This window comes from Enterobacter sp. BIDMC92 (genome assembly GCF_001030225.1).
Lineage (GTDB): Bacteria > Pseudomonadota > Gammaproteobacteria > Enterobacterales > Enterobacteriaceae > Enterobacter > Enterobacter sichuanensis.
Genome location: NZ_KQ087598.1, coordinates 2,396,994 through 2,454,047, shown reverse-complemented (window position 1 = coordinate 2,454,047; position 57,054 = coordinate 2,396,994). Strand labels below are relative to the sequence as shown.

The 57,054-nt window shown below is 57.8% G+C and carries 54 protein-coding genes (2 of these 54 running past the window's edge); 23 read left to right on the top strand and 31 right to left on the bottom strand.

The window, feature by feature from the left end:
* Positions 1–689, bottom strand: the 5' portion of a protein-coding gene (locus SP99_RS11500) for a branched-chain amino acid ABC transporter permease (RefSeq protein ID WP_025758880.1). The gene continues 262 nt to the left of window position 1, outside the view; the window shows 689 of its 951 coding nt (coding positions 1–689); it begins with the start codon at positions 687–689; the stop codon falls past the left edge of the window.
* Between the two features lie 170 nt (positions 690–859).
* On the opposite strand from SP99_RS11500, the gene SP99_RS11495 reads away from it, so the two are divergent.
* Positions 860–1,804, top strand: a complete 945-nt coding sequence (locus SP99_RS11495) for a LysR substrate-binding domain-containing protein (protein ID WP_025758879.1) — start codon at positions 860–862, stop codon at positions 1,802–1,804.
* Here the strand turns inward: SP99_RS11495 and SP99_RS11490 are convergent.
* The 3 genes from SP99_RS11490 to yddG form a co-directional block, all read right to left on the bottom strand.
* A complete protein-coding gene (locus tag SP99_RS11490) occupies positions 1,794–2,234 on the bottom strand; it encodes a GFA family protein (RefSeq protein ID WP_025758878.1) in 441 nt (146 codons plus the stop codon). The genes SP99_RS11495 and SP99_RS11490 overlap by 11 nt on opposite strands.
* 77 nt (positions 2,235–2,311) lie before the next feature.
* Positions 2,312–3,394, bottom strand: coding sequence for a porin OmpC (ompC, locus tag SP99_RS11485; protein WP_025758877.1), 1,083 nt, complete (start codon positions 3,392–3,394; stop codon positions 2,312–2,314).
* Between the two features lie 617 nt (positions 3,395–4,011).
* Complete coding sequence (gene yddG, locus SP99_RS11480) at positions 4,012–4,890, bottom strand: aromatic amino acid DMT transporter YddG (RefSeq protein ID WP_047959810.1); 879 nt, start codon at positions 4,888–4,890, stop codon at positions 4,012–4,014.
* Between the two features lie 219 nt (positions 4,891–5,109).
* Here yddG and fdnG point away from each other — a divergent pair, with 219 nt between their 5' ends.
* Genes fdnG through fdnI form a run of 3 tightly spaced genes read left to right on the top strand, consistent with a single transcriptional unit; the run spans position 5,110 to position 9,699 of the window.
* Entirely contained in the window at positions 5,110–8,157 is a 3,048-nt protein-coding gene (gene fdnG, locus SP99_RS11470) for a formate dehydrogenase-N subunit alpha (protein ID WP_156167798.1), read from the top strand.
* An 11-nt stretch (positions 8,158–8,168) separates the two neighbouring features.
* Positions 8,169–9,050 (top strand): formate dehydrogenase subunit beta, encoded by an 882-nt coding sequence (fdxH, locus tag SP99_RS11465; protein ID WP_025758872.1) that lies wholly within the window; start codon positions 8,169–8,171, stop codon positions 9,048–9,050.
* On the top strand, positions 9,043–9,699 hold the full coding sequence (gene fdnI / locus SP99_RS11460; RefSeq protein WP_047958667.1) for a formate dehydrogenase-N subunit gamma: 657 nt from the start codon (positions 9,043–9,045) through the stop codon (positions 9,697–9,699). Before fdxH ends, fdnI begins: the two co-directional genes overlap by 8 nt.
* Before the next feature lie 54 nt (positions 9,700–9,753).
* Here the strand turns inward: fdnI and SP99_RS11455 are convergent, their stop codons facing one another.
* The 3 genes from SP99_RS11455 to ppk2 all read right to left on the bottom strand — a co-directional run bounded on the left by SP99_RS11455 (position 9,754) and on the right by ppk2 (position 11,186).
* On the bottom strand, positions 9,754–10,077 hold the full coding sequence (locus SP99_RS11455) for a CcdB family protein (protein ID WP_047958666.1): 324 nt from the start codon (positions 10,075–10,077) through the stop codon (positions 9,754–9,756).
* Positions 10,077–10,265, bottom strand: a complete 189-nt coding sequence (locus tag SP99_RS11450) for a type II toxin-antitoxin system CcdA family antitoxin (RefSeq protein WP_047958665.1) — start codon at positions 10,263–10,265, stop codon at positions 10,077–10,079. The genes SP99_RS11455 and SP99_RS11450 overlap by 1 nt, the downstream gene beginning before the upstream one ends.
* 102 nt (positions 10,266–10,367) lie before the next feature.
* Complete coding sequence (gene ppk2 / locus SP99_RS11445) at positions 10,368–11,186, bottom strand: polyphosphate kinase 2 (protein WP_047958664.1); 819 nt, start codon at positions 11,184–11,186, stop codon at positions 10,368–10,370.
* 165 nt (positions 11,187–11,351) lie between these two features.
* Between ppk2 and araJ the strand changes: the two genes are divergently transcribed.
* A complete protein-coding gene (gene araJ / locus SP99_RS11440) occupies positions 11,352–12,527 on the top strand; it encodes an MFS transporter AraJ (RefSeq protein WP_047958663.1) in 1,176 nt (391 codons plus the stop codon).
* Between the two features lie 6 nt (positions 12,528–12,533).
* Here araJ and SP99_RS11435 read toward each other — a convergent pair whose 3' ends face one another.
* From SP99_RS11435 to SP99_RS11380, 12 genes are all read right to left on the bottom strand, one after another.
* Positions 12,534–13,625, bottom strand: coding sequence for an alkylhydroperoxidase domain protein (locus tag SP99_RS11435; RefSeq protein WP_047958662.1), 1,092 nt, complete (start codon positions 13,623–13,625; stop codon positions 12,534–12,536).
* A gap of 10 nt (positions 13,626–13,635) precedes the next feature.
* Positions 13,636–14,625 (bottom strand): putative FMN-dependent luciferase-like monooxygenase, encoded by a 990-nt coding sequence (locus SP99_RS11430; RefSeq protein ID WP_047958661.1) that lies wholly within the window; start codon positions 14,623–14,625, stop codon positions 13,636–13,638.
* Entirely contained in the window at positions 14,622–16,229 is a 1,608-nt protein-coding gene (locus tag SP99_RS11425) for a dipeptide ABC transporter ATP-binding protein (RefSeq protein WP_047958660.1), read from the bottom strand. Before SP99_RS11425 ends, SP99_RS11430 begins: the two co-directional genes overlap by 4 nt.
* The gene (locus SP99_RS11420; RefSeq protein WP_047958659.1) at positions 16,226–17,077 is read right to left on the bottom strand and encodes an ABC transporter permease; all 852 of its coding nucleotides are present in this window, start codon (positions 17,075–17,077) and stop codon (positions 16,226–16,228) included. The genes SP99_RS11425 and SP99_RS11420 overlap by 4 nt, the downstream gene beginning before the upstream one ends.
* Positions 17,074–18,018 carry an ABC transporter permease gene (locus SP99_RS11415; RefSeq protein ID WP_047958658.1) on the bottom strand — a complete coding sequence of 315 codons (945 nt, stop codon included), beginning with the start codon at positions 18,016–18,018 and terminating at the stop codon, positions 17,074–17,076. The genes SP99_RS11420 and SP99_RS11415 overlap by 4 nt, the downstream gene beginning before the upstream one ends.
* 10 nt (positions 18,019–18,028) lie before the next feature.
* On the bottom strand, positions 18,029–19,648 hold the full coding sequence (locus tag SP99_RS11410) for a TIGR04028 family ABC transporter substrate-binding protein (RefSeq protein WP_045286731.1): 1,620 nt from the start codon (positions 19,646–19,648) through the stop codon (positions 18,029–18,031).
* Positions 19,649–19,798: 150 nt separating this feature from the next.
* Positions 19,799–20,809 carry an alcohol dehydrogenase AdhP gene (adhP, locus tag SP99_RS11405; RefSeq protein WP_032647362.1) on the bottom strand — a complete coding sequence of 337 codons (1,011 nt, stop codon included), beginning with the start codon at positions 20,807–20,809 and terminating at the stop codon, positions 19,799–19,801.
* A 196-nt stretch (positions 20,810–21,005) separates the two neighbouring features.
* Entirely contained in the window at positions 21,006–22,715 is a 1,710-nt protein-coding gene (locus SP99_RS11400) for an ABC-F family ATP-binding cassette domain-containing protein (RefSeq protein WP_047958657.1), read from the bottom strand.
* A gap of 353 nt (positions 22,716–23,068) precedes the next feature.
* Positions 23,069–24,766, bottom strand: coding sequence for an NAD-dependent malic enzyme (locus SP99_RS11395; protein ID WP_013096532.1), 1,698 nt, complete (start codon positions 24,764–24,766; stop codon positions 23,069–23,071).
* A gap of 176 nt (positions 24,767–24,942) precedes the next feature.
* Positions 24,943–25,080, bottom strand: coding sequence for a stationary-phase-induced ribosome-associated protein (sra, locus tag SP99_RS11390; RefSeq protein ID WP_008501714.1), 138 nt, complete (start codon positions 25,078–25,080; stop codon positions 24,943–24,945).
* Positions 25,081–25,175: 95 nt separating this feature from the next.
* A complete protein-coding gene (gene bdm / locus SP99_RS11385) occupies positions 25,176–25,391 on the bottom strand; it encodes a biofilm-dependent modulation protein (RefSeq protein WP_013096534.1) in 216 nt (71 codons plus the stop codon).
* 232 nt (positions 25,392–25,623) lie between these two features.
* The gene (locus tag SP99_RS11380) at positions 25,624–26,475 is read right to left on the bottom strand and encodes a Vmh family MBL fold metallo-hydrolase (RefSeq protein WP_047958656.1); all 852 of its coding nucleotides are present in this window, start codon (positions 26,473–26,475) and stop codon (positions 25,624–25,626) included.
* Between the two features lie 110 nt (positions 26,476–26,585).
* On the opposite strand from SP99_RS11380, the gene SP99_RS11375 reads away from it, so the two are divergent.
* Positions 26,586–27,461 carry a LysR family transcriptional regulator gene (locus SP99_RS11375; protein ID WP_047958655.1) on the top strand — a complete coding sequence of 292 codons (876 nt, stop codon included), beginning with the start codon at positions 26,586–26,588 and terminating at the stop codon, positions 27,459–27,461.
* On the opposite strand, the gene SP99_RS11370 is transcribed toward SP99_RS11375, so the two are convergent.
* Entirely contained in the window at positions 27,449–28,411 is a 963-nt protein-coding gene (locus SP99_RS11370; protein WP_047958654.1) for a hypothetical protein, read from the bottom strand. The genes SP99_RS11375 and SP99_RS11370 overlap by 13 nt on opposite strands.
* Before the next feature lie 133 nt (positions 28,412–28,544).
* On the opposite strand from SP99_RS11370, the gene SP99_RS11365 reads away from it, so the two are divergent.
* Positions 28,545–28,973 (top strand): OsmC family protein, encoded by a 429-nt coding sequence (locus SP99_RS11365; protein WP_047958653.1) that lies wholly within the window; start codon positions 28,545–28,547, stop codon positions 28,971–28,973.
* An 88-nt stretch (positions 28,974–29,061) separates the two neighbouring features.
* Here SP99_RS11365 and SP99_RS11360 read toward each other — a convergent pair whose 3' ends face one another.
* From SP99_RS11360 to SP99_RS11330, 7 genes are read right to left on the bottom strand one after another with little or no spacing between them, the layout of a single operon-like run.
* A complete protein-coding gene (locus SP99_RS11360; protein ID WP_047958652.1) occupies positions 29,062–29,991 on the bottom strand; it encodes an oligopeptide/dipeptide ABC transporter ATP-binding protein in 930 nt (309 codons plus the stop codon).
* Positions 29,984–30,970, bottom strand: coding sequence for an ABC transporter ATP-binding protein (locus SP99_RS11355; RefSeq protein ID WP_047958651.1), 987 nt, complete (start codon positions 30,968–30,970; stop codon positions 29,984–29,986). The genes SP99_RS11360 and SP99_RS11355 overlap by 8 nt, the downstream gene beginning before the upstream one ends.
* Entirely contained in the window at positions 30,970–31,863 is an 894-nt protein-coding gene (gene ddpC, locus SP99_RS11350; RefSeq protein WP_047958650.1) for a D,D-dipeptide ABC transporter permease, read from the bottom strand. Before ddpC ends, SP99_RS11355 begins: the two co-directional genes overlap by 1 nt.
* On the bottom strand, positions 31,860–32,882 hold the full coding sequence (locus SP99_RS11345; RefSeq protein ID WP_047958649.1) for an ABC transporter permease: 1,023 nt from the start codon (positions 32,880–32,882) through the stop codon (positions 31,860–31,862). Before SP99_RS11345 ends, ddpC begins: the two co-directional genes overlap by 4 nt.
* Before the next feature lie 22 nt (positions 32,883–32,904).
* On the bottom strand, positions 32,905–34,437 hold the full coding sequence (locus SP99_RS11340) for an ABC transporter substrate-binding protein (protein WP_047958648.1): 1,533 nt from the start codon (positions 34,435–34,437) through the stop codon (positions 32,905–32,907).
* Between the two features lie 15 nt (positions 34,438–34,452).
* Positions 34,453–35,028 carry a D-alanyl-D-alanine dipeptidase gene (gene ddpX, locus SP99_RS11335; RefSeq protein ID WP_047958647.1) on the bottom strand — a complete coding sequence of 192 codons (576 nt, stop codon included), beginning with the start codon at positions 35,026–35,028 and terminating at the stop codon, positions 34,453–34,455.
* 12 nt (positions 35,029–35,040) lie between these two features.
* Positions 35,041–35,895, bottom strand: coding sequence for a MurR/RpiR family transcriptional regulator (locus SP99_RS11330; protein ID WP_047958646.1), 855 nt, complete (start codon positions 35,893–35,895; stop codon positions 35,041–35,043).
* 266 nt (positions 35,896–36,161) lie between these two features.
* Between SP99_RS11330 and SP99_RS11325 the strand changes: the two genes are divergently transcribed.
* The 16 genes from SP99_RS11325 (at position 36,162) to dsbG (ending at position 52,962) form a co-directional block, all read left to right on the top strand.
* Positions 36,162–37,643: an alpha/beta hydrolase gene (locus SP99_RS11325; protein WP_047958645.1), complete on the top strand. Its 1,482-nt coding sequence runs from the start codon at positions 36,162–36,164 to the stop codon at positions 37,641–37,643.
* 90 nt (positions 37,644–37,733) lie between these two features.
* On the top strand, positions 37,734–38,945 hold the full coding sequence (locus SP99_RS11320) for a diguanylate phosphodiesterase (RefSeq protein ID WP_047958644.1): 1,212 nt from the start codon (positions 37,734–37,736) through the stop codon (positions 38,943–38,945).
* 88 nt (positions 38,946–39,033) lie between these two features.
* Positions 39,034–39,924: an aminoimidazole riboside kinase gene (locus SP99_RS11315; protein WP_047958643.1), complete on the top strand. Its 891-nt coding sequence runs from the start codon at positions 39,034–39,036 to the stop codon at positions 39,922–39,924.
* Between the two features lie 173 nt (positions 39,925–40,097).
* A complete protein-coding gene (locus SP99_RS11310; protein WP_047958642.1) occupies positions 40,098–41,615 on the top strand; it encodes a carbohydrate porin in 1,518 nt (505 codons plus the stop codon).
* Between the two features lie 67 nt (positions 41,616–41,682).
* Entirely contained in the window at positions 41,683–43,053 is a 1,371-nt protein-coding gene (locus SP99_RS11305; RefSeq protein WP_047958641.1) for a sucrose-specific PTS transporter subunit IIBC, read from the top strand.
* Positions 43,053–44,459, top strand: coding sequence for a sucrose-6-phosphate hydrolase (locus tag SP99_RS11300; RefSeq protein WP_047958640.1), 1,407 nt, complete (start codon positions 43,053–43,055; stop codon positions 44,457–44,459). The genes SP99_RS11305 and SP99_RS11300 overlap by 1 nt, the downstream gene beginning before the upstream one ends.
* Positions 44,460–44,487: 28 nt before the next feature.
* A complete protein-coding gene (locus tag SP99_RS11295; RefSeq protein WP_047958639.1) occupies positions 44,488–45,504 on the top strand; it encodes a LacI family DNA-binding transcriptional regulator in 1,017 nt (338 codons plus the stop codon).
* A gap of 89 nt (positions 45,505–45,593) precedes the next feature.
* A complete protein-coding gene (locus SP99_RS11290) occupies positions 45,594–47,144 on the top strand; it encodes a methyl-accepting chemotaxis protein (RefSeq protein WP_045285759.1) in 1,551 nt (516 codons plus the stop codon).
* Between the two features lie 179 nt (positions 47,145–47,323).
* A complete protein-coding gene (locus SP99_RS11285) occupies positions 47,324–47,752 on the top strand; it encodes a hypothetical protein (protein WP_082137899.1) in 429 nt (142 codons plus the stop codon).
* Positions 47,740–47,877, top strand: coding sequence for a hypothetical protein (locus SP99_RS24620; protein WP_156167796.1), 138 nt, complete (start codon positions 47,740–47,742; stop codon positions 47,875–47,877). The genes SP99_RS11285 and SP99_RS24620 overlap by 13 nt, the downstream gene beginning before the upstream one ends.
* 148 nt (positions 47,878–48,025) lie before the next feature.
* Positions 48,026–48,445, top strand: coding sequence for a hypothetical protein (locus SP99_RS11280; protein ID WP_025756496.1), 420 nt, complete (start codon positions 48,026–48,028; stop codon positions 48,443–48,445).
* 5 nt (positions 48,446–48,450) lie between these two features.
* A complete protein-coding gene (locus SP99_RS11275) occupies positions 48,451–49,011 on the top strand; it encodes an RNA polymerase sigma factor (RefSeq protein WP_082137933.1) in 561 nt (186 codons plus the stop codon).
* An 87-nt stretch (positions 49,012–49,098) separates the two neighbouring features.
* Positions 49,099–49,470 (top strand): hypothetical protein, encoded by a 372-nt coding sequence (locus tag SP99_RS11270; protein ID WP_047958637.1) that lies wholly within the window; start codon positions 49,099–49,101, stop codon positions 49,468–49,470.
* A 48-nt stretch (positions 49,471–49,518) separates the two neighbouring features.
* On the top strand, positions 49,519–51,543 hold the full coding sequence (locus tag SP99_RS11265) for a protein-disulfide reductase DsbD family protein (RefSeq protein ID WP_047958636.1): 2,025 nt from the start codon (positions 49,519–49,521) through the stop codon (positions 51,541–51,543).
* A 7-nt stretch (positions 51,544–51,550) separates the two neighbouring features.
* Positions 51,551–52,162: a DsbA family protein gene (locus SP99_RS11260; RefSeq protein ID WP_047958635.1), complete on the top strand. Its 612-nt coding sequence runs from the start codon at positions 51,551–51,553 to the stop codon at positions 52,160–52,162.
* Positions 52,163–52,203: 41 nt separating this feature from the next.
* A complete protein-coding gene (gene dsbG / locus SP99_RS11255; RefSeq protein ID WP_047958634.1) occupies positions 52,204–52,962 on the top strand; it encodes a thiol:disulfide interchange protein DsbG in 759 nt (252 codons plus the stop codon).
* 40 nt (positions 52,963–53,002) lie between these two features.
* On the opposite strand, the gene SP99_RS11250 is transcribed toward dsbG, so the two are convergent.
* From SP99_RS11250 to SP99_RS11235, 4 genes are all read right to left on the bottom strand, one after another.
* Positions 53,003–54,295 carry a glycoside hydrolase family 10-like protein gene (locus SP99_RS11250; RefSeq protein WP_047958633.1) on the bottom strand — a complete coding sequence of 431 codons (1,293 nt, stop codon included), beginning with the start codon at positions 54,293–54,295 and terminating at the stop codon, positions 53,003–53,005.
* A gap of 7 nt (positions 54,296–54,302) precedes the next feature.
* A complete protein-coding gene (locus SP99_RS11245; protein ID WP_025756489.1) occupies positions 54,303–54,590 on the bottom strand; it encodes a VF530 family protein in 288 nt (95 codons plus the stop codon).
* Positions 54,591–54,684: 94 nt separating this feature from the next.
* Entirely contained in the window at positions 54,685–56,859 is a 2,175-nt protein-coding gene (locus SP99_RS11240; protein WP_047958632.1) for a glycoside hydrolase family 2 protein, read from the bottom strand.
* Positions 56,856–57,054, bottom strand: the end of a protein-coding gene (locus tag SP99_RS11235) for a hybrid sensor histidine kinase/response regulator (protein WP_047958631.1). The gene runs 2,468 nt beyond the window's last position; 199 of the gene's 2,667 nt are visible here — the last part of the coding sequence; the start codon falls outside the window, past its right edge; the stop codon is at positions 56,856–56,858. The genes SP99_RS11240 and SP99_RS11235 overlap by 4 nt, the downstream gene beginning before the upstream one ends.

Here is a 57,054-nt window from a genome sequence, read left to right as displayed (position 1 = left end):
GCGTTACCGTAGTTGCTGGCCATCATCACGCCGGCCAGCGCGGCAAACGCGCCACCAATGGCGAACGTCAGGGTGATAATGGCATTTGGGTTAACCCCCATCAGCGTGGCCACGCGCGGGTTTTCCGCCACGGCGCGCATGCCACGACCCAGGCGAGTGTATTCCACCAGCAGCCACAGCCCGGTCATCACTGCAAGCGCCAGCGCCACGGTGACAATGCCGGTGACGGTCACAATCGCAGGCGGATGCAGTTCGCTTCCCGAGGTAACGGCAATGGGGTCCATGGGCAGGATCTGCGGGAACATTAATGGGTTGCGCGTCCAGATAATCATTGCCACGGTTTGCAGCAGGACCGAGACGCCGATACCGGAGATCAGCGGCGCCAGGCGCGGGGCATTGCGCAGTCGGCGATAGGCAAAACGTTCCACGGCCATGGCCAGAAGGGCGCAGACGACCATGGCAATCGCCAGAGCCAGGCCAAGCTGCAGCAGCAGCGGCATATGAGGGAAGGTGGCATTCAGGGCGTTAATGGCGGAGAGCGTGGTGAGCGCACCGACCATCAGAATATCGCCGTGAGCAAAGTTAATAATGCGCAAAATGCCATACACCATGGTATAGCCCAGCGCGATCAGCGCGTAAATGCTTCCCAGCATCACACCGTTGATCAATTGTTGTATGAGTGTGTCCAACGTCTGTACCCGCAAAGTGCTCTTTCTGCGGCTACCTTCCGATAAATGAATTAAATTGTAAAATACACATATATTATTTCTTATGATAAACCGGTATTGCGTTATCTGTATGATTTATATAAATATAGTAAATCCCTGCTTTCGGCAGAAAAGCGTAAAGAAATCAACATATGAATAAAACAGAACAGTTGGCCGTTCTCCCGGCGTATGCAGAAAGTCGTCTGGCGAACGACCCGCCGCTTCGGGCTGTGCGCGCGTTTGAAGCCATCGCCCGGCTGGGCAGCGTCACGCTGGCCGCGCAGGAGCTGGCGATCTCACCGTCAGCCGTGAGCCATCAGCTCAGGGTGCTCGAAGGGTATCTGCAAATGCCGCTGACGGAGCGTCAGGGGCGCAGGCTGGTGTTAAGTCAGCACGGACGTGAATATTACCGTTCAATCCGGGCGGCCTTTAACGTGTTGCGTCAGGCGACGGAGCACCTGGCAGAGCAGGCGCAAACGCGACAGGTCACTATCAGCCTGATCCCGCTTTTTGGTATGGGGTGGTTTATTCCGCGGTTGCCCGCTTTTATGCGCGCCAATCCGCAAACCGAAATTAACGTGGTGTATGCCAACCATCGCAACTATCTGAGCGATGCGTCGGATATGTCGATTCGTTTTGGCAACGGTCAGTGGGCGGGTTATCAGAGTGAAAAGCTGATTTCCGGACAGATGGTACCGGTGTGCAGCCGCGCATTTTTGCGCATCCACGGCCATATCGACACGCCTGAACAGCTGCTGCAAATGCCACTGCTGCACGATGAGGAGCGAACCAGCTGGCCGCAGTGGTTTCAGTTGCAGGGGGTAAAACGTCCTCTCCGGCGCAGCGGCCCTCTGTTCGAGGACGGGCTGTTGACGCTGGCGGGCGTGCAGGCCGGGCTGGGTTGCGCGTTAATGCGTGAACCCCTGATTGCACCGTATCTTGAGAGCGGTGAACTGGTGAAGATCCTTGACTTACCCATTGATGACGGGCGCGACTATTACCTCTGCGTGCGTTCAGATTCAGAGATGACCGAGGACGGTAAGCTGCTGCAAAACTGGCTTCGTCGGGAAGCCGGTGTTCATCCTGTTACAGCGTAAGCAGGCAGTGTTTATCCAGCGCTTCAATTTCTGCGCCGGTGTAGCGCGCGTATTGCCCGGTCAGACCAAAAAACGCCGGTTGGGTTTCGGTATAGATTTCTGCTGCCAGCACCAGCCGACGTCGCTCATCTTCGCTCATCTCAAGCAGTGTCCAGGGAATGAAATAGCGCGAAGCTGAAGTCAGTTTGAACCACAGTGGGCAGCCGCAGCCGGGGCAAAACCCGCGCTCCCCACGATCCGATGAACTGAAATGAGAAGGGGCGATGGAGTCCTGCTCGACAAGCGGCTGGCCCGACGCCTCCACATACATGGCGATCCCCCCGGACCACTTCTGGCATTGCGTACAGTGGCAGGCGACCACGTCGAAATTGTTGAGGCTCACGCTGAATTGACTCATTCCGCACAAGCAGCGTCCTTTGAAAATATGCATGGCGTACTCCTTTTTGACGCCAGAAATCCGTATAAAAAAAGCCAGCCACATGGGCTGGCTTTCTGGCGTGGCATATCTTAGAACTGGTAGGTCAGACCTACAGCGACGATGTTATCGGTCGCTACGCCAGTTGCTTTGGTGAAGCTGTTGTCGTCAACCAGGTTGATTTTGTAATCAACATAGGTAGACATGTTTTTGTTGAAGTAGTAGCTCGCGCCAACGTCAACGTATTCAACCAGATCCTGGTCGCCGTATGAACCCAGGTCTTTACCTTTGGATTTCAGGTAAGCGATGGATGGACGCAGGCCGAAGTCGAACTGGTACTGAGCAACAACTTCAAAGTTCTGTGCTTTGTTCGCGATATAACCATCACCGAAGTTGGTCATGTTGCGGGTTTCAGAGTAGGTGGTTGCCAGGTAGATGTTGTTCGCATCGTATTTCAGGCCAGCAGCCCATACTTCTGCGTTTTCACCGCCAGCGTTAACGGTGTTTGCAACGCGACCTGCAGCAACCTGACGGTCAGTACGGTCAGATTTCGCGTAGGTTGCACCCACACCGAAGCCGTCCATTTCATAGGTAGAAGACAGACCCCAGCCGTCACCGTTCGCTTCGGTGATGTCATTACGGTCGTTTTTACCCTGGTACTGAGCGGCAACGTTCAGACCGTCAACCAGACCGAAGAAGTCGGTGTTACGGTAGGTTGCAACGCCAGTCGTACGGCCAGTCATAAAGCCATCAGTCTGAGTCCAGGTATCGCCACCGAACTCTGGCAGAACGTCAGTCCATGCGCCGATGTCGTAAGCAACACCGTAGTTACGACCGTAGTCGAAAGAACCGAATTCGTTGAATTTCAGACCTGCGAAGGCCAGACGGGTTTTGTTGCCGTCAGAGCCCTGAGATTCAGAACGGTTGCCTTTGAACTCATATTCCCACTGGCCGTAACCGGTCAGCTGATCGTTGATCTGAGTTTCGCCTTTGAAGCCCAGACGAACGTAAGTTTTGTCGCCGTCGTTATCGCTATCGTCAGAGAAATAGTGCAGACCTGTCACTTTACCGTACAGATCCAGCTTGTTACCGTCTTTGTTATAAACTTCAGCCGCGTTTACAACGCCTGCTGCCAACATGGAAGTCACTGCCACTGCAACTAATTTAAGTTTCATCTTAAATATTCCTTATAATTTTCTTCAGTATTTCCTGAGCCACTTTGAACGATTTCTAAACGAGGCTGATCGTCAATGGCATGTTATTTTTAAAAATCTTGTAGTCGCCTTTCAATAATAAGTTTCAAATTATTAGCAATAATTTCAGTTAGTGTGATCGAGATCGGATTAATGACCGTGATATTGAATGAATCGGTGGGTATTTGCGCAATTTTCAGGGAGTTTTATTGCGGTCAGTATAGTTTCGTCGCGGTTTTATAAAATACGGTAATTATCGATATTTTCGTTCTTTATCTTGCAAAAACAGCACATGGAGACGCTGTTAGCCTTGTCTTATGGCTCTAAATCTACGGCATTTCCGAGGTGTTAGCGGAAATACACAGAAACATACTATTGCACTTCGTGCTATTAAAAAGGTGAGTATTTGCAAGGAACTAATCACGCAGCGGTGTCAATTTGTGTCAATTACAGACAACGTGTATTTACGAAAGGGCGATAATATAAACAGAATATAAATACCTGTCCGGGTGTCCTGAAGAGAATTCTGGCGTGTTGATATTAAGATTATGTTAATAATTTGTTGTCGGGCTGAATATAACCCGACAGCAAAATCGACATTATTTTTTTGTCGCGTACCAGCAGAGTAATGACCCGGCGCAGACCATCAGCGCGCCTTGCCAGAAGGAGAATGAGAGGGGCGAACTCAGCACGGCGGCGGCAAGCGCGGCTGAAAGGACCGGGGTAAAATAGGAAATGGCGGCCAGTATCGTGACATTCCCGTGAAGAATGCCAATATTCCAGGCGGCATAACCCAGACCAAGGGCAACCCCGCACATCACAAGTTTCACCACCACCGGAAGGGTGAATACCATATCGGGCTGTTCACTCAGGGCATATTTCACCCACAGACTCAGTGCGGTCAGCAACACAAACAGCGTGATACCGTTTTGCCCCTGCGCAAATTTACGCGTAACGGTACAGTAGGCCGCCCAGATAAATGCCCCGGCAAATGCCAGCGCATAGCTCAGCGGGCTGGAGATGATATTGCGGGTTATTTCATCAAGGTGTAATCCCTGTTCACCGCCTAATACCCAGCAGACTCCCAGCAATGAGATGGCTAACCCCGGGATCACCCACAGGGTGGATTTTTGTCCGTTGAACAAAATAGCGAAAACAATGGTCAGGCTTGGCCAGAGGTAATTGACCATGCCGACCTCAATGGCCTGCGATCGCGTGGCGGCATAGCCCAGCGACAGCGCCAGACATATTTCGTAGCTGACAAACAGAACGCTGCCCGCAATAAGGTACCGGGACGAAAATCGTCTGATATCAGGAAATCCTACCGTCACCAGACACAGTAATCCGCTGAGGGTGTATATCATCGCCGCACCGCCTACCGGCCCCAGCCCTTCGCTCACGCTGCGAATAAGGCCGACCATGGTGCTCCATAACAGTATTGCCGCCAGCCCAATAAGCGTTGCTCTCTTTCTGTCCATGACTTCGCCATTACTAAAAAACAAAGGGAAAATGTAGCGCATTCATCCTGACGCTGTCGCGAATTATTCTCTTAAGCCGTTAATCAAAAAGAGGTATTTAACCGTAACGGCAGTGACTATTAAGGGGGTGAAGACAGGCGACCTTGATTTGACGCAAAAAAATCAGGGGCTTTGCTGTTAGTTTGCGCCACGAAGTCTTATCAGATAACGAGGACAACAATGGACGTCAGCCGCAGACAATTTTTCAAAATCTGCGCGGGCGGTATGGCCGGAACAACAGCCGCTATGCTGGGGTTTGCTCCCAAAATGGCACTGGCTCAGGCACGCAACTATAAGCTGCTGCGCGCAAAAGAGATCCGTAACACCTGCACATACTGCTCCGTGGGTTGTGGGCTTTTAATGTATAGCCTGGGTGATGGCGCGAAGAACGCCAGAGAAGCGATTTACCACATTGAAGGGGACCCGGACCATCCGGTGAGCCGCGGGGCGCTGTGCCCGAAAGGGGCGGGGCTGCTGGACTACGTTCACAGCGACAACCGCCTGCGCTACCCGGAATACCGCGCGCCGGGTTCTGACAAATGGCAGCGTATCTCCTGGGATGAGGCTTTCTCCCGAATTGCCAGATTAATGAAAGCCGACCGCGACGCCAACTTTATTGAAAAGAACGCGCAGGGCGTGACGGTCAACCGCTGGCTTTCGACCGGCATGCTGTGTGCCTCTGCGGCAAGTAATGAAACCGGCATGCTGACGCAAAAATTTGTACGCTCTCTGGGCATGCTGGCGGTAGACAACCAGGCGCGCGTCTGACACGGACCAACGGTAGCAAGTCTTGCTCCAACATTTGGTCGCGGTGCTATGACCAACCACTGGGTTGATATCAAAAACGCAAACGTCGTGGTGGTGATGGGCGGAAACGCCGCTGAGGCTCATCCGGTGGGCTTCCGCTGGGCGATGGAAGCGAAAAATAACAACGATGCGACGCTTATCGTCGTCGATCCGCGCTTTACGCGTACGGCATCGGTGGCGGATATCTATGCGCCGATTCGCTCCGGGACAGACATTACGTTCCTCTCTGGCGTTCTGCGGTACCTGATAGAAAACAACAAAATTAACTCGGAATACGTTAAGCACTACACCAACGCGAACCTGCTGGTGCGGGATGATTTTGCCTTTGAGGACGGCCTGTTTAGCGGCTATGACGCCGAAAAACGCCAGTACGATAAGTCCTCCTGGAACTATCAGTTTGATGAAAACGGCTACGCGATGCGCGATGAAACGCTGACGCATCCGCGCTGCGTTTGGAACCTGCTGAAACAGCACGTGTCACGCTACACGCCGGACGTGGTTGAGAACATCTGCGGCACGCCGAAAGCAGATTTCCTGAAAGTGTGTGATGTGCTGGCCTCCACCAGTGCCGCAGACAGAACCACCACGTTCCTGTATGCGCTGGGCTGGACGCAGCATACCGTTGGCGCGCAGAACATCCGCACCATGGCGATGATCCAGCTGCTGCTCGGCAATATGGGCATGGCGGGCGGCGGCGTGAATGCCCTGCGCGGTCACTCCAATATTCAGGGCCTGACCGACCTTGGCCTGCTCTCCACCAGCCTGCCAGGCTACCTGACGCTGCCGTCTGAAAAGCAGGCGGATCTGCAAACGTACCTGGCGGCGAACACGCCAAAAGCGACGCTGCCGGACCAGGTGAACTACTGGAGCAACTATCCGAAGTTCTACGTCAGCCTGATGAAATCCTTCTACGGCGATGCGGCGCAGAAAGAGAACAACTGGGGCTTTGAGTGGTTACCGAAGTGGGACCAGGCTTACGACGTCATCAAGTATTTCAACATGATGGATAAAGGCGACGTCACGGGGTACATCTGCCAGGGCTTTAACCCGGTGGCCTCGTTCCCGGACAAAAACAAAGTGGTTCGCAGCCTGAGCAAGCTGAAGTACATGGTGGTTATCGATCCGCTGGTCACAGAAACCTCCACCTTCTGGCAGAACCACGGGGAAGCGAACGATGTCGATCCGGCGTCGATTCAGACCGAAGTGTTCCGCCTGCCGTCCACCTGTTTTGCGGAGGAGGACGGCTCCATCGCCAACTCCGGTCGCTGGCTGCAATGGCACTGGAAAGGTCAGGATGCGCCGGGTGAAGCACGTAACGACGGCGAGATCCTGGCCGGGATTTACCATCGCCTGCGCGAGATGTACCGCACCGAAGGCGGCAAAGGCGCTGAACCGCTGCTGAAGATGAGCTGGAGCTACAAGCAGCCGGATCGCCCTGAGTCCGAAGAGGTCGCGAAAGAGAACAACGGCGTGGCGCTGGCGGATCTTTATGACGCCAACGGCGCCCTGGTGGCGAAAAAAGGCCAGCTGTTGAACAGCTTCGCACTGCTGCGCGACGACGGGACGACGGCATCCTCTTGCTGGATCTACGCCGGCAGCTGGACGGAGCAAGGTAACCAGATGGCCAACCGCGATAACGCTGACCCGTCCGGGCTGGGGAACACGCTGGGCTGGGCCTGGGCGTGGCCGCTGAACCGTCGGGTGCTGTACAACCGTGCGTCCACAGACATCAACGGCAAGCCGTGGGATCCGCAGCGCATGCTGATCGAGTGGAACGGGGCGAAGTGGACGGGGAATGATATCCCGGACTACAACACCGCCGCGCCGGGCAGCAACACCGGGCCATTTATCATGCAGCCGGAAGGGCTGGGGCGCCTGTTTGCCCTCGACAAACTGGCGGAAGGTCCATTCCCGGAGCACTACGAGCCGATGGAAACGCCGCTGGGGACGAACCCGCTGCACCCGAACGTCATCTCAAGCCCGGTGGTGCGTATCTACGAAGACGATGTGCTGCGCTTAGGCAAAAAGGACAAATTCCCGTACGTGGGGACAACCTACCGCCTGACCGAGCATTTCCACACCTGGACCAAGCATGCGCGGCTCAATGCTATCGCACAGCCGGAACAGTTTGTGGAGATAAGCGAAACGCTGGCGAAAGCGAAAGGGATCGCCAATGGCGACCGGGTGAAGGTGAGCAGCAAGCGAGGCTTTATTCGCGCGGTGGCGGTGGTGACGCGTCGTCTGCAGACGCTGAACGTGAACGGTCAAGAGGTGGAAACCGTCGGTATCCCGCTGCACTGGGGTTTTGAAGGGGTGACGCAGAAAGGTTACATCGCCAATACCCTGACGCCGAACGTCGGCGATGCCAACTCGCAAACGCCGGAGTACAAGGCGTTTCTGGTCAACATCGAGAAAGCATAAGGAGCGAGTAAATGGCGATGGAAACACAAGACGTGATTAAACGCTCCGCGACCAACCCGATAACCCCTGCGCCTCGCGCGCGGGATTACAAGGCAGAGGTCGCCAAGCTGATCGATGTCTCCTCCTGCGTGGGCTGTAAGGCCTGCCAGGTGGCCTGTTCGGAGTGGAACGATATCCGCGACGAGGTGGGACACTGCGTCGGGGTTTATGACAACCCGGCGGATCTGAGCGCTAAGTCCTGGACGGTGATGCGCTTTAGCGAAACCGAACAGAACGGCAGGCTGGAGTGGTTGATCCGTAAAGACGGCTGTATGCACTGTGAGGATCCGGGCTGCCTGAAGGCGTGCCCGTCCGCCGGGGCGATTATTCAGTACGCCAACGGGATCGTCGACTTCCAGCAGGACAACTGCATCGGCTGTGGCTATTGCATTGCGGGCTGTCCGTTCAATGTGCCGCGACTCAATAAAGAGGATAACCGGGTATACAAATGTACCCTGTGCGTGGATCGGGTCAGCGTCGGACAGGAGCCTGCCTGCGTGAAGACGTGTCCTACCGGCGCCATTCACTTTGGCACCAAAAAGGAGATGCTGGATGTGGCGCAGGCGCGGGTGGATAAGCTGAAAGCACGCGGCTATGAAAATGCGGGCATCTATAACCCGCAGGGCGTGGGCGGTACGCACGTGATGTATGTGCTGCACCATAACGACCAGCCGGCGCTTTACCACAATCTGCCGAAGGATCCGGCTATCGATACGTCCATTAACCTGTGGAAAGGGGCGCTTAAACCGCTCTCTGCGGCGGGCTTTATCGCCACCTTTGCGGGGTTGATCTATCACTATATCGGTATCGGGCCAAACAAAGAGGTGGATGACGAGGAGGAGCATCATGAGTAAGTCGAAAATGATTGTGCGCACGAAGTTTATCGACCGCGCCTGTCACTGGACGGTTGTGATCTGCTTCTTCCTGGTGGCGGTGTCAGGGATTTCGTTCTTCTTCCCGACGCTGCAGTGGCTAACCGAAACCTTCGGTACCCCGCAGATGGGGCGCATTCTGCACCCGTTCTTCGGGGGGCTGATTTTCGTGGTGCTGATGTTTATGTTCGTGCGCTTTGTTCATCACAATATCCCGGACAAGCAGGACATTCCGTGGGTGAAAGGGATTGTTGAAGTCCTGAAGGGCAACGAGCATCACATCGCGAAAGTGGGGAAATACAATGCCGGGCAGAAAATGATGTTCTGGACCATCATGAGCATGATTTTTGTGCTGCTGGTGACCGGGGTAATGATCTGGCGGCCCTATTTCGCGCCGTATTTCCCGATTCAGGTGGTGCGCTACGCGCTGCTGATCCACGCGACGTCAGCCATCATTCTGATTCATGCCATTCTGATCCATATGTATATGGCGTTCTGGGTAAAAGGATCGATTAAAGGGATGATTGAAGGGAAGGTGAGTCGTCGCTGGGCGCAGAAACATCACCCACGCTGGTATCGTGATGTGGAGCGGCTGGAAGCGAAACAGGAAAGTACGGAAGGGTTGAAGTAAGACCTGCGCCGTCGGCTGTGCCCGGCGGCGCTGCGCTACCCTGCAGGCCTTACGTCATGTGTTAGTGAGTAAACGATCGATTGCCGCTATAACGTCATGACGTGCGTGATGTAAATTGCACACAAAATTTTCAGGATTAATTTTTTGATTATTAATATTCGTTATCATTGGCGAATAAATCAGTAGCGTTTCAAAATCGATATTAACGCCAGGAGCCAATTGGCTCTGCCATAACGGTAGTCTGTTATTTCTGGCAAGAGGTACGATTACACGTGTGGCAAGGTCATCATAGCAATCATCCTGAATAAGCATATAGTAAGGAAGCCTGTCCCGGGTTGCGGCAGACGTATTACGATAAACGTTGAATTGTCTCAGCATTAAAGCACCCTGAAAAAATCATCATCAGTAATCGTTCCATGTTTCTCTACAAACTCATTCATTGCCCGTATAAATGCACCATCTTCTTCTGATAGCTGATGTCGTCTGGCAGCGCTTTGTTCAGCATGACAACAGGGCTTGCGCGATGAGATGTTCTGACCCTGTTTTGTTTCTGCGGTATGTTTCATTTTTGCCTCCTTTGTTGGTGCGGCCATTATCAACCGCAGCCAACAAAAAACAATACCGTTTCCCCTGGTAATCTATATTCTGCGAGACGTCTTCCAGTTATATCAAAACCGCTCTTCCACATACCGGAACGGATATTTCGTTGGCTTCACTTTACCAATTTTACGTTTCGGTAAATCGACCTTTTCAACGTGCAGTTCTTTATACGGAATCTGCGAAAGCAGGTGCGAAATAATATTCAGGCGCACGCGTTTTTTATCTTCTGAACGTGCCACAAACCACGGCGCCCAGGCGGTATCGGTGGCTTCAAACATGGCGTCGCGTGCGAGAGTGTACTCGTCCCACAGGTTAAAGGACTTAATGTCCATCGGCGAAAGCTTCCAGATCTTACGACCATCGTTAATCCGGTCGCGCAGGCGGCGCTCCTGCTCCTTCGGCGTCACCTCCAGCCAGTATTTCAGGAGGATAATGCCGGCATCGACCATCGCTTTTTCCATGACCGGCGTGCCGTCCAAAAATTTCTCCACCTGTTCCTCCGTGCAGAATCCCATGACCCGCTCCACGCCCGCACGGTTGTACCAGCTGCGATCGAAGATCACGATCTCGCCTGCCGAAGGCAGATGCGGCACATAGCGCTGGAAGTAGAGCTGGCTTTTTTCTTTTTCCGTCGGGGCTGGGAGGGCAACTACGCGAAATACGCGAGGGCTGACGCGCTCGGTGATCGCTTTAATGGTGCCGCCTTTACCGGCGCCGTCGCGACCTTCAAAAACGATACACACTTTTAATCCTTTGGCGACGACCCACTGCTGGAGCTTAACCAATTCAACGTGCAGGCGGCGGAGCTCTTTTTCATACTCTTTGTTTTTAAGCGGTGTATTTATTTCGACATCAACAGCGACACTGGTTTTCTTTTTGCTTCCCATGATTGTCATCCTCAGGTTGTCCGGCGGGGAAAAAGCGAGGCCGCACTATGAAGTGTAATCCACCTGAATGAATGGATTAACGTGTCAGCCAGCTGATTTGAACTGGCTCACCATACAAGATTGTTCAATAATGCCCGCTGCGAATTTTTCACACGTGGTTGTGGTATGAAAAAGACTATTTTCTCATTAGCGCTGAGCACCTTTGGCCTGGGCATGGCTGAATTTGGCATTATGGGTGTCCTGACCGAACTGGCGCAGGACACGGGTATCTCCATTCCCTCCGCGGGAAATATGATTTCGTTTTATGCCTTCGGCGTCGTCATCGGCGCGCCGATTGTGGCGCTGTTTTCCGGCAAATTCTCGTTAAAAACCACGCTGCTGTTTCTGGTGGCGATGTCCGCCGTCGGAAATACCCTGTTTACCTTTTCAACGTCGTATTTCTGGCTGGCGACGGGACGCTTAATTTCAGGATTCCCTCACGGCGCGATTTTCGGCGTCGGGGCAATTATCCTCTCGAAAATTGCGCCACCGGGGAAGGTGACGGTTGCGGTGGCCGGGATGATTGCTGGTATGACGGTGGCCAACCTGATGGGCGTTCCGCTGGGAACCTGGCTTGGGCATCAGTTCAGCTGGCGCTATACCTTTTTCGTGATTGCCGCGTTCAATGCGCTGGTGATCCTCTCGGTGCTGCTCTGGGTGCCGGATATCCATGACAAATCAGAAATTAAATTGACCGAGCAGTTCCAGTTTCTGAAGAAACCCGAACCCTGGCTGATTTTTGCCGCCACGATGTTTGGCAACGCCGGCGTGTTTGCCTGGTTCAGCTTCGTTAAACCGTTTATGGTCAACGTATCGGGCATCGAAGAAGGGGCGATGACCCTCATCATGATGCTGATGGGCCTGGGTATGGTGTTGGGCAATCTGCTGAGCGGTAAGCTCTCGGGGCGTTTTAGTCCGCTGCGCATTGCGGCCACCACCGACATGGTGATTGTCGCCTCGCTGCTGCTGCTTTTCGCCTTTGGCGAACTGAAAACGGCCTCGCTGGTGATGGGCTTTATCTGCTGCGCCGGGCTGTTCGCGCTCTCTGCGCCACTGCAAATCCTGCTGCTGCAAAATGCGAAGGGCGGGGAGATGCTGGGGGCCGCGGGCGGGCAGATGGCGTTTAATCTCGGCAGCGCCATTGGTGCGTACTTCGGCGGAATGATGATTACCCTCGGCTTTAGCTGGCGCTACGTCACGCTGCCTGCGGCGTTCCTCTCGTTTTCGGCCATGAGTGCGCTGCTGATCTACGGTTATCTGCGGGCCAGAGAGGCTCAGGCTAACGCTCGCGCGCTAGCCTGAAACGGGTCAGGCAAGCCAGGGCTCGCCGAGGGTCAGCATCAGGCGGTTGGCCCAGGCGAAGAACGCCGCGGACTGCACCAGGTCAAGCTGCGCTAAGGTATCCAGCCCCTCTTTTTCCAGGGCTGCAAGGTGCAGCGGCGTGGCGGCAGGCGGTGTAACCGACAGCGCCGCCGCGAAGTTAATTTCCGCCTGCCAGCGTGCAGACTGTCCCTCAGTGAGGGATTGCCCGGGACGTACCGCCAGCAGTGCTTCCACCGCGTCGTCATCCTTAGAGAGCTGGCTGGCTTTACGCGCATGGACAGATGCGCAGTAGATGCAGCCGTTGATTTTACTGGCGACCGTTGCAGCCAGCTCACGCTCGGCGCGCGGCAATCCTCCCGGCGTATAAAAAATCCCTTTATCCGTCAACGTCCGCTGTTCAAGCACTGGCAGGTTGCGCCCCAGCAGGCGGAAATAGTCGGAGTCCGTGTGGCCAAATTTCGCCAGAATCGCCACCTCATCGTCACGGAACTCCGCCAGCGGTTTGGCGGCTAACCATGGCTCCCAGCCCAGCTCCTGCTGGGTGAATGCGACGGGTGCCGCCTTCCCGGTGACCGTGGTTGGCGTTGTATGCCAGATACCCGCGGCCACCGGTGCATCGCTTGTGGCAACGGGCCTGTCATTCAGCAGACGCAGTCCGGCGATCAGTCGGCTCTGGAAGCTGACAAACGCGATAAGCTGCGCCAGAGTGACAATGCCTTCCTTGCTCCATCCTGCCTGGGTCAGCGCCTTTAGCGCCGCCGGCGTGGCTTCAACGGGGGAGAAGGTCAGCAGGCGCGCGAAGTTCAGCGCCGGGGTCAGGCGGGCTGAAGTCGGGTCAGCCAGGCCAAACCCGGCGTAGTGCGCGGCCAGCGCCTCCGCGTTGTGCCACCTGGCCACTTTCGCCGCCACGGCGAAACGCTCGTCGAGTGCAAAATCTTCATCCTGCTGGCTAAAGAGGATTTCATAGCTGCCCTGTGCATGGCGCGTGGCGGCGTCCCGCGTGGCGCGCGCCTCTGCCAGAGGGGAACCGGGTTTAATTTCCGCCAGCTCGGCAAGAATATCCTGACTTAATGACATAGGTCTCTCCTCAAAGAATATGGGGGGCAATATGTTCGGCAATCAGCTCAATGGAGCGTAGGGTGTCGCGGTGCGTGGGCTCGACCGAATGGACCTGGAACGAGATATCCGTGGCGCGCCTGAGAATGGAATCGGTGTGCAGTGAGCGCAGTACCGTGTCGGGTGAACCGATATGGGCGTCAAACTGACGACGATAATCCGTGACAGTGTCACCTTTAACCGCGTGTCCGGCAGCGCGATGCTGCTGTGCCTGTTTCGTGAGACCCGGCGTCGCAACTTTCAGCGCATAGTCATCGCTGTCGGCGACGAACGCGGTACGTGAGGCAAGAATACGCGGTGCGATGCCCGCTGGTAGCGCCTCAAGGTAGGCATCCACAATCGGGTTCTGGATAGCGTCGAGCGTGAGATCAGGCTGGTCTGTCGGGCGGGGCTGCGTACGCGAGAGCATTAAGCCGTGTCCGGCCTGGGCTGCCCGCACGGCCCCCTCCACGGAGAAAGTGGCAATCCAGATGCGGTCAGCCAGCTGCGGTGCCGGTGGGTATAAGTGGTTATCCGGATGGCCGAGCGAATCCCCACGCCAGGCGCTCTGGAGCACGTGCAGGTTCTCGGCAAACGCTGCTGCGCGCGCCTCAAACGTCAGGCCGAACGGCAGGAATGAGGTGGGCGTGCCGCCTGACCCCAGCCCGACTTCAAGACGTCCATCGGCGAGTAAATCAAGCACCGCGGCATCTTCCGCCACGCGCAGCGGGTTTTCCATCGGCAGGGTAATAATGGCTGTGCCCAGACGGATGGTTTCGGTATGCGCCGCAACGTGGGCCAGGAACAGCAATGGCGACGGCAAACCGCCTTCACTTTCATGGAAGTGGTGCTGCGCAATCCAGGCGCTGTCAAAGCCGTGGCGTTCAGCGTGGCGGATCTGTTCTGTGGCCAGACGATAGCGCACCTTCGGTGTGGCATCGTCAAGCAGGCGGGTGAAAAACCCAAGGCGTTTTCGCGTCATGCGAACTCCTCCGTAGCGGGTGAAAAATGGGGAATGGCGTCAATCAGTTCGCGGGTATAGGCGCTCTGCGGCGCAGCGAACAAGGTTCCGACGTCACCGTGCTCGACCACCTGACCGCTGCGCAGCACCGTGACGCTGTGAGCGATCCGGCGCACGGTGGAGAGATCGTGCGTTATGAAGAGATAGGTCAACCCCAGCTGCTGCTGCAGTTGCTGCAGCAACGCCAGGATCTGCGCCTGAACGGTGACATCCAGCGCGGAGGTGGCTTCGTCCAGCACCAGAATGGTCGGCTCCAGGATCAGCGCCCGGGCGATGGCCACGCGCTGGCGCTGCCCGCCTGACAGCTCGCGGGCGGTACGGGTCAGGAGGTCGACGGGCAAGGCCACCCGCTGCGCCACGGTCTCCACCCGGATTTTGCGCTCCGCTTTGCGCAGGCGGGAAAAGTTCTTCAGCGGCTCTTCGATAATCTCAAACAGGGTCTGACGCGGGTCGAGCGAGGCAAACGGGTTCTGGTAGACAAACTGGATCTTCTGGCGCAGCTGGCGACGGGCCTCGCGGCTGAGCGTGGTGGCATCAATATCGTCAATAATGACCTGCCCGCTGTCGGCCTGTTCAAAGCCCAGCAAAATACGGGCAAGGGTGGTTTTCCCGGAGCCCGATTCACCCACCAGGGCATGCGTGCTGCCACGCCTGACGTCGAACGTCACCTGATCCAGCGCCTGCAACTGATGGCCTTTGCCCAGCGAGAAACGTTTGCTGATGGCGCGGGCGCGAATGGCCGGTGACGCAAGCGGCAGACCGGCCACCGGGGCGATGGTCAGGCGCTGGCCCTGGAGATCGCTCAGCAGCTGGCGGGTGTAGGCGTGCTGCGGCGTACGGACGATATCGGCGGTGTTTCCCTGCTCCTGAACCTCACCATCGCGGAAAACCAGCAGCCGGTCCGCGCGCTCAGCGGCCAGAGCCAGATCGTGGGTAACAAACAGGACGGCGGTCCCCGATTCCCGGCGCAGGAGATCCAGCAGGTCAAGAATGCGTTTTTGTACGGTTACGTCCAGCGCGCTGGTGGGCTCGTCGGCAATGATGACGTCCGGGCGCAGCGCTATCGCGATGGCAATCAACACCCGCTGTTTCATCCCGCCGGAGAGCTGATGGGGATACTGTTTCATGCGCTGCTCGGGATGGCTTAGGCCGACCTTAGTCAGCAGGGCGAGCACCTGCTCGTCGCGCTGGAGTGCCTTTACCTTTTGGTGCAGCTGAATAATTTCGCCAACCTGCGCGCCGATGGTTTTTACCGGATTGAGCGAATTTCCCGGATCCTGCGGTACCAGGCTGATGCGGGCCCCGCGGAGGGTATCAAGACGCTTAGCGGACCACTGGCTTATCTCCTCACCGTTGAGCACGATTTTTCCCGCATCACGCCGGGCGTTGTCGGCCAGCAGACCGATGATCGCCTGCGCCGTGGTCGTTTTGCCGGAGCCGGATTCACCGACAAGCGCCAGCATTTCCCCCCGACGAAGCGTGAAGCTAACGTTATGCACTACCTCCCGCCACTGGCGCGCGGTACGGTAACTAAGGGTCAGGTTTTCTACCGAGAGTACGGTCATTTCAGGCCTCCGCTGAACTGCTGGCTGATTCGGTTGGTCGCCAGCACGACGGCGATGACCACCACACCGGGGAAGGTGGTTAACCACCAGGCGGTAGAGAGATAGTTACGGCCTTCGGCAATCAATAAGCCCCATTCCGGCACGGGCGGCGGGGTGCCGTAGCCGAGAAAGCTCAGCGTGGAGAGTGCCAGGATGGCCTGACCAAACTGCAGCGTGGCAAAGGCGAGGACGGCGGTTAAGGCGTTAGGCAGGATATGTCGCCACAGCACCGCCAGGAACGTCCCGCCGCTGCCAAACGCCGCCTCCACATAATCCGTATGGCGGATGCGCACCACTTCACCGCGCGCGAGGCGGGCGAAGCTGGCAATGGAAGCCACGCCCACGGCAATTGCGGCATTAACGGTGCCAAACCCGAGCAGAATGATCACCGTCAGCGAGAGCAGCAGGGACGGGATGGAGAGCAGCACGTCGACAAAACGCATCAGGAAAGACTCAACGCGTCCGGCGAACGCCCCGGCAACCACCCCTAAACCGGTGCCCACCAGCAGACCCATCGTGACGGCGGCCAGCGCCGCGCTCAGGGAGTGGGACGCACCATATACAATACGGGTGTAAACATCGCGGCCAAGCTGATCGGTGCCGAGCCAGTGGCCGGCCTGAGGGGCCAGGCGCTGTGCGCCCGCGATGCCCTCAATCGGGCTGTAGTGGGTTAACAGGCCCGGCGCCACGGCGGCGAAAATCGCAATCACAATGACCGCCCATGCCAGCCACAGTCCGGGCTGCCACGCGACGCCCTGCCAGTTGGGGACGCGTTTACGCGCGGCGGCAGCGTAATCGACCAGACTCATGAAGTACCTCCGGAAAGGGGTTGCAGCCGGGGATCCAGCAGCGGCATCAGCAGATCCACCAGCAGATTGATCAGGACAAAACCGAGCGCGGAAATCATCACCACCGCCTGAAGCACGGCGATGTCCTGGTTATTGACCGCCTGCTGGGTCAGTTGCCCCAGCCCGCTGCGGCCAAAAACGGTTTCGGTGATCAGCGCTCCGGCAATCAACTCGCCCAACAGCAGCCCGGCAATATTCAGCACCGGCAGCAGGGCGTTGCCGGTCACGTGACGCCACAGGACGGCGGTTTCACTCAGCCCTTTGGCCCGGGCAACGGCGACAAACGGCTGGGTCGCCACCTGGTCCAGGCTGCGCATCAGGATTTGTGCCAGCGGGGCGGAGATGGGGATGGCGACGGTGACGATGGGCAGGATCAGCCCCTGCAACGGCGTCGGGTTAATCACCGGGATCAGCCGCAGTTGAAAAGAAAAAAGCTGGATCAGGGCAATCCCCAGCCAGAACGTCGGTAAGGAGATAAACAGGACCGGCAGAGACTGGAAGGTATTGCTCAACCAGCGCAGACCCGGTAGCCGCGACGCAAAGGCCAGTGCGAAGGCCAGCACAACCGCGAGTAAAAAGGCGGGCAGGGCGAGGCTCAGGGTATCCGGCAGATTGCTGGCGATCAGCTCACTGACCGGCACGCCTGCCTGTAACGAGTAGCCGAAATCTCCGCGCAGCATCGCCAGCAGCGTATGGCCGTACTGCTGCCACAGCGGACTGTCCGCGCCGTAGGCCACGCGCATCTCCTCGATTTGCGCCGGGCTTAAGCCCAGGTCCGGGTTCTGAAATTTAATCAGCACCGCGTCGCCCGGCAGAACCTGGAGCAACACGAACGAGAGGGTAAAGGCGGCCCACAGCACCAGCAGCCCATGCCCGAAACGTTGAAGAAGTGCGTGGCGCATCGTCAGCTCCTCAGTGTTTCTCAATCCACGCGCCGTAGAACGACGGGCGGCCTACCGCTTCGAAATTCACGCCTTTCAGCCACGGGGCGCCGGCAAACACCTGCGGCTCCTCGAAGATCGGTATGACGTAGGCGTTATCCAGCAAATAGCGCTGGGCGTCGCCCGTCAGCTGCAGGCGTTTTTGCGGATCGACTTCCGCAGAGATATTCACCAGCAGCGCATTCAGCTTGTCGTCACGGAAGTTTTTAACCTTGTCGCTGGAGCCACCTTTTTGCAGCAGCGCGTCGCGGTTAGCGGGGTAGAACATACTCTTCACCACATCCGGATCGGCGCGGCCGACTTCGGAGACGGTTAACGGGGTTTTCAGCGGGTCAAGGTTATCCAGCGTGCGGCTGCCTGCGTCACCGGCTTTGACGCTCAGGGCCACGCCCACCTGCCGCCACTGCTGGGCAACCAGCTGCAGCACCTCTTTGTTTTGCGGCTGCGGCAATGATTCATAGACCGTCAGCGCCAGCCGCTGGCCGTCTTTCGCGCGAATGCCGTCGCTGCCTGCTTTCCAGCCTGCCTCATCGAGCAGCTGGTTGGCTTTTGCCGGGTCAAAGGTCAGTTTGTCGCTGAGATCGACAAAGCCTGCGGCAGAACCGGCAATCACGGACTTCGCCTGCGGATAGTTAGCCGAGAAGAGGGTTTCGACCACCTGTTTCGCATTGGTGGCGTGCAGCAGCGCCTGGCGAACGCGAACGTCGGAAACCAGCGGGTTGTCCGGGCGGAAGCTGATGCTGTCGTTCACCCCACGCGTCGGGGCGGCATAGATTTTATAGCCCTGATCGGTGGCCTGCTTTTCGTCATACGCCTGTACCTGACGAATAAAATCCGCCTGACCGGCCAGCAGAGCGCCGATGCGCACGCTGTCTTCCTGGGTGACGATAAACTTGATGCCGTCCAGATTGGCCGGACCCTGCTGCGGCAGATTTTTTGGCCCCCACTGGTAATCTTTGCGGGCTTCAAGCGTCACTTCGCGCCCCAGCTTTTCGTCTTTCACCACAAACGGGCCGGAGCCAATGATGTGGCGCGCATCCCCCAGCTCTTCAAAGTTGCGTTTCAGGGTGCTGAGCGAGACCAGACCCGAGCCAATGGTGGCAGTGCCCTGCAGGAAACCCGGCGACGGTTTTTTGAAGTAGAACTTGACGGTCAGCGGGTCGACCACCTCGCTGCGATCGTAGTTATTGATCACTTCGGACACCGGTAGACGCTGCGCTTTGTTACCTAAGCCGTAGGTATCAAAGTTTTTCGCTACGGCGTTTGCGTCCAGCGGCGTGCCGTCGGAGAAGGTGATACCAGGGCGAAGTTTAAAGGTGTATTCGGTTTTATCGGCGTTGGTGGTCCAGCTTTCGGCCACCCAGGGCTCAACCTGTAACGTTTTCGGGTTCTGCCAGGTCAGTTTGTCGGTGATCTGGTTCAGAATGCCGCCGTTGGGGTAAAAGCCACCGGCAGGCGGATAGAGGTTGGTGTGGGCCTGTTGCTCCAGATAAATCAGCGTGCCGCCTTTGACGGGCGCATCAGCGGCCCAGGCTGCGGTGGTCGTCAGAATTAACGCCGTCAGCAGCGGCAGACGAAATGGGGTTTGCATGGTGAATTCCTTTGTTATCTTCTTGTTAGCGTCGGATTCATCATCGGGCGCGGGGGAAAACAAGGGAACAAAGGAATTAAGATAAGGATTGCCGGAAAATGGCTATAAAAAAAACCGCCCCGGAGAGGAGCGGTGATGAAAGGTGGACGATTATGAACGTAAGTCGATCACCATACGGCCACGGATCTGGCCCTGTTCCATCTCTTTGAAGATGGCGTTGATGTCCTCGATCGGACGCATCGTGACCTTAGGCACCACTTTGCCTTCCGCGGCGAACTGGAACGCCTCCTGCAGATCCTGACGGGTGCCGACCAGGGAACCGACCACCTGAATGCCGTCCAGCACCAGACGTGGAATATCGAGGCTCATGGCTTCCGGTGGCAGACCCACCGCCACCACGCGGCCACCGGCGCGCACGGCATCCACTGCCGAGTTAAACGCCGCTTTTGCCACGGCCGTCACCACGGCTGCATGCGCGCCGCCGGTTTTTTCCTGCACAATTTTCGCGGCATCTTCGCTGCGGGAGTTGATGGTTAAATCCGCGCCCATGCTGGCCGCCAGCTTCAACTGTTCGTCGTTAACGTCAAGGGCGATGACTTTGGCATTAAAGACGTTTTTGGCGTACTGCAGCGCGAGGTTACCCAGCCCGCCCAGACCGTAAATGGCAATCCACTGGCCCGGTTTAATACCCGATACCTTCACGGCTTTGTAGGTGGTGACGCCAGCGCAGGTAATGCTGCTGGCCGCCGCCGAATCCAGACCATCCGGCACTTTTACCGCGTAATCCGCGGTGACGATGCACTCTTCCGCCATGCCGCCATCCACGGAGTAACCGGCGTTTTTCACATCGCGGCACAGGGTTTCGTTGCCGGTATTACAGTATTCGCAGTGGCCACAGCCTTCAAAAAACCATGCCACGCTCGCGCGATCGCCGACTTTCAGCGATTTCACGCCAGGGCCGACTTCTTTGACGATCCCAATCCCTTCATGGCCCAGGATCACGCCGGTTTTATCGCCGAAATCGCCGTTCTTCACGTGAAGATCGGTATGGCATACGCCACAGCACTCCATCTTCAGCAGGGCTTCCCCGTGCTTCAGCGGGCGTAAGGTTTTTTCGGTGACATTGACCTGATGATCCTGAGTGACAACAGCAGCCTTCATGTGTATCTCCTTGTTCATGATAAGAATCTGCATAGCAGGTGTAATACCCCTTAAGGATTAATACATTAGCCTGGTAATGCAAGGCTGCGGCAACATAATGTCATCATTTAATCCGATTTCAGATTAAGAATACGGCGTTCCTCTAATAATTAAGGGGGAAAATGCTGGCCCGGCGAGGCGCTCGCCGGGCGCAGACTTACAGCTGTGCTTCTATCTCCTCTATCTCTTTACGCCATTGCGCCTGAAGCTGCGGTTTTTGATGTTTCGGTTTGCGCGCCAGATCGTCTGCCAGCAGCGTTTCCAGCGCGACCAGCCGTTCAAGCAGATCGTCATACGGCGAGGGTTGAACCGTCGCGGCGGCAGCGGGCGCAGTGGCCGTTACCAGCCCCGCGCTTTCACGCAGCCGCGCAAACACCGCTTCCGCGTCGTGCCATTCGCTCAGCGTACCGTCCTCTATCAGCCAGAAGCGGTTGCAGCTTTGGCTAATTAACTGACGATCGTGGCTGACCAGCAGCACGCCACCTTCAAACTGCTGCAGCGTTTCTGCCAGCGCCTCTTTGCCTTCCATGTCCAGATGGTTGGTTGGCTCATCGAGCATCAGCAGGCTATAGCGGGCGAGCGTCAGGCCCACAAACAGCAGGCGTGAACGCTCGCCGCCGCTGAGCGTGCTGACTTTCTGCCCGTGACGGGACCACGGGAACCCGGCGCTGATAAGCGCCATCTTCCGGTTTTGCGGGTCGGGCGCGAAAGGCTCCAGCGCATCAAGCAGCGTGGCGTCATCCGGGAGCTGGTTCAGCGTCTGATCGTAATAGCCCGGCGAGACGCGCGGATGGATTTTCAGCCCGCAGTCCGCCGGTTCATCGGTAAAATGTCGCCAGATAAGCTTCATTAACGACGATTTACCGCAGCCGTTACGCCCGACAATCGCCACGCGATCGCCGCTTTTCAGCCGTGCCGTTTCGATGTTAAACAGCGGCGGTAGCCCTGGCGCAGGCGGGACGCTGAGGTTTTCCATCTCCAGCAGACGGTCTGCCCGCAGCGCGTCACCGCGCAGGCTTAACGTCCACGGGCTACCCGCCGTGAGCGAGGTCTGGCTCTCTTTCAGGCGTTCGACCTGTTTTTCCATCTGTTTAGCTTTGCGGGCCAGGTCTTCGTTGTCGTACACCTTGCCCCAGGTCGCCAGCCGCTTCGCGCTGGCGGTCACGCGGTCGATCTCCTTTTGCTCCGCCTTGTGGCGCTGCGCGTCGCTTTCATCCCTGGCTTCCAGCGCCTTGCGTGCCGCCGTGCAGGGAAGGGCAAAGTAGTGCAGCGTTTTATCGCGCAGGATCCAGCTGCCGTTGGTGACGGCATCCAGCAGCTGTCTGTCATGCGAGACCAGCACGAAACTGCCTGACCAGTGCTGTAAAAAATGCTCCAGCCAGAGCATGGTTGGCAGGTCCAGGTGGTTGCTGGGTTCATCAAGCAGGAGCAGGTCCGGCTCGTGGAGCAGCGCCCGCGCCAGCAGCAGGCGGGTGTGCTGACCGCCGCTGAGCGTGGCGGCGTGCAGCGCCATATCCTGCGGCGTAAAGCCCATGCCCGCCAGCAGCGTTTCAGCTTTCCAGCGCAGGCTGTCGCGTTCCGCAGAGGGCAGCCGGGCCAGGACGGCATCCAGCATGGTCAGCGGATGAATCGCCTCCGGCAGATGTTGTTCCACGCGCGCCATCAGGCAGTGCCCGGCCAGCGCTACCGTCCCGGCAGCAGGAGAGTCAGTGCCGTCCAGCACCTTCAGCAGCGTACTTTTGCCACAGCCGTTGTCGCCGAGCAGACCAATGCGGTCGCCTTTTTTCAGCGTAAAGGAGAGAGAGTCGAAGAGCGTGCCAAACGCCGTATCAACGCGTAAAGATTGTGCAGTGAGTAAAGTGCTCATTGTTGCTTACCCAAGAGTTACAGGCATGTTTATGCCTCGTCAAACATCGCTGACGATAACTCAGTAAGCCCGAGAGAAGGGATTTCAGGGGTTGGTGTCTTCGCTCAAGCAGAAGTTATCGCAGCACGATACCGATAACGCTTGAGCAGGTGCGATCACCAAATGTATGTGAAACATTGAAAATTTCACAGTACAGCATAATTGGCCTCCTTATATATTCAGTAGGTTAATGGATGAAAGGAGTGTAGCGGGGGAAAAGGGGTTTGGCTAGTGGGGCGTGAATGTGTGATTCATATTGTGGGTTCGGAACCATTCCCTCTCCCGAAGGTAGAGGGAATGGTTGAGGCGCAGAGTTAAATCGAAGTACGACGATAGCTACGGTATTCAGGCATCCAGAAGTTGTCGTCAATAGCCTGCTGCAGCGCGTCGGCAGAGGTCTTCACCGCTACACCCTGCTGCTGCGCCATTTTACCGACCGCAAAGGCGATAGCACGCGACACCTTATGAATGTCTTTCAGCTCCGGCAGCACCAGACCTTCGCCGTCGTTGACCAGCGGCGAGTGGCCCGCCAGGGTTTCGCTCGCGGACATCAGCATTTCATCGGTAATGCGCGACGCCCCGGAGGCGATAACGCCCAGACCAATGCCCGGGAAGATATACGAGTTGTTACACTGGGCAATCGGATAAGTTTTATCTTTCCACACGACCGGATCGAACGGGCTGCCGGTAGCAACCAGCGCGTTACCTTCGGTCCAGGCAATGATGTCCTGCGGCGTTGCTTCCACGCGGGAGGTCGGGTTGGAGAGCGGCATCACGATAGGGCGTTCGCAGTGCTTGTGCATCTCGCGAATAATCTCTTCGGTGAAGAGACCGGTTTGACCGGAAACGCCAATCAGAATATCCGGCTTCACGTTGCGCACCACGTCCAGCAGGGAGAGCACTTCGTTGTCGGTATCCCAGTTTTTCAGATTCTCGCGCTTCTGCACCAGTTTGGTCTGGAACGGCAGCAGGTTCGGCATACCGTCGGTCAGCAGGCCGAAACGATCAACCATAAAGACGCGGGAGCGGGCCAGCTCTTCACTCAGGCCTTCACGCTGGGTCTGGGCGATAATCTGCTCGGCGATACCGCAGCCCGCAGAGCCCGCGCCCAGGAAGACGATTTTCTGATAGCTCAGCTGGCTGCCTGCCGCGCGGCTGGCGGCGATAAGCGTCCCCACGGTCACCGCGGCGGTGCCCTGAATGTCGTCGTTAAAGGAGCAGATCTCATCGCGATAGCGGTTCAGCAGCGGCATCGCGTTTTTCTGCGCGAAGTCTTCGAACTGCAGCAGCACGTCCGGCCAGCGGTGCTTCACGGCCTGGATGAAATCATCGACAAACTGATAATACTCGTCGTCGGTAATACGCGGATGACGCCAGCCCATATAGAGCGGATCGTTAAGCAGCTGCTGGTTGTTGGTACCGACATCCAGCACCACTGGCAGGGTATACGCCGGGCTGATGCCGCCACAGGCGGTATAGAGGGAGAGTTTACCGATTGGGATCCCCATCCCGCCAATGCCCTGGTCGCCGAGGCCGAGAATACGTTCGCCGTCGGTCACCACGATCACTTTGATATTGTGGTTCGGCACGTTCTGCAGAATGTCGTCCATGTTGTGACGGTTCTGATAAGAGATGAATACCCCGCGGGAGCGGCGGTAGATCTCAGAGAAACGCTCACAGGCCGCACCTACCGTCGGGGTGTAGATCACCGGCATCATCTCTTCCAGATGGTTCTGCACCAGGCGGTAGAAGAGGGTTTCATTGGTGTCCTGAATGTTACGCAGGTAGATGTGCTTGTCGATTTCAGTTTTGAAACCCTGATACTGGATCCACGCGCGCTCTGCCTGCTCTTCAATGGTTTCCACCACTTCCGGCAGTAAACCCAGCAGGTTAAAGCTACTGCGCTCTTCCATGCTGAAGGCGCTGCCTTTGTTGAGCAGGGGGAATTCGAGTAAAACCGGTCCGGCGTATGGGATGTATAAGGAACGATGTTTTTTCAGTTTGTTGTCCATGTCACTCACTCTTTTTATGAAGATCCGTCCCTGACACTGCTGTTTGTCATCTTTCTGGCCTGTGCGATGGGATGCGGTCCGGCGGTATTATAAAGGAGCTAAATATGAATTACCGCAACACATAAACAAAAACACCATCGGGATTACCGATGGTGTTCTGGATCTCACTCTGGAACTTACTTGCCGGCGTGGCGTTTTCTGCCGGTGGCGTGAGTGACTTGCGTCTCATGGTCGCCTTCAATCACCACTTTGCGCTGATTAGAAAGCTTGTAGTTCAGTCCCAGAATATGGCGTGCCTGACGGTTCGATTTCATGTTAACTCCTCAATCCTGTTGATAGTTTTAAGGACCAGTTTGCTTACGCAAACGAAATGTAACCCCTTAGGTTGCAGATCCAGCTTAGCAGGTTTTTACAAGGGTGCGTTTTGCCCGCTGACGACATAGTTAATGGTTTGCTGGTAGATGTCACTGAGGATGTCATTGTCTGTGGATTCCACCCATTTGGTCAGTTCCATTAAAATGTCATCTTCAGTCACAGCACCGTGCTCGGCGTGAAGACCCTGCGCAATCGCGTTAACGAGTTCAGGTTGTGCTGCTGCGGTATTAGCCGGGTAATAAGTAAACATGCTGCCTCCGTGTCGTTGTCTGTTTAATGGTACGGCTCGCAAAAAAATTAATTCATAAACAGAATGGCAAATATTTCCCCGGTTGTGGTTCAGATTCATCTTAGAAATATAAATGTCTTAAGTGCATGCTTTTATGTGGTTTTAACGGGTGAGAATATATTGGCGCGTCACGGAGGGAATATTAGGGAGGTGCTCCTGCCATCATGAAAATAGAGCAGGAGCAGCATTTAAATTACCACTTCATTTCGCCGGTATTGACCTTAGCGCTTAATTCCAGCGAGCTCTCTTCCGCAAGATTCGGATACTGTTTTTTCAGGGTACGGATAACGCCAGCGGAATCTTTATGTGCAGCTAAAGCCTTTTCAAAGCGCTGCAGATAGTCACGCGTAAAATCAATCGCGCCACTACCCGCGGGTGGGTTACCCAGATAGTGACCCGGGATCACGCGTTCTGGCTTATGCGCAGCCATCGCCTGCAGGGTATCCTGCCACTGCTTACGGCTTTCCGCGGTCTGCGTGTCTGCCGTCCAGACGTGAATACCCCAGGCTACCCCGGTGCCGCCGAGGATGGTTTTCGCTGACGGGATCCACACATAGGCCGCGTAGCTGTCAGGCTGCTCGATGTCGATCTTTTCTCCGTCAACCATAAACGTGGTGGAGGCGAGTACCTGCGGAACAACCAGTTCCGTTGGCGCACCGTCTTTCATCTGCGGGCCCCAGAAAGCCAGCTTCGCGTCTTTGGTGGCCTTAATATGGTCAACCACGTGCTGTGTGGCCACCACTTTGGCATTCGGGAAGGCTTTAACCAGCGGCTGCAGGCCAAAGTAGAAATCCGGATCGCCGGAGGTGATCACAATCTTATTCAGGGTTTTGCCGCTGCGGCGAATCTTCTCCACCAGCGCTTCGCCATCTTTCACGCTGAACTGCGCGTCAAACAGCACCGCTTCCTTCGGACCGGAAACCAGCGTGGAAGAGACCGCGAAAATGCCTTTTTCCTGCGGGTTATAGGTATCGACGTTCAGCGGTGCGGCAAACGCGGCCGGCGTGAAAAGGGTGGAAAGCAGGGCAATGTGAGTGAGTTTCATGCTGTTGTCTCTGTTGTTCAGGAATGTCTCTATTGTACGGATATTCGTATTTGCCAGAATTCCTGAAACAAGACATGCTTAGTTTCATAAATCGAGCAGATGGAGTAGATATGGATCGCGTTATTGCCGCCCAGGTTTATAACCGGATATGCGAGCTGGGAAGTTTGAGCGCGGCGGCCCGCGCGCTGGGGATCTCCCGGCCGATGGTAAGCCGCTATCTGGAACAAATGGAAAAGTGGGCGGGAACCCGGCTGGTAAACCGCTCCACGCGCAAACTGACGCTGACCGCGGCAGGCGAAAAGGTGTTGCAAAAAACGCGGACGCTCTCGCAGATCTCGCAGGAAATTGAGGGCCAGTCGGAAAAAGATCTGCCGTCAGGCACCCTGCGGGTGGCCTGCGCGCACTTTACCGCCATGCACCTGATTGCGCCGGTGCTGCCCGGTCTGCTCTCGCGCTACCCGCAGCTGCGTATCGAGCTGGACGTGAATAATCACCCGGTGAGCCTGGTGGGTGAGCGTATTGATGTTGCCGTGCGTATTACCGACAACCCCGAGCCCGGGATGATTGCCCGCCGCCTGGGGGAGTGTCGTTCGGTACTCTGCGCCTCGCCGGATTATCTGGAACAGCACGGGACACCCGACAGCCCCGAAGCATTAGCGCAGCATAACTGCCTGCACTACAGCTTTTTTGCCGGGCAGTCCTGGCACTTTCTGACCCCGGAAGGGGAAAGCCTGAGCGTCGCCGTCAGCGGCAACCTGAGCGCCAGCATCTCTTCGCTACTCATGGACGCGGCGATGAAGCACTGCGGTATTGCCATGCTGCCGGAGCGCGAAGCGCGTGCCGCCCTGGAGCAGGGATTGCTGGTGCCGGTACTGGCGGCGCTGGAGCCGAAACCGCTGGCCATCCATGGCATTTATCAGTCCCGGGAGTACCAGCCTGCCGCGCTGCGGGTGTTCCTTGATGAGCTGGCCCGCTACCTGGCATGAGGGGGCGACGACTTCTCCTGTAGCCAGGGCGAAGCCGTGCTCCAGAAAATAATATCGGCTCCGAGATAGTTTTCTGCAAACTGGTCAAATTCCGCCTTGGTGAAGGGCTTACCGGTCTTTGGATTTTTATAAGTCAGGGTTGGCTCCTGCACCGCCATCGCGATGAGCGGCAGCGTCTGTTTATTTTTATTGAAGAAGGGATAGGCATTCTTCATGTGCGCCTTGCGGTTGGGCACGATGTCCGGCCCGCCGAGGCCGATGTTGTTGGCGCTGGCATAAGCAAAAAGCCGCCCCATGTAGTTATGGTCATTGTCCCATTCGCACGGCCAGAAATTGACATATTGCACCACATGGGATTTCTGAAAAGCCTTACGCGCAAAGGCCAGGTTTTCCATTTCACCGGCAAAGTAGCTGTCGCAGCTAAACCCGGCGGGCGGATGTTTTTCGTCGATATCGATGGCGGTTTCAGGCAGGTTTACCCCATACACCTCGCCATCAAAGCGTTTTGCAAGGGCCGTCAGCAGCGCCTGGTAGCGCTGGCGAACGGCAGGGTCCCACTGGCGCGCCACCCATCCTGAACCGACGGGCCTGCCTTCGCCGGGGTTATCAAACTGCGGCGCGAGCCCGCCACCGTATTGCTTATCGTGCAGCAGATAATCCGGGACGTAGCGGGCGTCCGGCTCAAAAAAACGGTCCTGGATCTGGATGAAGAGTTTTTTTCGCGCGGCCTGAAGGCGCGCCAGATCCCGTTCTATCCGCGAGAAGTCATACCGATCCTTCTCCGGCTCAAGCGCGCGCCAGTTATAGACGATCTGCACGCCGCCGATGTCGCTTCGCGCAACAAGCGGGAATGCCGCGTCGAGTTCGCCGGAACTGGTGTAGATAAAGTTCTCCGGCGTTTTCGCCAGTAAAGACAACGAAAGAGCCAGCGTGGTTGCCGCAACCGCCATCCTGATTTTTAGCGTCACAGGTTTATCCTTTTTGTTGGTACAGCAGGTGAACGTCCCGGAATTATCTGTGTTCCGGGGTGGGGCAGATACGTAGTCTATACTTAACCCTTTGTAAGCCAAAAGGAGAGCAAGAATGACGATTCATAAGCACGGTTCGGCACACTGGTCCGGTGATATCAAGCAGGGGAAAGGGACGGTTTCTACTGAAAGTGGCGTCCTGAATCAACAACCTTACGGCTTTAATACCCGTTTCGAAGGCGCCAAAGGGACCAACCCGGAAGAGCTGATTGGTGCAGCACATGCTGCCTGCTTCTCAATGGCACTGTCGCTGATGATTGGTGAAGCGGGCTACACCGCGGATTCCATTGATACCACGGCGGATGTCTCGCTGGATAAAACCGATAGTGGCTTTGCAATCAGCAAAATTGCGCTAACCAGTAAGGTTACTGTGCCAGGTATCGACCCGCAGAAGTTTGACGGCATTATTCAGAAAGCCAAGGCGGGCTGCCCGGTGTCGCAGGTACTGAAAGCCGAGATCACGCTGGACTATACGCTTAACTGAGCCTGAGCCGGGTTAGCGCCCGGCTATCCCTTTTGCCGGGTGGCGCTACGCTTACCCGGCTGTTTGTGGACGGCGGGATGGCACAAATCTAATCCAGATTGCGCCAGCAGCGAACGTTACGGCCCTCGCGAGAGGGCTGTAACGGCTGGGGACGTTCACATCCCTGCGTTGCCATCGGGCAACGGTCGCGGAAAAAACAGCCTTCAGGCAGATGACGGTTGCCGGGAAGCTCCGTTTTGCGCAAGGCCAGATTTTCGTCCAGCGGTTCACCGGTGCGGGGGACCGAATCAAGCAACAGACGGGTATAGGGATGGCGCGGCTCGCCCAGAACCTGCGCGGCGCTGCCCAGCTCGACAATCTGCCCGAGGTACATCACCGCCACGCGATCGCTCATGTGCCTGACCACCGAGACGTTATGCGAGATTAACACGTAGGTCAGATTACGCTGCTGCTGTAGCGTCACCAGCAGGTTGAGGATCTGCGCCTGTACGGAGATATCCAGCGCGCTGGTGGGTTCATCGAGCACGATGATGTCCGGATCGGACGAGAGCGCCCGGGCGATGGCGATGCGCTGGCGCTGCCCGCCGGAGAAAGCGTGCGAAAGACGGTCGAGATATTCCGGACGAATACCCACCTGCATCGCCAGGTGTTCAGCCAGCTGACGTCGCTGCCGCTCGCTGCTGCGTTTTTGCACCCACACCGGCTCGGTGATGATGCGCCAGACCGGCAGGCGCGGGTCGAGCGAGGAGAGCGGATCCTGAAACACCATCTGCATACCGCCTGCGTGGGACGTCCGCTGACATGCGCCGGTGCTGGGCTTAAGCATGCCCATCAGCAACTGGGCAAGCGTGCTTTTCCCGCAGCCGGATTCCCCGACAATACCGAGCGTTTCCCCGCGGCGGATCTGCAGGTCGAGCCCGTTGAGCGCATGCACCTGTTCCGTGACGCGCCCCAGCCAATTTTTGCGCGCCGCGAAGTTCACGTGCACGCTATCCAGTTCCAGCAGTACATCAGACATGGGCTTTCTCCCGTTGTGGATACCAGCAGGCGGCCTGTTGGCCCTCTGCGCCAGAAGGGCGTAAGCGCGGCGTTTCGCTGCATTTCGCCCCGGCGGCAAAGCAGCGTTCGCGGAACGCGCATCCCTGCGGAAGCTGGCTGAGGTTAGGCACCGTACCGGGGATGGCGGGGAGCAGGTCGCGCGGCTGGCCGTTTTCCGGGGCGCACTGCAGCAGGCCAATGGAGTAGGGATGCACGGGCTGGTGGATCAGCGTTTGTGTGGATCCGCTCTCGATCACGCTGCCGGCATACATTACATACACTCTGTCGCAGAGCTGCGACACCACAGCCATATCATGGCTGATAAACAGCACCGAGGTTCCGCTGGCCCGCGCCTTATGCTTCAGCAAGCGCAGCACCTGCAGCTGGACGGTGACATCCAGCGCGGTGGTGGGTTCGTCGGCGATAATCAGCTCCGGCTCGCAGGAGAAGGCAAGGGCGATCATCACCCGCTGGCGCATACCGCCTGAGAGTTCAAAGGGATAGCGCGACATCACCGCCTTCGCGTCCGGGATCTGCATCTCTTCCAGCAGGCTCATCGCCTTCTGCTGCGCCTCGCGCCGCGAAAGCGGCTGATGCTGGCGGATCACCTCCACCATCTGTTTGCCTATCCGACGCGTCGGGTTGAGGGCGGTCATCGGCTCCTGAAAAATCATCGCCACCCGGGCACCGCGCCACTGACGAAGCTGTTTCGCGGAGGCCGTCAGGACATTTTCGCCGAGTAATTTCACCTGACCATGATGAATACGATAGCTGCCCTCCGGCAGCAGCCGCATGGCGAGCATGGCGGTCACGGACTTGCCCGATCCCGATTCGCCCACCACGCCGACAATTTCGCCCCGGTTGATCTCCAGTGAGACGTGGTTCAGCGCGTGGACCTCCCCGCGAAAAATCGGAAAGCTCAGGTGCAGGTCTTCAATGCGTAATACCGGTTCGGTCATCACTGTTTTCCTCCCGATTTCGGATCCAGCAGATCACGGATGCCATCGCCAAACAGGTTAAAGCCCACGGCGGTAATCAAAATCGCCGCTCCGGGAAATGCGCAGTACCACCACTGGTCCAGAACGTAATTACGGCCAACGGCCACCATCGCGCCCCATTCGGCGGTGGGCTGCTGCGCGCCGAGGCCAATAAACCCGAGCGTGGCTGCCATCAGAATGGCGCTGCCGATATCCAGCGAAGCCTGCACAATGAGCGGCGGCAAGGCGTTGCGCAGGATATGCCAGCTGATCAAATGCCAGCGGGATGCGCCGAACGTGCGGGCGGCCTGAACGTAGGTAAACTGGCGCACCACCAGGGTTTGCCCGCGCGCCAGGCGCACGTAAAACGGAATGCGGACAATCGCAATCGCCAGCATGGCGTTAAACAGGCTCGGCCCGAGCGCTGCCGCCAGCGCCATGGTCAGCACCAGGGAAGGAATGGAGAGCATAATGTCCATCACCCGCATAATAATGGCGTCGCCGCGCCCGCCCAGTACGCCGGACAAACAGCCCGCCAGCGAGCCAATGCCTCCTGCAATCACCACCACCGCCAGTCCGGCGGTAATGGACTGCTGGCTGCCCGCCAGTACGCGGCTGAACAGATCCCGTCCCACCTCATCGGTGCCAAACCAGTGCTGCGCAGACGGCGCCTGCAGGCGAGCAGTCAGATCCAGCGCGTTCGGGTCATGCGGTACGATCCACGGCGCGGCCACCATAATGAAAAGCATCACCAGCATAATGACGCCGCCAACGATCGTGAGCGGGCTTTGACGCAGCATCCAGAACAGTTTTGCCCAGTTGATACGTTGCCTGGCGCGCTTAACAGGGACGGACGTTTCCTGAGTCAACATCATTCGGCACCTCCGCGCCCGATTCGCGGGTCAATCCACAGGTAAAGCAGATCGACCACCAGATTAACCAGCACGTAGGCCAGCGAAACGACGACCGCAAAGCCCATCACGGCAGGGAAATCAAGCGCCTGAATGGACGTCACCACCCAGGCCCCCATCCCCGGCCAGGCAAAAACGGTTTCGGTGAGTACAGCGCCGTAGAGGAGATCCCCCAGCGCCAGCCCCAACACGGTAATGGACGGAATCATCGCATTGGGCAGGGCGTAGCGCAGGACGATATACCAGCCGGGCAGGCCGCTGGCGCGGGCGGTGCGGATGTAGTCCTCGCTAAGCTGCTCCAGCATCGCCGAGCGAACCTGACGCGCCACGATGCCGAGATGCACAAACGCCAGCGTCAGCGAGGGTAAAATCAGGTGCTGAAGCGCATTGAAAAAGACCTCGCCGTTGCCTTCCAGCAGCGCATCCAGCAGATAAAAACCGGTGACGTGTGTCGGCGGGTCGAGCCAGTCATCCAGCCTGCCGCCGCCGGGCAAAAGCTGCAGATGTCCGTAGAACAGTACAATGACGCCCAGACCGAGCCAGAAGGCCGGGGTGGAAATACCGGTCATCGCCATCAGCCGTACCAGATGGTCCAGCCAGCGGTTACGGTACACCGCCGATAGAATCCCCAGCGGCACGCCGATGACCAGCGCCAGCAGCAGAGAACAGAAGGCCAGCTCCAGCGTGGCGGGGAAAAAGGCCTTCAGATCCTCGGCGACCGGACGTCCGGTACGAATGGAGATGCCTAAATCCCCATGGGCCAGAGCATTTACGTAGCGGCCAAACTGAACATACAGCGGCTGATCCAGCCCCAGCTGCTGGCGAATGTTCTGCACGATTTCGTCGCTGGCGCGGTCACCGGCCAGCAGACGAGCCGGATCGCCGGGGATCAGGTGCGAAATAATAAACGTGATAATACAGACACCGGCCACCACCAGGAGTAACCCCCAGCAGCGCTGGCGCACAATGCTCCAGAACGTCATACACTTTCCCCCGGCGAAACGGTTACTTACTCATGGTGGCGATGTTGAATACCTGCTCGAGCATCGGATTAAAGGTGAAGCCTTTGACATCTTTGTTCATCGCCAGCTGGTAGTTCTTCTGGAACAGATAAACGTAGGCCGCCTCGTCAATCACCACCTTTTGCGCCTGCTGGTAATCTTTGGTGCGCTCCGCCTGGTCCGTGGTTTTCAGCGCGGCCTGCAGCAGCGAATCGACCTCTTTGTTCTCATAGAACGAACGGTTGCCCGGCAGCCCTTTTTTGTCTGATTCAAACCAGTAGTTCATGAACATGTACGGATCGGCAAAGTCCGGGCTCCAGTTACCGATGGCGATGTCGTAATCGCCTTTGCCGACGCGGTCGCGCATGGTGGCGTTGGCCAGTTTCTCCAGCTTGACGTTAATGCCGATCTTGCCAAGGCTGGCCTGCGAGGAAAGCGCGATAGGCTCCCAGTTCGGATCGTTGTCCGAGTAGAGGAAGGTCAGGCTGGCGGGCTTATCTTTCACCTTCTCCAGGGCCGCTTTGGCTTTGGCCTCGTCAAAACTGTACTGCATGGCCGTGGCGTCATAGCCCCACATGCCTTCCGGGATCGGGCCACGCATCTGCTTGCCATTGCCGCTCAGAATGCCTTTGACCATGCCCTGATAGTCCGTCGCCCAGGAGACGGCCCGGCGTAAATCCACCTGGTTGAGCGGGGCTTTGCTGTTGTTGAGGTAGAGATAGGTCACGCGCAGGGAGGGGTATTCTGCGACGGCCACTTTCCCTTCCTGCTTGAGAGCCGCGAGCTGATCGACCGGCAGAGAATCAGCAATGTCCAGGTCGCCGCGGGAAAGCTGCAGCCGACGGGAGGCACTTTCACCGATAATTTTCACCGACACGCGCTTAAAGTGCGGCTTTTCGCCCGGCCAGTGGGGATTCGGTACCAGGATCAACTGCTGGCCTTTCTGCCAGCTTTTCAGCATGAACGGCCCGGAGCCGGCAGTGTTTTGCGCCAGAAACCCGCGCGCGTCGTCCGCGGCATTGGCGTTCAGCACCGCCGGGTTAATGATGGAGGCCCCGTCATTCGCCAGGGTGTAGAGGAACGGGGCGAACGGCTGGCTGAGGGTGAATTTCACCGTGTGGTCATCAATGGCCTCCACTTTCAGGTCTTTCGGGAAGGCTTCAGACGGCCCCTGGCTGAGTTTCAGCAGGCGCTCAAAGGAGAGTTTGACCGCCTCGGCGGTGACCGGCGTGCCGTCGGAGAATTTGGCGTTATCCGCCAGGGTAAACGTCCACTCCTTCTGGTCGTCGGAGGCTTTCCAGCCCGTCGACAGATCGCCTTCCACCTCGGTCGAACCGGGTTTGTACTTGACCAGACGCTGGTAGGACGGATAGGTAACGGTCCAGTCGTTGTTATCAATGGTGATGGCAGGATCGAGCGTTTGCGGGTCGGCGGCTTTACCGATCGCCAGCATGTCTTTCGGGACGGTGGCCAGCGCCAGCGGGGCGCTCAGGGCCAGCGTAGCGGCAATGATGGTCGAGAGAAGCGATGTTTTCATGGCAGTGCTCCAGGTTTAAAGAGAGGTGTGCGTCTGGGGAAAACAGGCAAAACGGTCTTCAAGCAGCGGGTAGCTGGCGGCGTTCGGCAGTTCGAAGTGCCACCATTCGCTGGCAATCCCGACAAAACCGCCGCCGAACATGATGGCGTTCAACAGCAGACGGTTGCGCTGGGCGTGCGGCGGCACAGAGGGGTGATACGGATGCGAACGGTCGTGCATTTCGTCAAAACCGGCCCCCATATCCAGCACGACGTTATGTTCGTCCATCAGCGTGACGTCGATGGCCGTACCGCGGCTGTGATTGGAGCCTATCGCCACGTCGACGACATATTCCGGGTTCGGGCAGGCATCCCACAGCCGGGCCTGGGCCTGCTGCGGTCGATAGGCGTCGTAGACCACCAGCTTCAGCCCAGCCAGCGCGGCAATGCTGATGGCTTTTGCCAGCGCGGTGGCGGCGTCGGTATGCAGCAGGCACAGCGCCTCCTGATAAATCGGGCGGCTGGTGATGTTGTCGGCGGTGGCGTATTTCAGATCGATATGCAGCGTGGGGAAGGTCTTCGCCACATCAATCAGTTGACTCTCTTCGGGCATAGCTCCGCTCCTTTAGCGTTCGAATTGACCAAACTCTTGTTGTAATTGTCGGTTGAGCGCCAGGCGCGCCGGAAGCGCATCACCCAGCGTTTCCACCACGCCCGACAGCAGCAGGTTAAACAGGCAGCTCACCGGGGCAAGGGAATCCCAGAAATGACCGGTATCGGTTTTCACCTGCAGCAAGTCAATCGGGTAATCCCGCGCCCAGGGGCACCAGATGTCGGTAATTAAGGCCAGCGGAATGCCTTTCTCGCTCGCGACGCGGCAGTACTGGCGCGCCATTGTGGAGTAGGTGCGCGTATCGGTCAGCACGACGTAGGGATGCGCAAACCCCGAGTTCAGGGATTCAACCCAGCTCCCGGATGCGCCTTCGGAATAGCTCACCCGCGGACGAAGGTACTCGAGGTGGCTGAAAAAGGCGTTGGCGATCCCGCGCGTGGACTGGATCCCCAGCACAAACACCGCGTCGGCGTGAGCAAGGTTATGCACCACCTGGCGGAAGATTTCCGTTTGCGCCAGCTGGTACACATGAGTGATGGCGTCCACTTCCAGCGACAGGGCGTGCTGAAGGCGATTGGGCAGAGGGCGCTGCTGCTGCCAGGAGTCCAGCCGCTCGTTCATGCCCCAGGGCTGATACGGGTCGCGCAGGCTCTTTTTAGCATCTTCAAGATTGCGATACCCCAGCTTGCGCAGGAAGCGTCCGACGGTGATCCCGCTGGTTCCGCTCGCCAGACCGACGCTCTCCGCCGTTTCAAACGGGATCTGCGCGGCGTGCGCCAGCAGCCAGCTTGCAACCCGCTTTTCGCTGGGCGTTAGCTGGCTGAAGATCGCTTCGATACGATTCAACATCTCTGGTTTCGTCGTCATACCGCCTCGCTGTTAACTGGCTGTCAAAAGCCAGATTTCTGTTACCACGTTAACAATGCATGACGCGTGCCATGTTCACAGGGCGGGTAATACCCGCTGTGTGGTAAAATTCATGCAATATTTGTTTAACGAATGGTCAACATTTGTGCAGCGTAGTTCACTTTTGGTGCACTGTCTGACGCGGCAGGTATGAATTTGGTGAATACGTCAGCCTGTTCACACTTTTGATAAGATAGAGGCACTGTGAAGATAAAAGGGATCCCGGCATGGCGAATCTGCCCTGGCGTGTCAGCGTGCGCGTTATAGCGCTTGCAAAGAAAATGGCGATGGTTGTGGGGATCGTCGTGGTCGTCCTGCTGGCGGTGCGGGTGTATCTTTCGCAGCAGGGACCGGAACTGCACCTCTGGCACACCTGGCGGGCAGATGAAATGTCCGTGCGCGAGCTGGATAACGCCGATTTTGCCGGGTATCTCACCCGGGAAAAGGCGATTTTCGCCGATCTGGATAACGCGGTAACGGCGAAAACAGGGCGCGAGGAGCAAACGCCGCTAAACCGTTATTATCGCCAGAGCCTGGTGTGGCCCGGTCAGTTTTCACCCGATGCCAACCGCTCATTTGTGCTGATGCCAGCCGGAAAGCCCCGCGGCGCGGTAGTGCTGCTGCACGGGCTGACGGACTCGCCTTACAGCGTCAGGCATCTTGCCCTGAACTATCAGCAACACGGCTTCGTGGCCGTGGTTCCGCGCCTGCCCGGGCACGGCACCGCCCCCGGGGCGTTGACCGGCGTTGACTGGGAGATGTGGCTGGCGGCGACGCGCCTTGCCGTGCGGGAAGCCACGCGTCTGGCGGGAGAGCATGTGCCGTTGCATCTGGTGGGCTACTCCAACGGCGGAGCGCTGGCGATGAAATATGCCCTCGATGCGCTGGACGCGCCTGCGCTGCGAAAACCGCAGCAGGTGATACTGCTTTCGCCGATGATCGGCGTGACGGCCTTTGCGCGGTTCGCCGGTTTCGCCGGGCTCCCGGCGCTGCTGCCGGCATTTGCCAAAGCGGCGTGGCTGAATATCGCCCCGGAATATAACCCGTATAAATACAATTCTTTCCCGGTTAACGCCGCCCGCCAGTCGTGGCTGCTGACGAAAGCCCTGCAGGAGCAGATTGGCCGCGCGGCGCGGGAAAACAGGCTGGAGAATTTGCCGCCGGTGCTGGCGTTCCAGTCGGTGATGGATTCCACGGTCAGCACCCGCGCGGTGGTCACCGGTCTGTTTGACCAGCTTCCGGCAAACGGCAGCGAGCTGGTGGTGTTTGACATCAATCAGGCTGCCAGCTTCCGCCCGCTGTTCAAACCGTCGTCGTGGACGGCAACCTCGGCGCTGCTGCCGGTTGCACAGAGGCGTTACAGTGTCACGGTGATCACCAATGGGGACGAACACCGTTTCTCGGTGGTAGCGAAAACAACTCCGGCAGGCAGTACCCGCGAGACGGTCGTGCCGCTCGCCCAGTCCTGGCCGCAGGATGTTTATTCCCTGTCGCACGTTGCGGTGCCGTTCCCGCCGGATGACGATCTCTATGGCCGCGAGCCTGGCGTGAAAAACCGCTACGGCATCAGTCTGGGGACAATTGCGCTGTGGGGAGAGACATCCGTGCTGAGCGTCGGCAAGGAGGCGCTGATGCGGGTCACCTCGAACCCGTTTTATGACTATATGCTGGAGAGGATCAACAGCCGAATCGGGGACGGGGAGATGTAACGTTCCCTTGTGGCGTGAATATGTTAGGTCGCATTGATTAAGTATGTTAAATAGTAGCTTCAAGGCACCTTTCTCATTGGAACCTCTTTTGTGCTGACGACGCTAATCTACCGAAGCCAGTTAAATTTATCTCACCCGTCCACCGAACTGCGGGAGCTGGTGGAGCGCGCCAGGGGCCGCAACGCAAAGCTGAATATTACCGGTGTACTCCTGTCTAAAGGGAGCGATGTCCTGCAAATTCTCGAAGGTTCCGAAGAGAGCGTGGTCAGGCTGTTCCATACCATCCGTCAGGACCCGCGTCACAGCGGGGTGGTTGAACTGATGCGGGACTATGGCCCGCGCAGACGTTTTGAAAATGTCGGCATGCTGTTGTTCGATCTGCAAACCCAGTCGCCGAAAGAGGTGCTGCAGTCGGTTCTGCATTACAGCAAGCTGGACAGCTATCTTGTCTCCGACGATCGGGTGTTCAAATTCATTCAGACGTTTATCACCGGCAAACGTCCGTCACCGTCTGGGGCACGCTATCTTCCTGAAAAATGGACGCTGTCACCCGAAGTGCTACCCTTTGGCGAGAGTCTGGGGCTGATTGCCGGTCAGTCCTGTCAGTTTGCCCTCCAGCCCATTGTCGAGCCCTCGGAAGGGACGATCAGCTCCCTTGAAGCCCTGATCCGCGGCAATGACGGCGGCAGCCCGGAGCATTTCTTCAGCACCCTCGACCCGGACAAAATCTACGAAGTTGATCTCCAGACAAAAGCTTATGCCTTTGCGCTGGCGGAAAAACTGGGCATTGGCAGCCATAAAATTGCGGTCAACCTGCTGCCCATGTCGCTGGTGAATGTGCCTGGTGCCGTCGAGTTTCTGGTCAATCAGATCAAACAACACGGGTTGCAGCCGGAGCAGGTGGTTATTGAAGTCACTGAGAACGAGATGATCTCCGGCTTCAACCAGTTCAACAGCGCCATTAAGCAGCTTCGCGGTGAGGGGGTTGGCCTGGCGATCGATGATTTCGGTTCCGGCTATGCCGGTCTTTCTCTGCTAACCCGTTTTCAGCCGGATAAAATTAAAATCGACCGGGAAATTGTCAGCGATATCCACCTCAGCGGCGTGAAGCAGGCGATTGTGCGCTCCATTATCAGCTGTTGCTCCGACCTTGAAATTACCCTGGTGGCCGAAGGGATCGAGAAGATAGAGGAGTGGTGCTGGCTCGAATCTGCCGGGATCCGCCGATTCCAGGGCTTTCTGTTTGCCCGTCCGCAGCTGAATGGCGTCGGTGATATTCACTGGCCGCATCTGATGCGTTAAGCCAAATTTCCTTCCCGTTATTTCCCCTTTGCCTGGCCTGTGCTTAAATAGCTAAAACGGTTTAATAATGTTTAGCTTAGAGGGTCACATGAAAAAAATCTGGGTACTTGGCGATGCGGTAGTGGATCTGCTGCCGGATGGAGAAGGCCGGCTACTGCAATGTCCTGGCGGGGCACCGGCAAACGTTGCAGTCGGGATTGCCCGACTGGGCGGCCAGAGCGCCTTTATCGGCCGGGTTGGCGACGATCCTTTCGGGCGTTTTATGTATCAGACGCTGGCGAAGGAGCGGGTCGATGTGCAGCAGATGCGCCTTGACCCGGCACACCGCACCTCGACGGTGGTGGTCGATCTGGACGACCACGGCGAGCGTTCGTTTACCTTCATGGTGCGCCCGAGCGCCGATCTGTTTCTGGAACCCGCCGATCTGCCAGCGTTCAGCGCCGGGGAGTGGCTGCACGTCTGTTCCATCGCGCTCAGCGCAGAGCCGAGCCGTACTGCGACGTTTCAGGCAATGGCCGCCATCCGCGAGGCGGGCGGTTACGTCAGTTTCGACCCCAATATTCGCCCGGATCTCTGGCCGGATGAGAACGCCCTGCATGGCTGCCTGGAGCAAGCCCTGCAACGCGCCGACGTGGTAAAACTCTCGGTAGAAGAGCTGGCCTTTTTCACCGGCAGCGCGCAGGTTAACGCCGGTCTGGAAGTGCTGATGCAGCGCTGCACGGCGCGGCTGGTGCTGGTCACCCAGGGTAAAGCGGGCGTGACGGCCTGGCATGAAGGTACCGTAAAACACTATCCGGCCACGCCCGTTCAGTGCGTCGATACCACCGGCGCGGGGGACGCCTTCGTGGCGGGCCTGCTCTACGGCCTGGCCGACGGGCAGGACCTGACGCCGGTTATCGCCCTGGCCCAGCGCTGCGGCGCGTTAGCCACTACCGCCAAAGGGGCAATGACCGCATTGCCGTGGCAGCACGAGCTGTAATTCCTCCCTCCACTGGCCGCCAGTCGGCGGCCTGAATTGTCGCCTCGATCACACTTACTAAAACGGTTTAGCAAAAAAGATTGCCGATCCAAAATTCACAGGTTTAGTATCAGCAACCTAAACCGGTTTAGCAATTTAGCACGTTTAATGACTTCTTTTAGGGATGCGACAAAATGTATAAAAAACGCAGACTTGCCGTGATGATAGGCATGCTGGCCGGCAGTACCTCTGTTTTTGCCCAGACCGATATGTCCAGTATCGAAGCGCGCCTTGCCGCAATGGAGCAGCGCCTCCAGGACGCGGAAACGCGTGCCCAGGTGGCGGAGAAACGCGCCACGGCGGCAGAACAAAAAACACAGCAGCTGGTGGCTGCTCAGCAGCAGGCGCAAACGACAACCCAGGAGGTGGCGCAGCGCACCACCGCGCTGGAGAAGAAGGCGGATCAAAGCGGCGGATTTGAGTTTCACGGCTATGCCCGTTCAGGCCTGCTGATGAACGATGCCGCCTCCAGCAGCAAAAGCGGTCCTTACCTGACGCCAGCCGGCGAAACCGGCGGTGCAGTAGGGCGTCTGGGTAACGAAGCCGATACCTACGTTGAACTGAACCTGGAGCATAAACAAACCCTGGATAACGGGGCGACCACGCGCTTCAAAGCGATGCTGGCCGACGGTCAGCGAACCTATAACGACTGGTCTGCCGATACCAGCGATCTCAATATTCGTCAGGCCTTCGCGGAGCTGGGCAACCTGCCTGATTTTACCGGCGCGCTGAAAGGCAGTACCTTCTGGGCGGGTAAACGCTTTGACCGCGACAACTTTGACATCCACTGGCTGGATTCCGACGTGGTGTTCCTGGCCGGTACCGGTGGCGGCGTCTACGACGTGAAATGGAACGATTCGCTGCGCAGCAACTTCTCCATCTATGGCCGCAACTTCGGCAGCGTGGAGCAGACCGACAACAACGTTCAGAACTATATCCTCAGCATGAACCACTTCGCCGGCCCGTTCCAGCTGATGGTGAGCGGCCTGCGGGCGAAAGATAACGACGACCGCAAAGACACCAACGGCGATCTTATAAAGACGGACGCCGCCAATACCGGCGTGCATGCCCTGGTGGGATTACATAATGAGAGCTTCTATGGCCTGCGTGAAGGGACGGCCAAAACGGCGCTGCTGTATGGTCACGGGCTGGGTGCGGAGGTGAAAAGCATCGGCTCTGACGGGGCCCTGCTGTCTGAAGCGGATACCTGGCGCTTTGCAAGTTACGGTGTCACGCCGATCGGTGGCGGCTGGAGCATTGCGCCTGCCGTGCTGGCGCAAAGCAGTAAAGATCGCTACGTCAAAGGCGATAGCTATGAGTGGGTAACGCTCAACACCCGTCTGATTAAAGAGGTGACGCAGAATTTCGCGCTGGCATTTGAGGGCAGCTATCAGTACATGGATTTAGATCCACAAGGCTATAAGGACCGTAACGCCGTCAACGGCAGTTTCTACAAGCTGACCTTTGCACCGACACTAAAAGCGAGCAAGATCGGCGACTTCTTTAGCCGTCCTGAGCTGCGCCTGTTTGCCACCTGGATGGACTGGAGCAGCAAACTGGATAATTACGCCAGCGATGATGCCTTTGGCAGCAGCGGTTTCAACGCCGGCGGGGAATGGAACTTTGGGGTCCAGATGGAAACCTGGTTTTAACCCATCCCGCTCCCGCCTGGCGGGAGCGGTTTAAACATCATAAAAATGAAGTCAGGCAGAGGTATCTATGGATTTTGATAATATCGCCCGCGCGCTTATTCCGCTGCTCGGTGGCAAAGAGAACATCGCCAGCGCGGCGCACTGCGCTACGCGTCTTCGTCTGGTGCTGGTCGATGACGCGCTTGCCGATCAACAGGCTATCGGCAAGGTCGACGGCGTAAAAGGCTGTTTTCGTAATGCCGGGCAGATGCAGGTGATTTTTGGTACGGGCGTGGTTAACAAAGTGTACGCCGCGTTTATCCGGGCGGCGGGGATCAGCGAATCCAGTAAATCAGAAGCCGCGGATCTGGCGGCGCGCAAGCTTAACCCGTTCCAGCGCATTGCCCGTCTGCTCTCCAACATTTTTGTGCCGATCATTCCCGCGATTGTGGCGTCCGGTCTGCTGATGGGCCTGCTCGGCATGGTGAAAACCTACGGCTGGGTCAATGCGGATAACGCCATCTACATCATGCTGGACATGTGCAGCTCCGCGGCGTTTATCATTCTGCCTATTCTGATCGGCTTTACCGCCGCGAGGGAGTTTGGCGGTAACCCGTATCTCGGCGCAACGCTTGGCGGCATTCTGACCCACCCGGCGCTGACCAACGCCTGGGGCGTGGCGTCGGGTTTCCATACCATGAATTTCTTCGGTCTTGAGATCGCGATGATTGGCTATCAGGGCACGGTATTCCCGGTGCTGCTGGCCGTCTGGTTTATGAGCATCGTGGAGAAAAATCTGCGCCGCGCGATCCCGGATGCGTTAGACCTGATCCTGACGCCGTTCCTCACCGTGGTGATCTCAGGCTTTATCGCGTTGCTGATTATCGGTCCGGCAGGGCGCGCCCTGGGAGACGGCATCTCCTTTATTCTCAGCACCCTTATCGCCCACGCGGGCTGGCTTGCGGGACTGCTGTTTGGCGGACTTTACTCGGTGATTGTGATCACCGGTATTCACCATAGCTTCCACGCCATCGAAGCCGGGCTGCTGGGCAATCCATCGATTGGCGTTAACTTCCTGCTGCCTATCTGGGCCATGGCGAACGTGGCGCAGGGCGGCGCCTGTCTGGCGGTGTGGTTCAAAACCAAAGACGCCAAAATCAAAGCCATTACGTTGCCGTCGGCGTTTTCTGCAATGCTCGGCATCACCGAAGCGGCTATTTTTGGTATCAACCTGCGCTTCGTTAAACCGTTTATCGCCGCGCTGATTGGCGGCGCGGTGGGCGGTGCCTGGGTGGTGTCGGTGCATGTCTACATGACCGCCGTCGGGTTGACTGCCATTCCGGGTATGGCCATTGTGCAGGCCAGCTCGCTGCTGAACTATATTATCGGCATGGTGATTGCTTTCGGCGTGGCGTTTACCGTCTCACTGCTGCTGAAATATAAAACGGACTCTGAATAATGACGTTACCTTCCCGCTGGCCTGCGATCCTGCAGGCCGTTATGCAAGGTCAGCCGCGGGCGCTCGCGGACAGCCATTATCCGCAATGGCACCCCGCGCCGGTGACGGGGCTAATGAACGACCCGAACGGGTTTATCTGGTTTGCTGGCCGCTATCACCTGTTTTATCAGTGGAACCCGCTGGACTGCGAGCACCGCTTTAAGTGCTGGGGGCACTGGAGCTCTGCGGACCTGGTGCACTGGCGGCACGAGCCGCTGGCGCTCATGCCGGATGAAGAGTATGACCGCAACGGCTGCTATTCCGGTAGCGCCGTGGATAACGCGGGCGTATTGACCCTGTGTTACACCGGCAACGTCAAGTTTGACGACGGCAGCCGCACCGCCTGGCAGTGCCTGGCCGTGGAACAGCCGGACGGAACCTTCAGGAAGCTGGGACCGGTGCTGGCGCTGCCGGAAGGCTACACCGGCCACGTGCGCGACCCAAAGGTGTGGCAGCACGACGGGATGTGGTACATGGTGCTTGGCGCACAGGATGTGCAAAAGCGCGGCAAGGTGCTGCTGTTTAAGTCAGCTGATTTGCACGCCTGGCAATCCTGCGGGGAGATCGCCGGTCACGGCGTCAACGGCCTGTCGGACGCAGGGTATATGTGGGAGTGCCCGGACCTGTTTGCCCTCGACGGGACGCACGTCCTGATCTGCTGCCCGCAGGGGCTGGCGCGCGAGCCACATCGCTACCTCAACACCTATCCGGCTACCTGGATGAGCGGAGCGTTTGACTATCTCACTGCCCGGTTTGATCACGGTGAGCTGCACGAACTGGATGCGGGCTTTGAGTTCTACGCCCCGCAAACCACGCAGGCGGAAGACGGTCGCCGTATTCTGATCGGCTGGATGGGCGTACCGGACGGGGAAGAGATGCTGCAGCCCACGCGGGCGCACGGCTGGATGCATCAGATGACCTGTCCGCGAGAATTACAGTATCGCGACGGCAGGCTCTGGCAGACCCCGGTGCGTGAGCTGGAGGCGCTGCGCGAAGATGAACACAACTGGCAGGGGCGCGCCAGCGCCGCGCCCGTACTCGACGCGACGCGCATGGAGTTTGAGCTGAGCACTTCGCAGGTGATTGTCGATTTTGCCGGCGCGCTGCGCCTCAGCGTCGATGGGCAGGGCCTGCGTCTGGAACGCGCGAGCCTGGAAACCGGTGAAACGCTGACCCGCTACTGGCAGGGCGACGTCCGTCATTTACGCGTCCTGTGCGACCGCTCCAGCGTTGAAATTTTCATCAACCACGGCGAAGGGGTGATGAGCAGCCGCTATTTTCCTGTCCATCCTGCCCGGGTGCGATTCGAAGGTGCGTCCGACATCACATTACGCTACTGGTCGTTGCGCACCTGCATGATAGAATGAGGGTTTTGGCAGCCGGATCTAAGTCGTTGTGAGAAAAACAAAACGCGTCACCATCAAAGACATCGCGGAGCTGGCGGGGGTGTCCAAAGCCACCGCCAGCCTGGTCCTGAACGGTCGCAGCAAAGAGCTTCGCGTGGCGGAAGAGACGCGCGAGCGCGTGCTGGCGATTGCAAAAGAGCACCACTATCAGCCCAGCATTCACGCCCGTTCGCTGCGGGATAACCGCAGCCACACCATTGGTCTGGTGGTTCCGGAGATCACCAACTACGGTTTTGCCGTCTTTTCTCACGAGCTGGAAACGCTGTGCCGCGAGGCGGGCGTTCAACTGCTGATCTCCTGCAGCGATGAAAACCCGGGGCAGGAGACGGTGGTGGTGAACAACATGGTGGCGCGGCAGGTGGACGGGCTGATCGTGGCCTCCAGCATGCTTAACGACGCGGACTACCATAAGCTGAGCGAGCAGCTGCCGGTGGTCCTGTTTGACCGCCACATCAACGACAGCGCGCTGCCGCTGGTGATCACCGACTCTATTACCCCGACGACGGAACTGGTGGCGGATATAGCGCGCCAGCATCCTGATGAGTTCTACTTCCTCGGCGGCCAGCCCCGCTTATCCCCGACGCGCGACCGCCTGGAAGGGTTCAAACAAGGTCTGCGTGATAGCGGTGTGGAACTGCGTCCGGAGTGGATCATTCACGGCAACTATCACCCGAGCTCCGGTTACGAGATGTTTGCCGAACTCTGCGCCCGGCTGGGACGTCCGCCGAAAGCGTTGTTCGCTGCCGCCTGCGGGCTGCTGGAAGGGGTGTTGCGCTATATGGGCCAACATAACCTGTTGCAAAGCGATATCAGGTTAGCCAGTTTTGACGATCACTATCTCTATGATTCGCTGACGATCCCCGTGGATACCATTCGCCAGGATAACCGGCAGCTGGCGTGGCACTGCTTTGATTTGATTAGCAAATTGATTGAAGGCGAGACCCCGGAACCGTTGCAACGCAAGCTGGCTGCCACCCTGCAGCGACGCTATAAGTCAGCGAAATAGCCCGGTTCGATACTTCAATAACTTTAATTAATTTAAGTTTTGGAAGCGCCGATAACCATAAGGAATAATTCTCCTTGAGGTATTGGTTTATGTCGTTGAAAAAGTCGTCCCTGATTGTCCTGTTCTCGCTGCTTTTCTTCTTTGTCGTCAGCACCGTTACCAGCGTTGGCCTCATCATTAAAAGTAATAATTCCCTGGATAACGTCAACAAAGAGATCCAGGTGGTGCTGTCCATTATTGACCCCATTAACCACAGCCGTACGTTGCGCGTTCGGGTGATGGAGTATGTGAAGATGGTGGAAGCGGGCAACGCGGCGGACGGGGCAGCAAAGCTGACCTCCGTGAAAGAGGCGCTGACCAAAGCGGACCATGCGTTTGCGGCCTTTATGGCGTCGCCGCGCCTGAGCGATGAAGCGCCGCTGGTGAGTGCCTATCAGGATGCCTGGCAGAACTACCGCAACCAGGGGCTGGCGCCGCTGATTGATGCCGCCGCGGCACACGATGTCGCCAAGTTTGACGCGCTGATCCCGGAAGTGTCCCGCCTCGATCGCCAGTACGAGATCGTTCTCGACCAGGTCCTTTCCGTGCACCAGAAATATGCCAAAAGCCTGAATGAAGATGCGAGCAGTAACTTCGTCTCTGGCCTGGCGATCATTGCCGCAATCGCCAGTCTGTTTGTGGTGGTGATTATCGCCGTCAGCCTGCTGATGAAGCGCTTTGTCTTCGCCCCGGTCAACCTCGCGCGCGAGCACTGCAGCCAGATTGCGGCAGGTAAGCTGGACATTCCGGTGCCGGTGAAGGGGAGCGCACATAACGAAATCGATCATCTGATGAGCTCGATGGAGCAGATGCGTCAGGCACTGCTGTCAACCATCGCTCAGGTACGCGATGCGAGCCATACCGTGACGCACGCAGCCCAGGAGATTGCCTCCGGGAATATTGACCTGGCGTCACGCACCGAGCAGCAGGCTTCCGCATTAACCCAGACGGCGGCCAGCATGGAAGAGCTGAGTGCGACGGTGGCGAACAACACCGACAATGTGTTCCAGGCCGGTAAACTGGTGCAGGACGCGGTGAAAAATGCCCACACCGGTGAAGCGGTGACCCGCGAAGTCATCGACACGATGAATACCATCGCCGCTAACTCGAAGCGCATCGAAGACATCACCAGCGTGATTAACAGCATCGCCTTCCAGACCAACATCCTGGCGCTGAACGCGGCGGTTGAAGCAGCGCGCGCCGGTACCCAGGGCCGCGGCTTTGCGGTCGTGGCCAGCGAAGTGCGCACCCTGGCACAAAAAAGTGCGGTGGCCGCCAAGGACATTGAGAGCCTGATTGCCCAGTCGGTTTCCAGCGTGAAAAACGGTGCGGAGCTGGTGAGCCGTTCAGGTGCGGTGATTGACGCGATTATTTCATCGGTGAACAAAGTGAATACGCTGATGGAGCAGATCTCCGTCGCCTCGGAAGAGCAGAGTCGCGGGATCAGCCAGGTCGGGCAGGCGGTGACCGAGATGGACGGCGTGACCCAGCAGAACGCCGCGCTGGTGCAGCAGTCCGCCGCGGCAGCGGCTTCGCTGGAAGAGCAGGCGCAGCAGCTATCGCGGAGTATTTCGAGTTTTAGTTTGCCGGTGCAGGCTTGATTGTATTAGGGAGGCTCCGCAGGGAGCCTTTTTAATGCCTGGCGTAACGGGAAAGCCGTGCCAGACAAAGTTTCACGTTTTAAAGGCACTATATTTACAAGTCTTACCGTCTAGAGGTGTTGGTCAGGGAAGCTGACTGGACTATTATGCATTTTCAGTACATGCCGTCAGGGGAGATTATGATATATATCACAAGCGGTGACAGACACCTCAAATTAATGCCCTATGAAAGGCTGACTGAACCCGAGGTGCCTGCCTATAGCCGTATTATGGTATGGGTTGAATTCTCAATCCCTGTCTTAAAAACAGAGTTTGCTGCAGAGTTTTTTGTCGGTCAGTTAGAGCAATTCAGGAATGATGCACTTGCTTTCCATCAAGCCTTAACGACAGGTACAAAGTCTAAGGATATTAGTTTAACCTCGGCATTCGAGCAGGTTATGCTTAAGTTTCATCAGGCACATTTTGCCGGGGCTGTTGGAGTGAGTATGGTACTGAAGCCTGAAAACCATGCTGACAGTATTACCCTTGACGATTCCTTCGATATTGATGAAAGTTACTTTCCCGACCTGTTGTCTGGTCTGGACGACATCATTTCATGGCAAAACTGATGCTTGAATTACGCCACAAGACCAGCACTCAGAATGCCGATCTTTTTATGCCATTTACTCGCGCCTTTCTCCTTGTCTGTCAAGCGATGACTAGCGACTTCATTACGCAAAAAATGATGGCCTGAAGGTGACTCATAGCGCCCGCCAGATCTAACAGCTATGAGTCCAAATCCGACAGCACAAAAATTTTCATTCACCCCAGCAATATTTCCCTCCCTCATCCGTCTACCTCATCACAAGCCATAATCAGTTACGGTAAACGAGGTAAACACCATGAGAGATTTTGAAATGCACGGCAGAGGTCACGGGCGCGGATTTGGTCGCCACCGTATGGGCAAGGGCTTAGTCATTGGCGCAGTGATTTTCATCGTGCTCGGCCTGCTGGTGATGTCCCTGTGGAACGCCTTGCTTCCGGCGATCCTTGGCGTGAAGGCCATCGGATTCTGGCAGGCGCTGGGCATTCTGGTGCTGAGCCGCATTCTGTTCGGTGGACTGGGGTTCCGCCCGGGGATGTTTGGCGCGCACCGCCGCATGCACGAGCGCTGGATGAACATGACGCCCGAACAGCGTGAGGCGTTTATTCAGCAGCGTCGCGAAGGGTTTGGTCGCCACGGACGCGGTCACTGCGGCTGGCACGGGCATCGTGACGATAAGCGCGACGACGCCACGCCAAAAGCGCCGGAAGCAGAGTGAGCGAAATGAAAGCCGGGGAGGCGGGCGGATCCATGCTGATGTCGGCGCTCAATGCCTGCCGCGCCCGGCTGAGAGCCTTCATTCGCGGACGGACGTCCGTCCGTGATGATGCCGACGACATTCTGCAGGAAGTGACGTATCAGCTGATGAAAGTGGAACAGCCGGTCGAAAACGTCGCCGCCTGGCTGTTCCGCGCGGCGCGTAACGAGATGACCGACCGGGCGCGTAAAAAGCGCGAGGTCTCGCTCTCCGGCTATTTTACGGGCGATGACGACGAGGGTTTCCCTGAGGACGAGCTGGCCGAAACCCTGTTTGGCGTACCGCACACGCCGGAGGAGGAGTACCTCAAAACGCTGCTGTGGGAAGAGCTGGGGCAGGCACTGTCTGAACTGCCGCCGCCGCAGCGGGAGGTGTTTGAAAAGACCGAGCTCCACGGCTACAGCATTAAAATGCTGGCAGAGGAGACCGGCGCCAGCGAACAGGCGCTGTTATCCCGCAAGCATAAGGCGGTACTGTTTCTGCGCACCCGGCTGCGGGACGTCTATGACGCGCTAACGGGCGAATAGCGGCGACAGACAAAACCTTACACTTCCGGTACTTGTAGATTCATCACTATCGTTTATGATCGGGGCGTCTTGTTACTCTGGAATGTTATGCGCAACCGTCAGCTCCTCGGAAAATGGCTTTTGATTATCACCTGTCTGGCGATGGCGCTTTGCCTCGTGCAGCGTGCGGTGATGCTCAACCATTTTTTACAGGGACTGGATCCGCAAATTTCTCTGGTAGCTGACGCCCCGGCGCAAAACAGCGATACGGAACAGCCCGGCCCGTCGCCCTGTCAGCTGGGCGCGCACTCGCTGCTTTGCGCGCAGCCGCTGTTCTTCGACGGTGCGCTACCGGCCATTATTATCTTCTTCGCGCTGCTGCAGCTGGTTACGCAAGGGCGGGCGTTTGCGCCCGTCGAACAGCCCGTTCAGGCACCGCCTCCCCGAATACACCTGAAAAACTGCGTTTTCCGTGAGTGAAAATCATCGTCACCGCACGATAATTTTTCACTGTTCACGGAGTAAAACATGGTTAACCTCTTCAGGGGATTCGTCTTCCTGTGGCTGTCCTGCATCGGCATTGCCCATGCGGCGGACACCGGCTGGCTGGTTTCCCCCCAAAACGATCACGCCCGTATCCGCTTTCAGGCGGAGAGGGAACAAACGCACATTAAGGGCCTGCTCACCGTTGAGCTAAAACCCGGCTGGAAAACCTACTGGCGATCGCCGGGCGAGGGCGGCGTGGCGCCGAAAATCAGCTGGCCGGACGGCGTAACGGACAGCTGGTCCTGGCCGGTCCCGTCGCGCTTCGATATCTCCGGCATGACCACGCAGGGCTATCACGATAAGGTCACTATTCCGATTACGCTCGACGGGGTGAGGGGCGACACGCTCGACGGGACGCTCACGCTCTCTACCTGCAGCAACGTCTGTCTGCTGACGGACTACCCGCTGCACCTCAATTTTACCCAACCGGTGGATGAGGGCTTCCGCAGCGCCTTCGGGCAAGCGATGCGCGCCGTGCCGGGCACCTCCGGCGTTTCCGCCGATTTGTCGGCCTGGCTATCTGACGGCAATCTGGTGGTGACGGGGACGACGGACGGGAAATGGGATAATCCGGGGATCTACTTTGACCCGCTGGAGGGTGACATTCTGCCCGGCGAGCCGGTCATTAAACACGACGGCAATACTCTTCGGGTAACGGTCCCCGTCACCGATGAATGGGGCGATAAGCCCGCCTCGCTGAAGGGCAAAGCGCTGTCGTTTGTGCTGACCAATGGCGATCGCGCCCAGCAAACCACCATGACCGTTGGGACAACGCCCGAGGAGACTTCAGTGGCGGACGGGATCGGCAAAATGGTGCTGTTTGCGCTATTGGGCGGGCTGATCCTGAACCTGATGCCCTGTGTACTGCCGGTAATGGGCATGAAGCTCAACAGCATCCTGCACGCGGGCTCGGACGGCCGCACGATCAGGCTGCGCTTTCTCGCCACCAGCGCCGGGATCGTGACCTCCTTTATGCTGCTGGCCGCAATGGTCACCGCGCTGAAGCTGGCCGGCGCGTCGCTGGGATGGGGCATTCAGTTCCAGAACCCGTGGTTTATCGGCCTGATGGTCGCCGTCACCTTCCTGTTTGCGCTGAACCTGTTTGGGGCCTTTGAAATGCTGCTGCCTTCTGCCGCCGCCGGGCGGCTGGCAACGGCAGGAGGGACGGGGATTGGCGGCAGCTTCTGTGAAGGGGTGTTCGCCACGCTGCTGGCGACCCCATGCTCCGCGCCGTTTCTGGGTACCGCGGTCGCCTTTGCCCTTGGCGCGCCGCTGCACGCCCTGTGGCTCATCTTCCTGATGCTCGGCGTGGGCATGAGCCTGCCGTGGCTGTTTGTCGCCCTGGTGCCGAAAACGGCCTTGCTGCTGCCGAAACCCGGTCGCTGGATGAACACGCTGAAAGTCGTTCTCGGCCTGATGATGCTGGCCTCCAGCTTCTGGCTGGCGACGCTGCTGAGCCTGCATCTGGGCGACAGGGTCACTCAGGTGGTGTTGCTGATGCTGGTCGCCGTCACGCTGGCGCTGTTCGCAATGAAGCGGCAAACGGCCTCGCCGCTGTTCTGGCTCGTGGTCGTCGCGCTGTCGGCGTTCGGCGGGTATCAGGTGCGCGGGCTGCTTAACGCGCCGCCTGACGCGTCGGCGCAAAATACCGCGCAGGCCATACCGTGGCAGCCGCTCAGCGAAGAGGCCATCGCCCAGGCGCTGGCGCAGGGGAAACGGGTGTTCGTGGATATCTCCGCCGACTGGTGCGTGACCTGTAAGGTGAACGAGCATCGGGTGCTCAATCAGCCGGAGATCGTTGCCGCACTGCGCCAGCCGGACGTGGTGGCCCTGCGCGGAGACTGGAGCCAGCCGTCCGCGCTCATCGCGGCGTTTCTGGCGAAGCGAAACCGCTACGCCATCCCGTTTAACGCGGTGTATGGCCCCGGCCTGCCTGATGGCGAAATCCTCTCGCCGCTGCTGGACAAGCGCACCCTGGTCACCACCCTGAACAACGCAAAAGGCTAACTGTACGATGAAAACACTCCTTATTACGCTTCTGCTCCTGCTGGCCCCGGTTCAGGTGTTCGCGGCCCAGCCGCTGACGCCGGACCAGGAGCAGCGCGCACAGCAGATGATCGCTGATTTTCTGTTTAACGACCCGAACTCCCCGCGCATCGGCGCGAAAAACCCAAAGCTCACCCTCGTGGTGTTTACCGACTACAACTGCCCGTACTGTAAAAAATTCGATCCGTACCTGGAGAATATTGTCGAAAAACACCCGGACGTGGCGGTAGTCTTTAAGTTTTTACCTTTCCGCTCGGAAAGTTCGCTCACCGCCGCGCGAGACGCGTTAACCGTCTGGCGTGCGCATCCTGAGCAGTTTATGAAACTCAACCATACCCTGATGGCGAAAAAGGGGTACCACGATGAGGCCAGCATTCAGGAGGCGCAGAAGCGGGCGGGCGTGAACGTGACGACGCCGGATGACGAGAGCCTGTTGACAATCAAGCGCAGCCTGATCGTCGCGGAAAAAATGGGGATCCAGGGCACGCCCGCCACCCTTATCGGCGAAGGGCTGCTTCCGGGCTGGGTGCCGTTTGAACAGTTCGATGAAATGGTCAGTGACGCACTGAAAAACCGCTAACCTGAAGGGGGCGGAATGCCCCCGACAAACCGGAGAGGGAAATGAAAAAATTACTGTTACTTTCAGCGCTGGCGACGTCAGGGCTGGTACAGGCGGCTGAAGCCATACCGGATGTGGTGAAGCACTTCAGCGAGCAGCAGAACATTAAAATCATCAAGAAGCTGGATGCACCTGGCGGGGCGCCAGCCTGGCTGGGGCAGTATCAGGACATGGGCGTCACGCTGTTTTTAACGCCGGACGGCAAGCACGTGATCTCAGGTTATCTTTATGACGACAAGGGGAAGAACCTTAGCGAAGGCTACTTCCAGAAAGAGATCTACGCCCCGATGGGGCGCGAGATGTGGAAAAACCTCAACGCGGCACATCCCCTGAAGGAAGGGGCGGATAGCGCCCCGCGTAAGGTCTTTGTCTTTGCCGATCCGTTCTGTCCGTACTGCAAGCAGTTCTGGTCCGAGGCGCAGCCGTGGGTGAAGGCGGGCAAGGTTCAGCTCAACACGCTGCTGGTGGCGTTCCTCAACCCCAACAGCGGACGTAACGCCGCCGCGATCCTCAATGCGAAAGATCCGGTGGCGGCCTGGCGCGAATACGAGCTTTCCGGTGGGAAAAAGTTGCCGAAGCCAGAGGGTGAGGCTTCCCGCGAAACGGTAGCGATACTGCAGAAGCACCAGGCGCTGATGGACAGCCTGGGCGCTAACGCCACGCCAGCCATTTATTATCTGAATGCGGAAAATGAGCTGCAGCAGGTGGTCGGTATGCCGGATGTGCAGCAGCTTGAGGCGATGTTCGGGCCGAAGCCGTAAATAACCAGGCAGAAACAGGGCGTTTCTGCCTGGTTGTCATTCAGCCACCCCAGCGTCCCTTCAGGTAATTCACCGCCTGCTGCGTCTGCGGGCGGTTGAGGTAATCTTCCCGGAACAGGATGGTGCCGTTAACGTTGGGCAGCGAATCGTTGAGATCGAGCTGTTTTTTCAACTCCGGCACGCCGCCCTGAACCGTCCAGTCTGGCTCATTTTTTGACGGCTCACCCACCTTGTAGAACGCAATGCCAATGTACAGGCGAGTGTGGGTCGGCTTCACCACGTCGGCCCACCATCTGGTCAGCACGTCGTAGCGCGCGGCATCCCGCGAGAAGGGCCAGTAAATCTGCGGGGCGATGTAGTCCAGCAGGCCCTGCTGAACCCACTGACGCGTATCGGCGTAGGATTCATCATAGGCCGCGGCGCCGCGGGTGTCGGAGCCTGCCGGGTCAAACGAACGGTTGCGCCACACGCCCGCCGGGCTGACGCCGAACTCCACGTCGGGCTTTGTCTGTTTAATCGCCCGGGAGACCTGGACAATCAGCTGCTGCGTGTTGTGTCTTCGCCAGTCGGCTTTGGAGGCAAATCCCTGGCCGTACTGCCGCCAGGTCTGGGAATCATTGAGCGCGGATCCCGGCGATTCTGCATAGAAGTAATCATCGAACTGCACGCCGTCTACCGGGTAGTTCGCCACCACTTCGGTGACCACTTTGGTGATCCAATCGCGCACCTCCGGAATGCCCGGGTCGAGCACAAAGCGGTCGCCCGAGATGCGCACCCACTCCGGATGCTGGACATAGACGCTGGACGGGGTCTGATAGGCCGTCCGGTTCAGGGCGGCGATGGTGGACGGTTTGGTGTTGGTCGATACGCGGTACGGGTTGAACCAGGCATGGACCTTCATGCCGCGCTTGTGCGCTTCATCGAGCATAAACTGCAGCGGATCGTATCCCGGATACTCACCGATGTTGCCCGTTAGCGTATCTGACCACGGCAAAATCTTTGATGACCAGAGGGCCGTGCTGTCGGGTTTCACCTGGAAAAACACCGTGTTAATGCCGAGGTGCTTAAGGTTGTCGAGCTTGCTGGTTAGCGCTTGTTTCTGCATCGCGATGCGCTGATCCGCGCTGCGGCCATTCACCGAGGCCACCGGGGGCCAGTCGAGACGCGAGACGGTCGCCAGCCAGATCCCGCGCATCGGCACGTTTGCCTGCTGCGTCGGTTTGCTGACGGTGGGAAGGGGGGTAACCAGTGACTTTGGCGGTTTTGAGGAGCAACTTACAAGTAAAAGTGCGCAGGCAGCCAGCGCACCAGTCCGTTTTACGTGTCGCGTCATTTGCGTATTAGCTCTTGATAATCCGACTGTTGGCCCAGGGATTAAAGGCGGGCGCTTCCTGTTCTGCGTGTCCCTCATCGTTGAGAGAGTCCAGATACAGGGCTTCAACCTCCGCGCGCGCCCACGGGGTACGGCGCAGAAATTTCAGGCTCGATTTAACGCTGGGGTCTTTTCTGAAACAGTTAATTTTGATTCGGTCGCCCAGTTCGTGCCAGCCATATTTCGCCACCAGGGCGTTGACCATCATCTCCAGCGTTACGCCATGCAAAGGATCTTTGGAAATATGTGCAGTCATAGGCGTCCGGATGTCTCGATTTTCAGGGGAATGGGGTAAACGCTGAAAGGGTACAAGAAAGGAGGGGAAGCGGCAATTTTCCTTTTCCCCTCGCTCACTTTATGACGGACTCCGTGCGCTGATTTTCGCCGACAATTTTTCCCGCGCTGTTTTCAATCTTAAACCGAATCGACACGTCGTCCTGGCCCACGGGCGTGGCAGTGACCGCTTTTACCATCGTTCCTGAGTCTGCTGCGATCGTCATCGTCGTCGTGCCTTTTGCCAGCAGCTTGTCGCGCTGGGTGATGCGCCAGCTCAGACGACATTCGCGGCACGGTTTCCAGGTGTCGTTGATGGCCCACAGACGCACGGTCGCCGCCGCGCCGGATTGCCACTGCGCCGTGACGGGTTCAATAGACGGCAAAACAGGCTGGTAGGCGCGTTTTAAGGCGTAGAATCCGGCTTTAGGCTTACGCAGGTAGTCCACTACGCCCCAGTTGATGGAGGGCCAGGTTTCTACAAACATGAAGTGGAACAGGGCCGTCACCGGCTGGTAGCGTTGTCGACGGTAGCTCTCTGCCGCCGTGGCCACCAGCTGCGACTGGTACGCCTGAGTATTGCGGATCATCGCCTGAATGTTGTCCCCACGCGAAATACCGGCAAACTTAAAGGTCTGGAAGGGCTGAAAATTATGGTATTTCCAGACGGTCCAGCCGGGATCGTCAGCGGCGGTCGTTTTGGGCCAGAGTGACGCCGCCGGGATGATGGTTTTTAGCGTCGACAAGCGGGGAAGCGCCTGCGCGCCGAACTCGGTGATGATCCCCGTTTTGGCCGGAGCAAGCAGGTTCCGTACGGTACCAAAGTACCAGCCCGCCCAGTAATGCTCCTCAACGGCGGAGAAGCGGTGCACGATGCGCGAGGTATCTTCGGCAAGCGTATCCGCCACCTTTTGCGTGAGCTCGCGATTCAGATCTTTATTCCAGTCCGGGAAGCGTTTTTCCATCCACGGCGAGTTCCACGGCGGTTCGTTATGCCCGCCCCAGACGATGATGGCGGGGGAATTACCGAACTGTTCGATCATCTCCCGCGTCTGTCGAACCGCATTTTCCGTGAAAGCCGCACTGTTGTTGTAGCCCCACTGCAGCGGAACATCCTGCCAGATCATCATGCCCATCTCATCGGCCACGTCATACAACGCACGTCCGGCAACGTGTCCGTGCACGCGTATGGCGTTGGCGTTCATGGCTTCCACCAGACGAAGATCGCGACGGTATTTTTCTCGCGTCATGGTGCTGAGCCAGGGGGATCCGATGTAATTACTGCCCTTAATGAAAAGACGTTTGTCGTTAATGAGCCAGCCCTTATTGTCGGGCTGCTCGACGATCTTGCGCAGCCCGGTGCGGGTGACCGCCGTATCCATCAGGCCGTTTTCATCCCGCAATGCCACGCGAATGGTATACAGGTGGGGTTTTCCGGAACCGACGGGCCACCACAGTTTTGCCTTCGGCATGGGCAGCGTCAGCTGCACGGAATGGGCGCCGCTTTCGAGGGTAACCGGAAAGTCAGCCTGATAGGGCCTGCCGCTGAAGTTGGCGGGTGTGGCGGTGAGACGCACGGTCGCCGGGCCCTGACCGAGCGCGCGATAGCGAATGTCTGCTTTCAGCGCGGGGTGCATCAGCCCCTGTGACCAGTCTGACCGCAGGATGGTCTCATCCAGGGTAGCGCCTCGGCTAAGATGCAGCCTCACCGGCGCCCAGATGCCGCCCGAGTTGGCGTCCTGTCCTTGCGGCGACCAGGCCCCGCCGGGACGCGTGTCATGCTGGTTAAGGATCCCCTTCATGACCGTTTTATGCAGCGGCCAGATCTTATTGGGATCTTCGTAAGGGCTGTCCACCCTGACCACCAGTCGGTTGTGACGTTGTAACGCTTGACTGGCATCCAGCGAAAAGCGCTGAAAATAGCCCTCATGCTGGCCGAGCGGCTGGCCGTTCAGGGTGACCTCGGCCAGGTAGTCGACGCCGTCAAACACCAGAGTGCTCATTACGTCGGGCGGCTGCACGGGCAGGGAAAACGCGTGCTTGTACCACAGCGCGCCCTGGTGATCGTACCCGGCGCTGTACCAGTTGGCGGGGACCTGAAGCGGGCGCCAGCCTGATGCGGCAGGACGCGCGCTATTATTGGCGTCCTGAACCTGCCATTCTCCGGCCAGAGACCAACTGACCGGCGCAGAGTTCGCCACCGTATGGGTGGTCAACAGGGCAATGAGCAGCGCGCAGTTGCGAGCGATCATGCGTTTACCCCGCGCGCGTTGAGCCACGCCATCAGGCGCAGCGATTCCTTTTGAAGCTGCTGGTTTAGCGCCGCAAGCTGTTGCCCCTCCAGCGTGTGCGCCTCGCTCTCCAGCGCCTGCAGCTGACGGGCGAGTCGCCCGAAATCCAGCGTGACGGCTTCTCCTCGCAGCTTGTGGGCGGCGCGGCGCAGCGCT

What these genes read in the sequence shown, in the direction of transcription:
- SP99_RS11495 (WP_025758879.1), top strand. Translation starts at nt 860, where the DNA reads ATGAATAAAACAGAACAGTTGGCCGTTCTCCCGGCGTATGCAGAAAGT.
- SP99_RS11490 (WP_025758878.1), bottom strand. Translation starts at nt 2,234, where the DNA reads ATGCATATTTTCAAAGGACGCTGCTTGTGCGGAATGAGTCAATTCAGC.
- ompC (WP_025758877.1), bottom strand. Translation starts at nt 3,394, where the DNA reads ATGAAACTTAAATTAGTTGCAGTGGCAGTGACTTCCATGTTGGCAGCA.
- yddG (WP_047959810.1), bottom strand. Translation starts at nt 4,890, where the DNA reads ATGGACAGAAAGAGAGCAACGCTTATTGGGCTGGCGGCAATACTGTTA.
- fdxH (WP_025758872.1), top strand. Translation starts at nt 8,169, where the DNA reads ATGGCGATGGAAACACAAGACGTGATTAAACGCTCCGCGACCAACCCG.
- fdnI (WP_047958667.1), top strand. Translation starts at nt 9,043, where the DNA reads ATGAGTAAGTCGAAAATGATTGTGCGCACGAAGTTTATCGACCGCGCC.
- SP99_RS11455 (WP_047958666.1), bottom strand. Translation starts at nt 10,077, where the DNA reads ATGCTGAGACAATTCAACGTTTATCGTAATACGTCTGCCGCAACCCGG.
- SP99_RS11450 (WP_047958665.1), bottom strand. Translation starts at nt 10,265, where the DNA reads ATGAAACATACCGCAGAAACAAAACAGGGTCAGAACATCTCATCGCGC.
- ppk2 (WP_047958664.1), bottom strand. Translation starts at nt 11,186, where the DNA reads ATGGGAAGCAAAAAGAAAACCAGTGTCGCTGTTGATGTCGAAATAAAT.
- araJ (WP_047958663.1), top strand. Translation starts at nt 11,352, where the DNA reads ATGAAAAAGACTATTTTCTCATTAGCGCTGAGCACCTTTGGCCTGGGC.
- SP99_RS11435 (WP_047958662.1), bottom strand. Translation starts at nt 13,625, where the DNA reads ATGTCATTAAGTCAGGATATTCTTGCCGAGCTGGCGGAAATTAAACCC.
- SP99_RS11430 (WP_047958661.1), bottom strand. Translation starts at nt 14,625, where the DNA reads ATGACGCGAAAACGCCTTGGGTTTTTCACCCGCCTGCTTGACGATGCC.
- SP99_RS11425 (WP_047958660.1), bottom strand. Translation starts at nt 16,229, where the DNA reads ATGACCGTACTCTCGGTAGAAAACCTGACCCTTAGTTACCGTACCGCG.
- SP99_RS11420 (WP_047958659.1), bottom strand. Translation starts at nt 17,077, where the DNA reads ATGAGTCTGGTCGATTACGCTGCCGCCGCGCGTAAACGCGTCCCCAAC.
- SP99_RS11415 (WP_047958658.1), bottom strand. Translation starts at nt 18,018, where the DNA reads ATGCGCCACGCACTTCTTCAACGTTTCGGGCATGGGCTGCTGGTGCTG.
- SP99_RS11410 (WP_045286731.1), bottom strand. Translation starts at nt 19,648, where the DNA reads ATGCAAACCCCATTTCGTCTGCCGCTGCTGACGGCGTTAATTCTGACG.
- adhP (WP_032647362.1), bottom strand. Translation starts at nt 20,809, where the DNA reads ATGAAGGCTGCTGTTGTCACTCAGGATCATCAGGTCAATGTCACCGAA.
- SP99_RS11400 (WP_047958657.1), bottom strand. Translation starts at nt 22,715, where the DNA reads ATGAGCACTTTACTCACTGCACAATCTTTACGCGTTGATACGGCGTTT.
- SP99_RS11395 (WP_013096532.1), bottom strand. Translation starts at nt 24,766, where the DNA reads ATGGACAACAAACTGAAAAAACATCGTTCCTTATACATCCCATACGCC.
- sra (WP_008501714.1), bottom strand. Translation starts at nt 25,080, where the DNA reads ATGAAATCGAACCGTCAGGCACGCCATATTCTGGGACTGAACTACAAG.
- bdm (WP_013096534.1), bottom strand. Translation starts at nt 25,391, where the DNA reads ATGTTTACTTATTACCCGGCTAATACCGCAGCAGCACAACCTGAACTC.
- SP99_RS11380 (WP_047958656.1), bottom strand. Translation starts at nt 26,475, where the DNA reads ATGAAACTCACTCACATTGCCCTGCTTTCCACCCTTTTCACGCCGGCC.
- SP99_RS11375 (WP_047958655.1), top strand. Translation starts at nt 26,586, where the DNA reads ATGGATCGCGTTATTGCCGCCCAGGTTTATAACCGGATATGCGAGCTG.
- SP99_RS11370 (WP_047958654.1), bottom strand. Translation starts at nt 28,411, where the DNA reads ATGGCGGTTGCGGCAACCACGCTGGCTCTTTCGTTGTCTTTACTGGCG.
- SP99_RS11365 (WP_047958653.1), top strand. Translation starts at nt 28,545, where the DNA reads ATGACGATTCATAAGCACGGTTCGGCACACTGGTCCGGTGATATCAAG.
- SP99_RS11360 (WP_047958652.1), bottom strand. Translation starts at nt 29,991, where the DNA reads ATGTCTGATGTACTGCTGGAACTGGATAGCGTGCACGTGAACTTCGCG.
- SP99_RS11355 (WP_047958651.1), bottom strand. Translation starts at nt 30,970, where the DNA reads ATGACCGAACCGGTATTACGCATTGAAGACCTGCACCTGAGCTTTCCG.
- ddpC (WP_047958650.1), bottom strand. Translation starts at nt 31,863, where the DNA reads ATGATGTTGACTCAGGAAACGTCCGTCCCTGTTAAGCGCGCCAGGCAA.
- SP99_RS11345 (WP_047958649.1), bottom strand. Translation starts at nt 32,882, where the DNA reads ATGACGTTCTGGAGCATTGTGCGCCAGCGCTGCTGGGGGTTACTCCTG.
- SP99_RS11340 (WP_047958648.1), bottom strand. Translation starts at nt 34,437, where the DNA reads ATGAAAACATCGCTTCTCTCGACCATCATTGCCGCTACGCTGGCCCTG.
- ddpX (WP_047958647.1), bottom strand. Translation starts at nt 35,028, where the DNA reads ATGCCCGAAGAGAGTCAACTGATTGATGTGGCGAAGACCTTCCCCACG.
- SP99_RS11330 (WP_047958646.1), bottom strand. Translation starts at nt 35,895, where the DNA reads ATGACGACGAAACCAGAGATGTTGAATCGTATCGAAGCGATCTTCAGC.
- SP99_RS11325 (WP_047958645.1), top strand. Translation starts at nt 36,162, where the DNA reads ATGGCGAATCTGCCCTGGCGTGTCAGCGTGCGCGTTATAGCGCTTGCA.
- SP99_RS11315 (WP_047958643.1), top strand. Translation starts at nt 39,034, where the DNA reads ATGAAAAAAATCTGGGTACTTGGCGATGCGGTAGTGGATCTGCTGCCG.
- SP99_RS11310 (WP_047958642.1), top strand. Translation starts at nt 40,098, where the DNA reads ATGTATAAAAAACGCAGACTTGCCGTGATGATAGGCATGCTGGCCGGC.
- SP99_RS11305 (WP_047958641.1), top strand. Translation starts at nt 41,683, where the DNA reads ATGGATTTTGATAATATCGCCCGCGCGCTTATTCCGCTGCTCGGTGGC.
- SP99_RS11300 (WP_047958640.1), top strand. Translation starts at nt 43,053, where the DNA reads ATGACGTTACCTTCCCGCTGGCCTGCGATCCTGCAGGCCGTTATGCAA.
- SP99_RS11290 (WP_045285759.1), top strand. Translation starts at nt 45,594, where the DNA reads ATGTCGTTGAAAAAGTCGTCCCTGATTGTCCTGTTCTCGCTGCTTTTC.
- SP99_RS11285 (WP_082137899.1), top strand. Translation starts at nt 47,324, where the DNA reads ATGATATATATCACAAGCGGTGACAGACACCTCAAATTAATGCCCTAT.
- SP99_RS24620 (WP_156167796.1), top strand. Translation starts at nt 47,740, where the DNA reads ATGGCAAAACTGATGCTTGAATTACGCCACAAGACCAGCACTCAGAAT.
- SP99_RS11280 (WP_025756496.1), top strand. Translation starts at nt 48,026, where the DNA reads ATGAGAGATTTTGAAATGCACGGCAGAGGTCACGGGCGCGGATTTGGT.
- SP99_RS11275 (WP_082137933.1), top strand. Translation starts at nt 48,451, where the DNA reads ATGAAAGCCGGGGAGGCGGGCGGATCCATGCTGATGTCGGCGCTCAAT.
- SP99_RS11270 (WP_047958637.1), top strand. Translation starts at nt 49,099, where the DNA reads ATGCGCAACCGTCAGCTCCTCGGAAAATGGCTTTTGATTATCACCTGT.
- SP99_RS11265 (WP_047958636.1), top strand. Translation starts at nt 49,519, where the DNA reads ATGGTTAACCTCTTCAGGGGATTCGTCTTCCTGTGGCTGTCCTGCATC.
- SP99_RS11260 (WP_047958635.1), top strand. Translation starts at nt 51,551, where the DNA reads ATGAAAACACTCCTTATTACGCTTCTGCTCCTGCTGGCCCCGGTTCAG.
- dsbG (WP_047958634.1), top strand. Translation starts at nt 52,204, where the DNA reads ATGAAAAAATTACTGTTACTTTCAGCGCTGGCGACGTCAGGGCTGGTA.
- SP99_RS11250 (WP_047958633.1), bottom strand. Translation starts at nt 54,295, where the DNA reads ATGACGCGACACGTAAAACGGACTGGTGCGCTGGCTGCCTGCGCACTT.
- SP99_RS11245 (WP_025756489.1), bottom strand. Translation starts at nt 54,590, where the DNA reads ATGACTGCACATATTTCCAAAGATCCTTTGCATGGCGTAACGCTGGAG.
- SP99_RS11240 (WP_047958632.1), bottom strand. Translation starts at nt 56,859, where the DNA reads ATGATCGCTCGCAACTGCGCGCTGCTCATTGCCCTGTTGACCACCCAT.